Genomic DNA, 57671 nt, shown 5'->3' with positions numbered 1-57671 from the left:
CACCTGAAGATATTGAATTGAAAGGCAAGGCCAGTTTGGTGACCTATGTCGACAAGGAGGCCGAAAAAATAATTGTAGCTCGCCTTCGTGACCTGCTTCCGGAAGCAGGTTTTATTACCGAAGAAGGAACAGCCAGCGAAAATGGAGAACAATACAAATGGATCATCGACCCATTGGACGGAACAACAAACTTCATTCACGGTATCTTCCCACATTCAGTATCCATCGCATTAACAAAAGACAGCGTGCCTATTGTCGGAGTGGTATATGAAATAGGGCAAAACGAACTTTTCTCGGCCTGGGAAAATGGCGGTGCCTATCTTAACGACCAACCTATTTCGGTGTCGAAGGCTTCAACACACGAAGATGTACTACTTGCGACAGGCTTTCCGTACTACAATTTCGAAAAGTTGAGTTCGTATCTGCAAGTGTTGGAATTTTTCATGATTGAAACCCGAGGCATGCGCCGTATGGGATCGGCAGCAGTTGATCTTGCTTATGTGGCTTGCGGCCGTTTCGATGGTTTCTTCGAGCACGCCCTCCACGCCTGGGATGTCGCTGCCGGAGTTCTGCTGGTAAAGGAAGCCGGAGGCAAGGTCACCGACTTCAAAGGGGGCAATAATTACCTGTTTGGAAAAGAGTTGGTTTCGGCGAACAGCAACTATTTCCCGGCCTTTTTCGCCAAAGTAAACGAACATCTCGGATAGTTTTTCAGCAGAGTACTTGGGCGTCGGTTGCCAATCAGCTAAATTGCATAAAAAAGCACATCATGGCTGAAAAGGAAATTGCACTGCTCAACGAACAAATTGAGAAACTGAAGCAACAGAGCTTCGATCTGGAAGCGTGGAAAAACCAAACCCTACTCTTCCTGAACCGAATTTTCGGGGGGTCTCACCCCATCGTAAAAATGGTATTAGATCTGAAATACGACTATTCGAGCTGGCACCTTCGCGAAGCTACTGGCAACGAAAAATCGGGTGACCCGGTAAAAATGCAAGCTCACGAAATTCTGGATGCAGCCATTTTGGAATTGCAAACATTGGGATTGCCGGGTCAAACCAGGTCTGGAGACATTGCCCGTGAACTCCTTCAACAGGAAATGACCGGCAAACAATGGAAAGAATTGAACGACACTCTAGCCAATCAGTCTGAAAATCAGACCATCGAAATCCGCGAAAAGCTGAGCCAACTTTCAAAAGAACAACTGGTGGAGATTTTAGCAGGAATTTTGAATTCCTAACTATCTTTGCCCGCATGAAACACGCCTCTATCGCGATTGTTATTTTAAACTGGAACGGAGAAAAACTTCTCCCTCAATTCTTACCATCGGTTGTGGCTCATAGCCACCTTGAAGGAACGAAAATTATAGTAGCCGACAACGGATCTACAGACGGTTCAATGGCGCTGATTGAAGAACAGTTTCCGCAAGTTATCCGCTTGCAACTACCCAAAAATTACGGTTTTGCTGAAGGCTACAACCAAGCATTAAAACAAATCGATGCCGAATACTACATCTTGCTCAATTCGGATGTCGAGGTTACGGCAGGATGGCTCGAACCAATGATTTCGATCATGGAAAACGATGCGACAGTTGCTGCCGTACAGCCCAAAATTTTAAGCTGGCACAACAAACACGACTATGAGTATGGCGGAGCGGCAGGTGGTTTTATCGACAAACTCGGCTACCCGTTTTGCCGAGGCCGAATTTTGAATGTCATTGAAAAAGATGAAGCTCAATACAACGATGAGGTGAATATTTTTTGGGCCAGCGGAGCCTGCATGGCCATCCGTGCCGATTTATACCACAAAGCCGGAGGTTTCGACAGCGACTTCTGGGCCCATATGGAAGAAATTGATCTGTGCTGGAGGCTAAAAAACATGGATTTCCAGATTCGCTACACCCCCCTCTGCCAGGTTTATCATCTTGGCGGCGGAAGTTTGCCCTATAATAATCCGAGAAAACTATTTCTCAACTTTCGAAACAACCTGTTTTTGTTGTACAAAAACTGCCCTCCCAATCGATTGCTGAAAGTAATTTTTGTGCGAATGCTCCTGGACGGAGTTGCTGCTTTTAAACTGTTGAGTGAGGGAAATGTCAACGGCTTCACCAGTGTAATTAAAGCACATTGGGCTTTTTATGCCAACCGAAATCGTTTAAAAACGAAACGTCGAAAGCTAAAATTAATCGCTCCCCCAAGGTGGCACGATGAAATTATTTGCAAAAGTGTCATCTGGAAATTCTATTTCCAAAATAAACGAACGTTTACCGAAGTCAACAGTTAAGCAGCCATCGCTCCACAGTACCTGTTCGCGGTTCGGGTTTTGTATTTCACAGCCCGATTCGTATCTTGAATACGTTTTTCAATCCACGAAACAGCCCTAAAAGCCCTAATTTTAGAAATTTGTTAGTTGTGATTTCAGGTTGAAAAAAGTAGATCAGAAAAGTACCCGATTTTATTTTGAAAAATTGCGACCATGAAACATGCTGTTATCAACGCTTTCTATGTCAATTCGGCCAACAAGACAACAGAGAAAATAAAAATTGACACCATCCCAACAACCAAGAACGAGACAGACTACATCTGGGTTCAACTGGATTTTAGCGTACCGGAAACCCGCAAACTTGTTGAGTCGTTGCATGAAAACGAGGTTATCACCTCCGCGCTTATCAAAGAAGACTCAAGACCACGCGTGGCCATTTATGCCGATGAATTGCTGCTTGTTGTTCGCGGAATTAACCTCATTAAAGGCGAAAAGCCTGAAGATATGATCTCAGTACGCATGCTTGCTACCAAAAATATGATTATCACCTGCCAAAAGAAAACCCTCAACTCAATCAAATCACTTGTCGACGACATGGAGAATAATAATCCTCCAAAAAACACTGGTGATTTCATTGTTCGATTAAATGAACGGGTGGTTTTCAACATGAGTGAAGTCATGGAAGATATTGAGGAATCGGCGATTTCGATGGAAGAAATGGTGATGGAAGAAGATGGGAATGATGACGAAAGCAAAACAGAACTATACAACCTGCGTCGACAGATTATTCAACTTAAGCGGTTTCTGATACCGCAACGAGACGCGCTAAACAAAATGCAGATTGAGAAGACTAGCTGGATGACCAACAAACAGCAATTACGAATGCGTGAGGTGAATGACTACCTGATGCGCTACCTTGAGATGCTTGACGCTGCCCGTGAACTAGCCTCCGTTAGCCAAGAAACACTCATCAACCGGTCGAATGAGCAAATCAACAGCCGCATGTACCTACTGTCGATTATCACGGCATTATTCCTTCCGCTCAGTTTTTTCACAGGTTTGCTTGGTGTCAATTTAGCCGGAATACCACATGCTGAAAGTCCGAACGCTTTTCTTGCTTTCGGGTTAATTTTATTGATTATTGTCGCGTTTCAATTTTGGTTTTTCAGAAAAAACAAGTGGTTATAAAAAAGCCCCACCTTTCGGCGGGGCCAACTTACTAAAACTAAACCCAATTCTTAATGTCATTTACAGCTGATCATTCAGCCTTAGTGAATTTCAATCATTCGTGTTGTTTGCGATTTATATTCCTCCCGTTTTGGCAATTGAATGGTCAAAACGCCATTGTTGTGGTTCGCGGTAATTTTATTCACATCAACGCCATCCGGCAACTGGAACGAACGACTGAATTTTGAGTAATTAAACTCGCAGAACACAACTTTACTGCCTTCTTTTTCCTCCTTTTTTTCTTCTTTCTTTTCCGAAGAAACGGTCAGCAAATTGTCTTTCACATCAATATGGAAGTCTTTTTTGTCGAGGCCGGGAGCAGCCAATTCAATTGAGTAATGATCTTTTTTTTCATACACATTGACGCTCGGATTGCTATTCCAGCCAGATTTTTCGAAAAAGTCATTCCATACATCCTTTCCAAAGAACTCATCAAATAAGCTTGGAACATTTCTGTTTGATCTAACAAATGGTAACATAACTTTGTCCTCCTAACTACTGGTTAAACATCGTTTCTTTTCGTTTTCACTTCACACCTATCAAAGCCCGAACCAAAGTCAATTCAGCCCCAAATTAAAAGAAACCGCGCTGAAAAGATTGCCATTTTGTCGGAATTCGAGTCATTTTTTCGCCACCCAATCACCTGATACTGAAATATTTTCAGCCAACTCCCGGACATATACCCAGGCACTTTGTGTTTCAATCTAAATTTTCGATTACCTTTACCCCCGATTTACGCAATGGGGTGCCTTTCAGGCTGAGATCATACCCACAGAACCTGATCCGGATAATGCCGGCGTAGGGAGGGAAAAAAAAGAAGGATTTATATTCCTACCTCATTGGTTATTTATTAACCAAACTTTCAAGAAAAGATGAAAAGAATGTTTTTCGTGTTGTTCATGCTAGGTATGACAACGTTTAGTTTTGCACAGTTCTCCATCACGGGAACAGTGAGAAATGACAACAACGAAGTTCTTCCCGGGGCGAATGTTGTTTTAGCCGGTACATACACCGGTACAGTGGCCGATTCGAATGGACAGTTTCAGTTGAAAAACTTACGGTCGGGGAATTACGAAATTCTGGTGTCGTTTATTGGCTACGAAAAAACCAACCGAGTGGTAAAACTTGACCAGTCGAAAGAAGTGGTTATCACGCTCCAAAACACGGGAATCATGACTGAAGAAGTGCTGGTTTCAGCGACTAGAGCCGGCGACAAAACACCGGTTGCCAAAACTTCGGTCGATCGTGCGACGATTGAAAACCGCAACATGGGACAAGACATCCCCTATCTGCTGACGATGACACCATCGTATGTGGCCTCGTCGGATGCCGGAGCAGGAGTTGGTTACACGAACTTTCGAATTCGTGGAACCGATCTGAACCGAATTAACGTAACGGTGAATGGAATTCCGATGAACGATGCCGAGTCGCATGGAACCTGGTTTGTTGACATTCCGGATTTGGCCGGTTCAATCGACAACATTCAGGTGCAACGTGGAGTAGGAACATCGACGAACGGTGCGGCTGCGTTTGGCGCGACCATCAACCTGCAAACTACCACGCTGAATAAAGAGCCCTATGCCGAGGTAAAAAGCTCCGCCGGATCTTATTCAACCATTAAAAACTCGGTAGCTGCCGGAACCGGACTGATGGGGAAATTCGCTTTCGATGCCCGCCTCTCGAAGGTAACTTCCGATGGTTTTATCGACCGTGCCAGTTCCGACCTGAAGTCCTTTTTTGTTTCAGGAGGTTACTATTCCGAAAACACGATCCTAAAAGTGAACGTGTTCTCCGGCTTCGAGGAAACTTACCAGGCCTGGTATGGCGTTCCGTCGGCAAAACTGAATAACGATCAGGATGAAATGCAACGCTACCTGGATCACTGGCTGTGGTCGGGATCGGCAGACGAGAACCAAAAACGATACGACGACCTGATTGCATCGGATGCGCGGACTTATAACTTTTACACCTACGACAATGAGGTAGATCATTACCAGCAGGATCATTACCAACTGCATTTTTCACATAAATTCAACGAATATCTGAATTTAAATGCCTCACTGCATTACACCTACGGCCGTGGTTATTACGAAAACTACAAGTACGATCAGGAATACGCCGACTACCAAATGAACGCGGCTGTTGGTGTGGCAGAAACAGATATGGTTGTTCGTAAATGGCTGGACAATGATTTCTACGGAGCAACTTACTCGCTGAATTACGACAACGGGCTGAATACTTTCACGTTTGGAGGTGGCTACAATGAATATGATGGCCGCCACTTTGGAGAGGTGCTTTGGGCTCAATACATGGGCGACAATGCAAAAGATTTTGAGTGGTACAGAAGCAAAGGGGTGAAAAAAGATTTCAACCTGTTTGGCAAATACAATCTTCAAATGACTGAATCGCTAAACGTTTATGCCGACCTGCAGTATCGCCACATCGACTACAACATAAACGGAATTGACGATGACTTGCGGGATTTAACGCAAAGCCATAAATTCGACTTCTTCAACCCTAAATTTGGCCTGTACTACAAGCCAAACGCACAAAACGAAGCCTATTTAAGCTATGCACAGGCTCATCGCGAACCGAACAGGAGCAACTTTGTAGATGCCGATCCGAACGGGAAACAACCCGTAGCCGAAACACTGAACGATTTTGAGGCAGGCTACACCTTCCGTAACCGCAACTATTCGTTGGGCGCAAATCTCTACTACATGGTTTACAAAGATCAGTTAATTCAGACCGGAGAAATTAACGATGTAGGAAGCGCTATTATGGTGAATGTTGACGACAGCTATCGAGCCGGTATTGAATTGATGGCCGGACTGAAAATTACGCCTGTGCTGAAATGGGACGTGAACGCGACCTTCAGTGAGAACAAGATTAAAGACTTTACCGAATATGTTGATAATTGGGACTATTGGTACGACATGGAAAACGAGGTCTACCAGTATGTTGATGATAAAGGCAAAACCGACCTGGCCTTTTCGCCCAGCACAATTGTAAACAGCCAGTTGAGCTTTCAACCTACAAAAAGTTTGTCAATCAGTCTGCTTTCAAACTACGTGAGCGACCAATACATCGACAATTCATCGGACGAAGATCGCAAGCTGGATGCCTGGTTTGTGAACAACTTAAAAATGGATTACACCATTAAAGGAAATCTATTTAAAGAAATTAAATTGCACTTGATGGTGAACAACCTGTTCGATACCGAGTACGAAAGCAATGCCTGGGTTTACTCGTATTATACCGGGGGTAGCCGTTACAAAATGGATGGCTATTATCCACAGGCAGAAATTCATTTCATTGCCGGAATCGATTTCAAATTTTAATAAACTAAAAAATCCCCGGGAGAGTTCCCCGGGGATTTTTTAGATCTGTTCATCGTTCATTTTCGTTTCGAGTTGGCTCACGACAGGACGGAAGTTGGCTGGAACAATTTAATTAGCCTCTCCGAAAGAGAGTCAACGTTGAGGATCGACCGCAACGAACTAATCGGCAACAATCTGCGAAAGCTTTCCGGTTTCCTCATTAAAAAACAAGGGAGCAACTTTTACTTTGGGGTATCGTTTGCGCAAGCGGTCGACTTCGCAAAGCAGAAACTCAATGGCATCGCCAACCTCAAAAAAAGGAGACAGATTTTCGAAGTGCGATTTTGCATTCTCTTCCTTCCATCCGGCGTTTCGTACCATTCCTGAAATAAAATCGGCTTTTCGGTCTTCGAGCTTAACCATACCGCAATGGTTGTGACCAATGAGTGCAATGCACCTGACGCCACCAACGCCAATGGAGTATGACACCTGAAACTCATGGAAAAACAAGTTTGCACCTCCTGAACGCATCACGAAGGCAAAATTCTCGGGAATCCACAAATTTTTGCGGTTGTCCACACACATACCGATCAGTATTTTTGCCTGATCGTAATTACAAAATGTTTTATTTAGATTATGATATTCAAGCAGTAAGCTGATCGCCGTATTTCGATATTCGGGAAGAATATCCTGCACTGAATTTACCTCAACGAGTTTTGCCATCTTATTATCCTTGGTCCCCCTTTCAAACCCGTAAGCTAGCTCAAAAGTTCACCGCAATTCCATATTTTGCGACCCCGCAATTGGCTTTTTATGCTATTTTTGAAAAAAAAACTTCGATATGACACAAGACTGGAAAGACAAATTAGGAATGGCTTTTTCAATCAATCCCGACACACAGAGCGAACAGAACGAAGATAAGCAGGAAAAAACGCCCAGTATTCCAGCAGGCAAACAAACCCTATACGTTGAGTTGGACAAGAAAGGGCGTAAGGGAAAGTCGGCCACCTTGGTCACCGGTTTTGAAGGCACTGACGACGAACTGAAAGAACTTGCCCGAAAGTTGAAGACCCAATGTGGTGTTGGTGGATCGACCCGCGACGGTGAGATTCTAATTCAGGGGAATTTTCGGGACAAAATAATGGACATTTTAAAGAACGAAGGTTTTAAAGTAAAACGGATTGGCGGTTAATTTTCGACTGATGCCGCAACGGTATAAAACTGAGAAAGTCATCCGTTAAGATGACTTTCTTTATTCCCATTCATTTAATTCTGTTTAAATCGCTGCGACAATTTATTCAAGTCGAACCGTAAATTAACGAGCGATAGTTTCAATCCACCGTTCCCATTTCCGTTTTTCGAAACCGAATAAATATCATCGACAATGTGCTGATATTTTTTCATCACATAATTTCGCTTAAGCTTTAAAGTTGGCGAAAGCTCTCCATTTTGTGCCGACCACTCTTCGCAAACCAAGCGGAAGCGCTTTATTTCTTCGTGCTCACCGGTTGTTCGATTTATTTGCGCGACTTCTTTCCGAAATTGCAGGATAACTTCATCCCGTTGAATCAATTCCTGATTGTCGCGAAAGTGGATTTTATGTTGTGAACACCAATCATGCAGATAATCGAAATTAGGCGAAATCAATGCACTGGCAAATTTCTCATTTTCACCAATCACCATAGCCTGTTCAATAAAAAAGGATTCTTTCAGCTTATTTTCGATCATTTGCGGCGCGATGTATTTTCCACCCGACATTTTAAACATTTCCTTTTTTCGATCGGTAATTTTCAGATATTTGCCGTCTTCCAGGCAACCAATATCGCCGGTGTGAAACCAGCCTTCCTCATCAATCACTTCTGCGGTCAGGTCGGGCGCATTGTAGTAGCCCTTCATCACCGACGGGCCTTTACACAAAATTTCTCCATCATCGGCAATCTTAACCGTCACTCCATCCAGTATTGGGCCAACGGTACCAACTTTCATTTCTTTTGTCCGCGGATTATTTACAGCAATAACCGGAGAGGTTTCAGTAAGTCCGTAACCTTCGAGCGCATACATTCCGGCCATGCCCAACACCCTAACAATTCGTGACTGCAGAGCTGCTCCACCCGACACAATGTAGGTAATGTTATTCCCCAGTGCTTCGCGCCATTTGGAGTAAACCAACCTGTCGGCCAACTTAATTTGAAGCGAAATAAAGAGGTTATATTTTTTGTTGTATTCGAAGTGACGCGTCAAGCGTAATGCCCAAAAGTAAATCGCCTTTTTAACACCACTCAAATCGTTTCCTTTCGACACAAATCCGTCATAAACACGTTCCAACAGGCGGGGAACTGAATTAAACATATGTGGTTGCACTTCACGAATTGCATTTACAATTTGCCCAAGGTTACCAACATAGTAAACCCCCATTCCTTTGTATTGAAAATGGTAATTTACACTGCGCTCATACACATGGCACAAAGGCAGAAAACTAATCACATGGTGGTTTATTCCCAAAGTGTGCATTTCGGCATGAGCCTTAAAGTTTGAAACCAGGTTTTTGTGCGTAAGCATCACTCCTTTCGGAACTCCGGTTGTGCCCGAGGTGTAGATCAATGTCACAATATCGTCCGGCTGTATACTCGCTTTGCGGGCGTTGAGCGTTGGAAGCAATTCCGATTTGGATGCTTCTCCAAGTTTCATGATTTCTGCAAAATGTGGACAGACACAGAGCTCTTCGAATGCATAGATGGATTTCAGCCCGGCAATTTCGTCAGCAATCGGCTTTAGCTTCTCATACAACTTCTTATCGCCAACAATCAAGCACTGTACATCGGCATGCTCAAGGATGTATCGATATTCGTCGTCACCAATCGTTGGATAGATCGCCACATGTATCATGCCGGCCATTGCCAGTCCCATGTCAACAAAATTCCACTCGGGCCGGTTTGCAGTAACCGTAGCCACTTTATCGCCTTGTTTTAAATTCAGTGCGAGCATTCCAAGCGCAAAATTCTCGGAGTTAGCGGCATATTCTTCGGTGGAATAAGTGTACCATTCCTTGCCGTTTTTCCCACCTAAAGCATCTTTTCGTGGAAACTCGTTGAGACAACGATCCAGAATATCAAACGTACGCGTAACCTTAACAGTCATTCTTTCATTCTTAGTTAAACCCTAAACAACCGGGCAAAGATAACATTTAAGGCTAACCAAAAAATTGATCAAAATCTGTTTTAAACCAGTTCTGTTATTTTGGAGATAACTATCAAATTACCCATTCGAGCTATTCATTCTCATACTTTCGATACTTTCCGTAGGCTACAATAATCAGCAGTCCAATCGCCGCCGCGGCTGCATAAACACTCCAGTGCACCCCATCTACACTTCCTTTTCCGTACGAATGCATTCCGCTCAGGAAGTAGTTCACGCCAAAGTAAGTCATTAATACAGAAGCAAAACCAATCACAGTTGCCACATTGTAATTAAAACGTCCCCGAAGTCCGGGAATGAACCGCATATGGACAATAAAGGCGAAAATAATCACCGTAATCAAGGCCCAGGTTTCTTTAGGATCCCATCCCCAATAGCGTCCCCAGCTTTCGTTGGCCCAGATTCCGCCAAGGAAAGTCCCGATCGTAAGCATGTAAAGACCCAGAGTTGCTGACAACTCGCTGATGGTCGTAAGCTGGTCGGTGAAATGACTGACATTCTTCCGGTTTTTCTGCTGCATTAGCGCATAAAGAAACAGAACCAGCAGCCCCAAAAACGAACTAAGGCCAATGAAACCGTAACTCGCTGTAATAACTGCCACATGAATAAGTAACCAATACGATTTAAGGACCGGTACCAGATGCGTTATCTCCGGGTTCATCCAATTCAGGTGTGCCACAAAGAGGGTAATTCCGGTCAGAAATGCAGCGGTTGCCAAAACCATCGGGTATTTACGGCCAAAAATAATTCCGGCCAACATGGCTGCCCAGGCTACGTAAACCATCGATTCGTAGCCATTACTCCAGGGTGCATGTCCTGAAATATACCAGCGAATAATCAGTCCTGCGGTGTGCACCAAAAAGGCAAGACCAATTAAACTACCAAAGGTGTATTTCACCGGGGTGCTAACCGGCTTTTGCCGAAAAACAGTGACCAACAAAACAATCAGCAACCCAACTCCGAACAACAAATACCAGGGAAAAACCCGCTTGAATGGTTGAAACTGGTTATAAAGTAATTCAGCTGCTTTTTTGTTTTCTGACGGAAGTATTTCGGCTCCGAATTTTTCCTGAAACCGGGCAATTGTTGCCATAATTTGTCGAGGTTGAATTTCGCCTCCGGGAGTCATCGATTCGCGCAGCAATTTAAAACTGTTCGCCACAAAAAGCGAATCGCCCTTCGGATAACCGGTCGGATTACTACCGGCGGCAAACCAGGCATCGGTTTGGTTAACAGGCGGGAAAAAGGTAAAAAGTTCACCATTGAAAACCATGAAACAGATATTCACCCGCTCATCCACAAACAAATAATCTTTATCCAGCTGACTTCTGAAGGCAGGCATTTTATTATAAGCTGTCTGAACTTCATTCAATATTCGGTACTGCCCGTTTTCATCGAAGAAATCGATAGGCGAAGCATATTTGCTTTCAATTCCCAACTGCACTGCGATTTCAGTTTCAAGCTTGATTAGCGGAACTGTGCGCCAAAGTTCGGGATACAGATTCATGCTAAGTACAAGCTCATCCGGCGACATCCCCCCGAAACTTGATTTGCGGCTTATTTTTCTCAAAATCTCACTGTTCAGTGTCGACATCGGTTCAATACGCCCATCATGTCCATGCACCCATAGTTCCGAGAAATCGGCCACCAAATCGGTGTCCAGTTTTGGAATCCCATTCAACACGGTATCGTTGGCCGAGGCCGTTCCGCTCGTTGCAATCGCAACAACCAGTAGCAAACCCGCAACACCCGCTCTGTTCATTTCTTTTAAATGACGCACCAGAAACCGGAAATACGAATTGTGCGAAAACATGGACAAAATCATCCCCAGAGTCATTAAAAAATAGCCTACATAAGTTACAAACGTCCCCCAGAAGTCTTTATTTACCGACAACACGGTACCAAGTTCATCCTGATCGTATGACGATTGATAGAAACGATATCCCCGATACTTTAAGGTATTGTTCATAAAAATTCGAACATCGCGATCGACCCCGCGAGCATGATCGTGCAGCGTTATTTCGCTGGCAAACGACGAGGGGCTGTCGGAGCCGATATACCGTTCAAGCTGAAAATCGTGGAGATGCAGCGAAAACGGCAGTTCAATTAATTCCGAACCGTAGGTGATTTTCACGGGTGTATCGCCTAACCGGTATAGCAATGGCTCACCAATTTGACCGGCTCGCCCAAACACATTCAGCGTAGTTACCCGCTCACCATCCGACACTTCAAGAATGACAGCATCCTCAGTCGAAGTTCCCTGCGAATCGCGATTAACACGCAACAACGCATGCGGGTAGAATTTCTTCACCAGCAATAAATAACCATCGAACGCATAAAGGTGCATTGGCAAAACTGCTTGCCGCGTTCCCGCAGCCATCGGTACTGGCTCCGATCCGGTCATGGAGCGAATTTCCAGATCGCGGTCGGCAACGATGTACAATTCGTCGCCTTCTTGCTCAAACCGAATATTGGCGTTGGGATTGAATCCGACCGTTGCCGGCCCCAGATTGATCAGTTCACCCGGTTTAAACGCAAACGCCTGCATGCCCTGTCCAGCTGAAATTACAAAGTCGACCAACGGCTCACCCGATGGGTGTTCAACCGGAGTTTTCACTGCATTTTTGACAAAACCAACCGATTTGAACCGAATTTTGTGTCCGTCAAGATCAACCGATTCGCTGTATTGGCCGGAACGCAACTCCGAAAAAAGCACCTTTGTTTTCAACTGCTGTGTAGGTGTTTCAATTTGCATGTAGCTGTCTGTCGATACGATCGAATTTGAACTCTTCCCCTCCCGAATGTGCATTACCCCTTCGAAACTAACATAGCGGGTGATACCTGCACCAACAACGATTATAATAAAGGAAATATGAAAAAGGCCGACCATAAATTTGCCGCGAGTGTACAATTTACGTTGAATGAAATTGACGATCAGGTTGAAACCTAAAAGCACCAAAACCGCCTCGAACCAATGCGTATTATAGATGATACTTTTTGCAGCTTCGGTACCGTAACTACTTTCGGTAAAAGTGGCTACGGCCATTGAAAAGGCAAAAACCAGCAGTAAGAACCCCATAAACGGCATGGACGTCAGAAACTGATACACTTTTTTCATAGTGAAGAATATTTATTGGGATGAAAACAACCTGTTTGATTTTAGATAAAACACTAAAGTCAGCTCTCGCACCAACATTAACACAGATTGACCATTTTGGTTGACAAAACGGGGAGCCCATCCAGCTAATTCAGCCGATCCGAACTGGATTTGACTGAAATATTTTCGTCTGACATCACATGCAGAAGCCGCAACTCGTCTATGTTTTATAACTTTCGCCCCCAAAAACTGACCGTGCTCATTTATCCCAACTCTGTTTTTATTGTACCTTATGGCATTCAAGAAGCGACACGGTTTTCCAATCTAATTTCATTGTTATGAAGGTCAAATTCAACTTACACTATTACATCAGCCCCGGTCAACAAATCTATCTTTCAGGATCGACCGAAGAGCTAGGAAACTGGCAACCGGAAAAATCGGTTGCGATGGACCTGCTCCAGAATGGCTACTGGGAGGCCCATCTGGTTCTCGAGGCAACTGACAAAAGTGAAATCGAATACAAGTATTTCATGCAGGATCGTGACGGCCGATTACATTGGGAATGGGGCGACAACCACCGAATAAAAATTGGGCAACCCGACCACTATAGCCTATTTGTTGCAGACCAATGGCAAAATCCAAGTCCGGCGGAAAAAGTATTCTACAGGTCTACATTCAAGCAGGTGATCATGAAACCGGGGAGTAATAAGTCGACTCCCGGAAGTTCAAATTCGCCACATATTTATCAATTTAAAATAAATGTTCCGCGCATACAGGGTGATTACAAAGTTTGTGTGCTGGGCAACCAGGAAATACTGGGCAAATGGGACACAACAAAGCCTTTATTTTTGGAATGTGGCGACGATTTTCCAACATGGACCGCCCAGATTGATGCCAGGGAACTAATTTTCCCGCTGTATTACAAATACGGAATCTGGAATCTAAAGGAACAAAAACTGAGCACGATTGAAGAAGGTTTTGACCGGGAGTTTTTGGAGCCTCCGCATATGGAATCACCTTCAATTTACATTAAAACCGACAGTAGCTTCAGGTATCCGGTGGGAAACTGGAAGGGCGCCGGCGTGGCTGTTCCTGTATTTTCGCTGCGCAGTGAGAAAAGCTTCGGCGTAGGCGAGTTCAACGACCTTATTGACTTTATAGGCTGGGGGAAATCTGTCGGTATGAAGATGGTTCAAATTCTGCCTGTGAACGAAACGGTAGCTTCCCACAACTGGCTCGATTCGTATCCCTACAAGTCGATTTCGGTGATGGCCCTGCATCCGATCTACCTCAACCTGGAAAAAGTGGGTCTCCTCAACGACCAGAAACTGATGGATGAATTTGCCGCTCACCGTGAACGACTGAACCGTGAAACCCATGTGAATTACCCCGAAGTTCACCGCCTAAAATCGCGCTACTTTAAGTTGATTTACGATCAGGATGGTGAAAAGCTGTTTAAGTCGAACAGTTACAAGCAGTTTTTCAATGCCAATAAAGACTGGCTGATTCCCTATGCGGCCTTTGTGTATCTGCGCGATCAGTTTAAGTCGCCCGATTTTAGAAACTGGGAGCAATTTCGCCATTACGATCGTTATAAAATTGAAGAGCTCAGTGCAGATGACGCAGCCAGTCGCGACGATATTTTGGTGCACTATTTCATTCAATATCACCTGGATCAGCAACTGAAAGAAGCAGCCAGTTATGCTCGGGAGAACGGAATTATACTGAAAGGCGACATTCCGATCGGGATTAGCCCCAATAGTGTTGAAGCGTGGACAGAGCCACACCTTTTCAATCTGGATGCGCAAGCCGGCGCGCCACCTGACGACTTTGCCGAAAAAGGTCAGAACTGGGGCTTCCCAACCTATAACTGGGACGAAATGGCGAAAGATAATTTCAGCTGGTGGGGACGCCGATTGCAAAAAATGGCCGATTATTTCGACACCTATCGAATTGATCATATTCTGGGATTCTTTCGTATTTGGGAAGTTCCGACCGATTCGGTGGAAGCACTACTCGGACACTTCAGCCCATCGCTTCCGCTTTCTGCAGAAGAGATTGAACACCGCGGAATACGCTTCGACTACGAACGTTTTACGCAACCGTACATTCGCCACCATTTGTTGGTAAACCAGTTCGGATCGGACACAGAAACTGTCATTCAGAACTTTCTGGACGACCTGGGCGACCAAAAATATCGGCTGAAAGAAACCTTTAACACCCAACAAAAAATCAACGCGTTCTTTTTAGATGGAATTGAGGAAGAAGATTTGCCTGATGACAAACGATTCCTTCGCGATGGCCTGTTCGCTTTGGCAGCAAACGTGATCTTAGTGAGCACCGGATTTAACCAATGGCATCCGCGCATCTCGATGCAAAAAACCAGCTCGTACGAAGAATTGAATTATTGGACCAAAGAGAAATTAAACGAGTTGTACGTCGACTACTTTTACAAAAGGCACGAAGAATTTTGGCACAAAAAAGGAATGGAGAAATTACCATCCATTGTTTCGGTTGGGAACATGTTGGTTTGCGGAGAAGATCTGGGAATGATTCCGGCTTGTGTTCCGCTCGCCATGAAGGAACTGAATATTCTTAGCCTGGAGATTCAGCGCATGCCCAAAGATCCAACGTTGGAATTTGCCCATCCCGCTGACGCTCCCTACCTGTCGGTTTGTACCACTTCAACCCACGACATGTCGACCATTCGGGGTTGGTGGGAGGAAGATCGGGAGAAGACACAGCAGTTTTACAATGAGGAACTGGGAAACCGGGGAGACGCGCCCTTCTATGCCGAACCGTACGTTTGCGAACAAATTATTACACAACACCTATACTCTCCGGCAATGTGGGCAACTCTTCCCATTCAGGATTTGATAGCTATGGATGGGAACCTACGCTGGGACGAAACGCAACTGGAACAGATTAATCTACCGGCTAATGTGCGCCACAAATGGCGATTCCGCATGCCGCAAAGTATTGATGATCTGAAAAAAGCCGACAAATTTAACGATTTGCTGAAAGCGTTAATTCGTGCTTCGGGGCGGAATTCTGATTATTGAGGACGGAACTAATCGACCGAACGATCAATGAGGGCTTCACTTCAAGTGAAGTCCTCAATTCCAAGCAGAACCCTCAACCGACCTGCCCGGTTACAAATTGATGAAATAGCCTAGCGACACCCGGAAGTAAGAAGCATCCGGGTAGCTTTGGCTGTCGCTAACCGTTTGGGGGAAATTATAATTGTACGAAACTTCCAGATTGAAATTTTTCAAACTCAAACTTAACGGAAGTTGCAATTGAACATTCAACAAGCCAAAAACATCTTTGTAGTAGCTTGTAATTTCGGTACTTGTGGATTCGTCAATAATCGCTTCACTCAACAAAAACTCGGCTGCTTCCGATCCAAAAAACAACGAAACTTCAGGCTCCAAACGCAAGTATTTGAAGCGGCCAAACCGAGCAAGATTCAGATACGCATACACGTCCCACGATAGTTGTTGTCCAAACTCCTGTCCCACCAGCAGTGAACCATCCAACCGGGTTCCAAGCTTTTTCGATTTCAGGGTAAAACCTGCGTTGAAACTTGAACTGTACAATGGATCGAAATCGGGGTCATCGACATGAAACAGAAAATAATCGGCGGAAAAACGATAGCGGAAAAACGGATATTTCTTGAGGCCTTTACCAAAGCCGGCGCTAATAACAGTGGTTCGATAGTTCGGATCGAGTTCGCTGTACCAACTACCCGAAACACCGGCAAAAAACCCGACGGAGTGCATGTAATAAAGCTGTCCTGAAAGGTTATACTGGTTGCTCCCAATTTCGCGCCCGGCAAAGAAGGTTTTGCTGTTGAAATTGGTTCCGGCATAAATAAACTGAAAATGCTGTTTGCCTATAAATAGCGACTCAAGATCATCTGCCCCAAATAACACATCGTTCAGCAAAGAATCAATCCGTGCCATACGATCCGGGTCTTTCACTTCAACCCGATTAATCTGGCTCATCAGCGCCTGACTGCCTAAAAGGGCTACAACTGCAAGTATTAATTTCAGTTTCATACCGTTTTCCTGCTATGGAAAACTCTGTGGTTGGTTTCCCGGGCCACAGAGTTTTGCCGAGTTAATCAAAGTCGAGTTGCGAATTTACCGTTTGAACGAATTATGCAATTCGTTTAGTTTCCTCCGTTTCCATTACCGTTGCCTCCGCCATTGCCACCGGTACCAGCGCCTGAATTTTCAGAACCTTGTTGTTGCGCTTGTTGTTGTGCTTCTTCCTGACTTTGCTCTTGTGCCTGTTCCTGTGCTTCTTCCTGACTCTGCTCTTGTGCTTGTTCCTGTGCATTCTCGCGATTTTGTTGTCTCACTTGCTGACGAGCTTGTTCCTGAACAGCGGTAGCATTCTCACAGTTTTCTGATTGTTGCAACTGCTGACGAACCTGCTTCATTTGTTCGGTGCTAACCGTGTTCCGCAATTGTTGGCGATTTTCAGCCCTTATTTGTTCCTGTGCCTGTACCATCTCCAACTGCGCTTCAGTGAATGTAGCCATTAATGCTTCGCGTTTTTGTTCGCGGGTCATTTCCGCATTCTCCAAAATCGCTTTTTGCTCTTCGGTCATAGTCGCTTGAAATGCTGCCCGAAACTGCTTGGCTGACTCTTGATTTGCCTCCATCAAAGTAACTTGTTCATCAGTCAGATCCACATGCAAACGATCACGAGTTTGCAGTTGATCCGGCATACCGTCACCGGTTCCGTCTTTCAATTGATCTCTGTCCTGAGTCTTCAATTGATCCTGATCACCGTCCAAAGTAACACAAGTACCATCCTTTAATTGGTCCCTGTCCTGATCCTTTTGTTGAATCTGGTCTTTGTCCTGATCGGTAGTCTGTGCATAAACTACCGGCGCTGCAAGCAAAAGTGACAAGACCATTGTTCCGATTGTGCGTGCGATTGTTTTCATAACGAATTAGTTTAACGTTTCTATTAAGACATTTTCAATAGCAAACCGCACCAAGGTTCATTTACCCTACCCAAAAGAGAAAAAAAATGACAAACTTTTTAAGCGTACGCGAAAGCGAGAAGATAAACAAGTGAAACGAAAGGTTTAAAACAAACAAAAACTCAACGTGGCAAACCGGGCATGGCGGAACAGACCAATTTTCGCGGCTGTATTTGCAGGTTGCCGATAGATATTCTGACCTCCGATTCGAAAACGGTTGAATACGGCCTCACCTCCGCCCCATTTAGAACGCTAGTTTTAAAAAAACGGTTGGTGTAAACGGAACAGCCTCGGCCGACACGTCTAGCGTTGCCTCCTGATCGTCGGGAATACGCACAAAGTTGGCGTACTTTATGTTTTCATAATTGAAGACATTCAGAATAGAGATCCCGGCTTCCATGCTATACTTCGGTTTAATCCATCGATAACTTAAAGCCGTGTCAAAACGATGATAGGGTCTCCCTTCGACAGACGAATCGTCCAACAACCCGGGGAAACCAGAGCCGAAAACATAATTAGCCGATAGAAAAAACGGCTCAAAATTGAGTACTGCTGCGGTTTTCAGTTCGTGTCGCTGATCGTGTAATGCTGGCTGATACTGCTCTGATTCGAAATACGAAAAATGTTCTTTGGTCTCACTGAGCGTGTAAGTCACCCAAAAGCTGTGTCCTTCCCAGTCTTTTTTCAAAAAGAAATCGAGCCCGGAAGTTTTGGCATCGCCCCGGAACAAGCCGCTACCAGTCGACACGTCGATATAGCGGCTCAACCCCTTGGTATGTTTTCGGTAGGCTTCAACACTGAACAGAAAACCGGATCGATTCCAGCTAATTCCGGCAATCGCTTGCCGAGACCACAACACCGGAATATCAGAATCGTTGCAGGCAGCCCAAAGATAGCGGTAGTTGCCTAAAGCATCGATCACCGAAGTTCGGGAAATGTATTGCCGGTATGTGCCCCACGAAGCAGTGACCCTGACCGATTTACTGAGTTCATAATTGGCCGAAATTCGTGGCTGCCAATCCGTCCGATTCAAATTGGGAACCAGATCAGAACGAAGTCCGGCAATAAGTTGGAGCTGCGGAAAAACGGTGAAGTGGTCTTCTAAATAAACATGCATCCGTGATATCCGATTTTTCTCGCGCGCCAGATTAAGGTTAAAAGAATCTTCCTGAAAATGAATTTCATTCTGAAGCAGTCCGAAGCCAAACCCCAATCGGTGTTTTTCGTGCAACGGCAAATGATTTCGGAGCTCGAACCGGAATTCCGAAATTTTATTCCGGTTAAAATCATCCACATCAGTATTCCATACACTTGTCGTGTTTCCGGTGTCACCCGAAAGGTCGTTTCCGCCATTTCCTTGTCCGTTTCCGCCACTTCCTCCTGTGCCTCCTTGCTGCCCTGACGACTCGCGCAAATTAAACACTTCGGTTTCAAGTGATGAATAGGCCACCGTAGTTTGGGTTCGCAGCCCCTTTGCCCATGCTTTGCTGTATTGAGCCGATGCCCCGTATTGCAGGTTTTTTTCCTTGTCTTCGTATTCCACCCTATTTCGTTGGCTCTGTGTTTCATACTCCAACCCATACACATAACGGTCGTGCCCCCTGAAAAAGCTGAAGCTGTAAAAATCGCCGCCATCTGTTTTGCCGGATAGCTTCGCATTTAAATCACCAAAGTTGTAATCGGGATACACATACCGATCAATCGTACTACCTCTGCCGGAGCGCCCGCTAGAGCCCAGTGTCAGCTGATTTTTTTCGTACAATTCGTAATAAGTCTGACGCACAGCCATCACAAGCGACGTGTTCCCGCCTAAAGGAACACTTAACCACCCATTCATGGTCATGTTATTCACGCTAAGCTGCATTTGCCAATCGTCTGGGTTGCCATACACTCCGGTAATTTGAACAATTCCGCCAACCCGATCGCCATACTCTGCTGCAAAACCGCCTTTCATTACCCTGATATCCTTTGCCATAAACGGATTAACCGCACTGATATTATCGTTAAAATTCTTCATTCCAAACAGCGTGAAACCATCAAACAGTACCTGACTTTGTCCTTCGTAACTTCCGCGAATAATTAAATCGTTCGACTGCTCACCTGCTGCTAGAATCCCCGGTTGTAAGCGCAACAAGTTGAAAACCGAATTGTCGCCATAGCCGGGCAAACTTTGCGCTACCTGATGGTTCAACCGAATTTCGCCGGCTTGTTGCCCTATTTGTACTGATCGAACAATTGGAACGCCCTCAACCCGAATCTCTTTTAGCCGAACCAACGATGGTTTTAAGTTGAATTGCTGAAGCAAGCCTTCGGCCACCAGCGTATCGATCAAGTAATAACCGAGATAAGAAATGCTAATTTGGAATGTACTATCAGTATCAGACCGAAAAGAAAAGGCACCGTTCTGATCGGTGATCAGTCCTTTTTCATTAATCCGGACATACGCAAAAGGCAAAGATTCACCATTGTTTGCATCCATAGCCAGACCTGATATTCGATAAATTCTAGATACTGGAAGCACCTCCCTGTTGAAAATCAAAAAAACCTCTCCGGCTTTTTCATAGTCAAGCGGAAGGTCTTTCAATAAAACATCCAACGCCTCTGTCGTAGTTCGGAATGTTTGTTTAACGCTTACCCGATAGGTTGAAAGTTTGGCATCGTCGAACGAAAACTGACAATCGTAACGATCACGCAGATCCAACAAAATTTCATTCAGGGGTTTTTCCTGATAGCGAAGATCGAGCTGTTGGCCAAAGCCAAAATTACTGATCAATAAAAGGTAACTAACGATCAGAATGTATTTCAAAACGGACTAGTTTTTTTCGATTCGGAAAACACCGGCTGTTACTTCGGTAAAGTTAAGACCAAACGGGCGACAGACATATCCCAATACGGAACGAATGTCATTTTGCTTCATGAAATTTCCACTGTACGTATAAGCAATTCCATCTGCCACTTCAATCTGAATGTTATACTGACGTGCAATTTCGTCGAATACTTCGTGAACAGACCGCGCAGTAAATACGAACTGATTGGTTGTCCAGGCGATATCCTGTTGGCTTTCATAGTTTATTTTGAAAAAGGCATCTCCCCCCCACTCTGCTTTTTCATTGGGTTCCAGAACTACCTGCTCTGTTCCTGCCGGATTGCTCACCTTTACTTTCCCGGTGAGGCAAGTTACCCGATACGCTTCATTGCGCGAATAAATATTGAAACTGGTTCCAAGGACGGTGGTTGTGCCGTTTGTTGATTCCACCTGAAAGCGGCTCCCCTTTTTTACCTCAAAATAGGCTTCGCCTTCAAACTCCAGATCGCGAGCAAACGCCCACCAAAACGGGTGATACGAAATGGACGATTCGGCGTTCATGTGAACCTGCGAATTGTCCGGCAATTTCACCACCAGATGTTCGCCAGCCTTAATTTGATAGGAATCAGCATAGTAACGCATAAAAGCCGACATTGCAAGCATAACAGCAACCAATGCTGCCACCGCTAGCCGAAACTCTTTTCGATACAAGAAGATAACACGAGCTGGAGCTGCCTCTTTTTCGGTAAGCTGATTCTCCATTTTCGCCCAAATTGCTTCTTTTGGATCCTCCCAGTTAACCTGAAGTTTACTGTTCAACTCCTCCAACTTTTGCCAGTCGGGCTTTGGTGAATGTGTATGTCCTGATTCTGTTTTCATGGTCAACGCAATTTCAATTTTAAATAACTCAAGGCAACACTCATTCGTTTCTCGACAGCCTTGACACTAATTTGTAGCCGATCTGCAATTTCCTGATATTTTAATCCATCCAACCGACTCATTAAAAAAACCATTCTCTGCTTTTCCGACAGGCTCCCCAAGGCTTCCTCGTATCGTTTCTTAAGCTCTGTGTATTCCAGCCTTTCGGCCGGCGACTCATCCTCGAGGTCTAATTCCAACTTTTTCAAGTACTCCCATTCAACTTTTTGATGCCGGTAACGGCTTACAAATAAATCGGATGCCATTTTATATAGCAATCCCACATTTTCTTTCAGTTGAAAAGGAATTTGCTTCTCCCAAAGCTTCATAAAAGCTTCCTGCGCCACATCAGTAGCTAATTCCCGATCGCCCGACCGGTAGTATATATAGCGGCGGATTGCATCGAAATACTGATCAAACAAATGTTTAAATTCGTGCGCTTTCAATTGATTTTTCGCTTTGGTTGTCCAACTAATTTCCGTTTGATAATTTAAGGAAATCTTTCCGCTTTTCGGAAATGTACCGCATAAAGCTGCAAATACCCTACTTTGTTTCACCGAATAGTTGATTGCGAACCTAACAACAACTGATCGGGTTACTTTTAAATCAACCAGCAAACGGCTCAAACGCGCGTTGGAACCTTGGAATGAGGTTTTGACTTGAAGTCAAGCACTCAAATGTGACTCGGGTAGTTCGCTGCAGGCGAGCTTTCTCGTAGGCTTTTACTCCAATTGACCGCGTGACTTCGATTCACCCGCTCAATCTCACACTAAAAATATTTTTGTAATTTCCCTCGGTAAAAATCAATCAACGTTGACCATGAAGTTCATTTCAGTAATTCTGTTTTTATTCATTTGGGGCCATGCCTGCAACAGCCAGCCCGGCAATCAGTCGAAAACAGAACTGATCGCCTGCGAGGACGATACACTCCGGGTTGAAAACAAACTAATGCAGTTTACGCCAGATAGAAAACTTCCCACAGGAGAACTACTGATCAAAATCGGCAAAACCTTCCTTGGAACTCCGTATGTGTCGTACACGCTGGAAAATGGAGAAGCCGAGCGTTTGGTGGTCAATTTGCGTGAATTGGATTGCACCACATTCGATGAAACCTGTCTGGCACTTGCCCGAACCATTAAATCGGGGAAAACCGATTTCGGAAGCTACGCCAACGAGTTGGAAAGAATTCGCTATCGTGGCGGCCATCGCGACGGATATCTCTCACGTTTACACTACTTTAGCGACTGGCTGCTTGATAATGCCCAAAAGGGAATCATAAGCCCGCTCGACAACACGTTTCAGGAACCGTGGCAAAAGACCATAAATTTCATGTCGACACATCCCGATAGCTATCAGCTTCTTAAAAACAATCCGGAAATGATTCGGGAAATAGCAGCACATGAACAACGAATCAGCAGCAGCAATCATTTTTATATTCCTAAGGAAGAACTTGAAACCAAGGAAAAATTTCTGAAAAACGGAGATCTGATTGGTATCACGACAAGCATTGCCGGATTGGACATTGCCCATGTTGGCTTTGTAGTTTGGGTTGATGGTCGGGTGCACATGCTACATGCATCCTCGGTGCTCGAAAAAGTAGTCATTTCGGATGTGCCCCTGAGTGACTATCTGGCGACTAAAAAATCATTCACCGGAATCATGCTGGCACGTGCAAACTAGACATCGAAGGGTTTCGTAAAAAGTTCTACTTTTGCAGCTTTAAAAAGAAAAATAAACGATGAAAATATATGTTCAGCGGCTGAGCGTCGCGTTGTTAAAAGCACTAGCATACCTTCCGTTTCCGGTTTTATATGCACTCTCTGATCTATTTTATTTCCTTGTTTTCTATTTGATTGGTTATCGCAAGAAAGTGGTTTATCAGAACCTACGAAATTCATTCCCCGAAAAAACGGAAGAGGAGGTGAATGCCATTGCTAAAAAATACTACCGCCATTTTTGCGACATTACCCTGGAAACCATCAAGATGAACAGACTCCCGATTGAAAAATTGAAAAAGCACGTCCGTTTCGACCATGTGGACCGACTGAATAAGAATTTTGAAGATGGAAAAGGAGTTCTTTTGCTGTGCTTCCACTACAACAACTGGGAATGGAACGCGGGATTGTCGAAACACGTTAAACACGAAATCTATGGGGTTTACAGTCCATTAAAAAGCAACCCTCCGATGGAAGACTACATGTCAAAAATGCGGCTTCAATATGGATCGACCAAAGTTCCGATGCAAAACGCCCCCCGGGCATCATTTACCATAAACAAAGGCCCCAACTATGGAATGCTGTGGTTGGCTGCCGATCAGACCCCACCTTCAGCATCGCAATACTGGACGACTTTTCTGAATCAGGAAACACCTTTCTTTAGCGGGCCTCAAAAAATTGCCAGCAAAACAAATACTCCGGTGTTTTTCCACTACATTCATAAGGTGAAAAGAGGACAGTATGTGGCCGATTTTTTCGAAATCAGTGCAAATCGAGACGGAGAATCGGAACACGATATTTTGCTAAGCTATGTGGATATCATAGAACAAATCATTCAAAAAAAACCGGAATATTGGTTGTGGTCGCATCGCCGTTGGAAACACAAGCGACGAGAAAATCAGCAACTGATTCCCCGCAATGAGCATTCTTCGTTCAAAAAGATAGTTGACGAAATGATTGACGAGAAGAATAAAATAAAATCGATTTAACTGAACGCGGCATGAAATGGAAGAAACAAGCAATTGTAAGTCGAAGTATCGTTCTTCTCTTTTTGATCTGTGTATTTCCACATTTTTCGTCGGCTCAAGACCAGCTTCCACTGCATTTAAAACAGTGCAGCAATCACACCAATGAAGCCTGGCGTTACGGCCAGGAAACGGCCAACATCCTGGAATTCAACAATGGCGCGTCGGATCTGGAAATGATTCGGGAATATTGCTTTCAGGCGCTTTCGGCCATGGACAGCATCGGGGTCAAACTGCAACAAGCCGTCTACAGTGCCGACGATGCGACCTTTGCTGCCAAAAACCAGGATTTAGCTGCCATCGCGAAAGCAGCAATCGAATGCAAATCCGAGTTACAATCAGCCATGAGCTCGCTAAACGAATCAAAAAAATACCTCCGAATAGTTCTTGACGAGGTGGATACTACGGCTATTAACGAACTTTTTTTCCATACGATGGAACATTTAAATGACTCCCGCCAGTTGATCAGGCAGGTACAACGAAAACTTAACAATACATCTAAGTCACTCACCAAGTGACAACTAAGCACAAATCAAAGTAGAAAAATTGATTCTGCCAACCGCTCACATCGAAAATAATTTCCTGACAACCCTCTTTTTAGCCTAACTTTGCCGCGTACAACCTGATCTACCCAAAGGACGTTCTGTCCGGTTTCAACAGAAATCACCAACCAATCAAGCGCAACAAATAATAAGTAAAAATTGAAGTCATGAAACTAATAGCAATATCAATTTTTCTTTTGACAATAGCTTTGGCTTCCTGCATTACCCCAAAATTGACGGGACCCAAAAAAGCCACAAAAAAAGATATCACAATACGGATGCTCAACAAACTAAATGGGAAATGGGCATTAAAAGCAATTCAGGAAGAACCGACCAACGCTGGAGAAGAAATATTTATCGATTTTATTTCGAAGGAAAGCCGATTTATGGGAAAAGCCGGTTGCAATTCGATAAACGGAACGATTGAAGTTAACGCAAATCAACTTAAGATAGGATCGGTTTTGAGAACGAAGATGTTCTGTCCTGATCGGATGGAGCTCGAGGAGAAACTAATTTCGTTATTACAGCAAAGCAGCTGGATAATCAGTTGCACCGGGGACAAACTGGTCCTGAAAAACGAGAATAATCGACTTGACTTTTACAAGATCGTTACCGAATAGCAGCTCATCTTCCCGTCCTATTACGCTGAGCGAACAAAAGAAACCCGGCATAGAGGCTCATGCGAAAACGCTGGCATAGTGCTTTGCAAAAACAGTCCGGCATTATTCCGAAAAAGTCGACCTCAGGCATTATTGAACCGACATGTCCGGAACACAGGCAGAATGAATCGTACAGGAAGTCGACGTTTCATTCCGATCCTCGGATTTCTGTTTCTATTCACCACAGGACTACCGTTGCAGTCTACGAAGACCAATTCGTATTTAAAAACAACCTGCAAAGCGGTATAATTCATCTATTGAGGCGGTTCAGCAATGAAATATGTAATTATGCATCGACACTATCAGGTCGACTAAAATGGTCTGCTCAGAAAGAATGCGGCCATAAAAGGAATTGACCGGAATATCGAGAATCAGTTTATGAAAAGACGACTAGCAAAATAATCGGCAGATTCTGTCGATCGCCGAAAACAAACTTGCATTCACGAAAGACAAGAGACAATAATAGACGAGCAAAAAAAATCCCGGTCTAAACCGGGACTTTCTTCAATTATTTGATATGCTAAAAAACTAATAAGGTCAAAATTAAGGAAGAACAGTATCTCCCATCAAAAAGCGATCGACTTCACGCGCTGCAGCACGTCCTTCGTTGATTGCCCAAACAACCAGCGATTGTCCTCGCCGAGAGTCACCCGCGGCAAAAACTTTTTTCTTACTGGTTTTAAATTCACCATATTCGGCTTTATAGTTTGAACGGCCATCCCGGTCGAATTCCAATTCTTCAGCGATTATATCTTCCGGCCCCAGAAAGCCCATTGCCAGCAATACTAAATCAGCCTCCAAACGGCGTTCAGTTCCCGGAATTTCTTTCGGATACATGCCACCTTCTTCAGTGCGGGCCCATTCAATATTTACGGTATGAATCGCGATCAGTTTTCCGTTGCTGTCGCCTTCAAACTTTTTGGTCATCACCAGATATTCGCGAGGATCTTCACCCTGTACAAAAATGGCTTCGTGCTGACCGTAGTCAATTTTTTGCGTTCCCGGCCATTCAGGCCACGGATTTGCAACATTGTTACGGTCCTTTGGTGGCTGAGGCAAAATCTCAAACTGCTTCACATTCTTACATCCATGACGCAATGAAGTTCCGACACAGTCGGTACCTGTATCACCGCCACCGATTACGATAACGTTTTTACCTTTTGCTGAAATATACTTTCCGTCTTTCAGTTCGCTATCGAGCAAACTTTTTGTGTTGGCACGCAGGAAGTCCATTGCAAAGTGAACACCATCCAGCTCGCGCCCCGGAACTTTCAGATCACGAGGTTTGGTCGCACCGGTTGCCAATACCACTGCATCGAAATCTTTGTGTATTTTCTTGGCACTGACATCCTTACCGATTTCAACTCCGGTTTTAAACACGATTCCTTCAGCAGCCAAAATATCAACCCGACGCTGAACAACTTCTTTGTCCAGTTTCATATTTGGAATTCCGTACATGAGCAATCCACCGATACGGTCGTCACGTTCGAATACAGTCACCAAATGTCCGGCTTTGTTCAGCTGGGCAGCCGCTGCCAATCCGGCAGGGCCGGAACCAATAACAGCAACTGTTTTTCCGGTTCGGTATTCCGGCGGCTCGGGAACAACCCATCCACTTTGGAAGCCAAAGTCGATAATGGTACGTTCGTTATCGTGGATCGTAACTGCCGGTTCGTTGATTCCCAACACACAACCCGCTTCACACGGAGCCGGACAAACCCGTCCGGTAAACTCCGGGAAGTTATTGGTGTGGTGTAAACGTTCCAGTGCCTCTTCCCATCGTCCGCGGTAAATCAAGTCATTCCATTCAGGTATGAGATTGTAAACCGGGCAACCGGAAGCTCCGTTGTGCATCAGTTCGCCGCGATGACAAAAAGGGATTCCGCAATCCATACAACGGGCTCCTTGTGTCTCGCAAGTTTCTTTGTCGCGCAACACGTATACTTCATTCCAATCCTTGAGGCGCTCCCCGATTGGTCGGGTTGGATTGGCAACTCTTCTATATTCTAAAAATCCTGTAGGCTTTCCCATTTTTTCTCTAAAAAATTGATATTACATGCTTTCCAAAGACATATCGAAGGCTGCTTCGATAATATCGTCTTCTTTTTCATACTTACCGGTGCTGCGGGCTTTTTCAATGAAGCCAAGCATTCGTTTGTAGTCTGTTGGAATAACTTTGACAAATTTCGACAAACTGTAGTTCCAGTCAGACAAGATGTATTCAGCCACAGCAGAACCTGTTTTAGCCAAATGCTTTTCAATCATCGCCTTCAGTTCGGCTTGTTCGGTAGCATCGTCCACTTTCTCCAATCCAATCATTTCCAGATTACATTGGCTTGGGAAGGTTCCGTCGGCATCGAGCACATAGGCAACACCACCCGACATTCCGGCACCGAAGTTCCGTCCGGTTTTACCAAGGATTATCGCTTTACCTCCGGTCATGTATTCACATCCGTGATCGCCGATTCCTTCAACAACTACCTGAGCTCCGGAGTTACGAACACAGAAACGTTCTCCAGCAATACCTCGGATATATGCTTCACCTCCGGTTGCTCCGTAGAAACAAACGTTACCTACAATAATATTCTTCTCCGGTACAAACTGAACATTTTTATTTGGGTAGATCGATAAATGACCGCCAGACAGTCCTTTTCCAAAATAATCATTGGCATCACCTTCCACCTCCAGTTCAATTCCTTTACAAACAAAGGCGCCGAATGATTGTCCGGCAGAACCGGTCATTTTGAAGTGAATTGTTTCATCGGGTAATCCTTCTCCTTTATAAACTTTAGTCACTTCGTGCGACAGTACCGTACCGACGCTTCGGTTTATGTTTATAATCGGGAACTCACCATATACTTTCTCACCATTTTTGATCGCTTTCTCTGCTGCTTTTACAAACTGCCAATCGAGAATTTCTTCCATTTGGTGATTTTGCTCCTGCATTTTATACAGCCCCTGATCGGCACCAATTGTTTCTTTGAACAAGATCGGGCTCAAATCGAGGTTTTTATATTTCCAGTGATCAACATCTTCCTTAAATTTCAGGCACTGAGACTGGCCAACCATTTCGTTGATCGAACGGAATCCCAGCTCGGCCATAATTTCACGTAATCCTTGAACCAGGAATTCGAAGAAATTAACGACATGATCAGGATTTCCGGTGAATTTACCGCGAAGACGCTCATCTTGCGTTGCTACACCAACGGGGCAGGTGTTGCTGTGACATTTACGCATCATGATACAACCTTCAACAACCAGCGCTGCAGTTGCCACACCCCATTCTTCGGCTCCCAGCAAAGTTGCAATTGCCAAGTCGCGTGAGGTTTTCATTTGACCATCAGACTGCACTGTGATTCGGTTGCGCAAGCGGTTACGAACCAAGGTTTGATGTGTTTCAGCCAAACCAAGCTCCCACGGCAATCCGGCGTGTTTAATCGAGCTCAATGGAGATGCACCAGTCCCTCCGTCAAAACCGGAGATCAATACCGCATCGGCTTTGGCTTTACAAACACCGGCAGCAACAGTACCAACACCTGTTTCAGAAACCAACTTCACATTGATACGTGCATCGCGGTTACTGTTTTTCAGGTCGAAGATCAACTGAGCCAAGTCCTCAATCGAGTAAATATCGTGATGAGGTGGAGGCGAAATCAGACCAACACCAGGGGTTGAACCACGAACACGACCAATCCAACCGTTAACTTTATGTCCTGGCAACTGACCACCTTCACCCGGTTTTGCACCTTGAGCCATTTTTATCTGAAGCTCTTTGGCCATACTCAGGTAATAGCTGTTTACGCCAAACCGACCAGATGCAATCTGCTTGGTTGCCGAACACATATCATCACCGTTCGGCAATTTGGTATAACGGATCGGATCTTCACCCCCTTCGCCTGAGTTTGACTTTGAACCGATACGGTTCAATGCAATGGCTAAGGTTGTATGAGCTTCCCACGAAATTGACCCGAAGGACATCGCTCCGGTGGCGAAACGTTTCAGAATGCTCTCAGCCGGTTCAACTTCATCAATCGAAATTGAATCCCGATCGGAGTTGAAATCCATCAAACCACGCAGTGTGAATGCAGCTTTGGTTTGATCGTTAACGACCTGGCTATATTCTTTGTATTTTTTGTAATCGTTTTTACGCGTAGCCTCTTGCAGAAGGCGAACTGCTTTTGGCGACAATAAGTGACGTTCACCGTCAACGCGCCAGTGGTATTCACCACCTGGTTCCAGCACCTTTGATCCTCCCAATCGAGTTGGGAATCCCTGACGATGACGGGCAAGAGCTTCTTTGGCGATGTCATCCAGACTCAGTCCTTCAATACGGCTAACCGTACCGGTGAAATATTTATCAACCACTTCTGAGTTGATACCCAGGATTTCGAAAATCTGAGCACCCTGATAGGATGCCAGCGTTGAGATCCCCATTTTGGAGAAGATTTTCAACAATCCGCCGCTAACCGCTTTCACATAGTTTTTAACTGCTTTTTCCGGAGTAATGCTGCCCAACTTGCCTTCGTTCGCCATCTGTTTAATGGTATCGATCGCCATGTATGGGTTCACAGCAGAAACACCATAGCCCAAAAGAACTGCCAGATGGTGTACTTCCCGAACATCGCCAACCTCCATTATGATATCGGCCTTACCACGTTTTCCGATACGAATGAGGTGGTGGTGAACAGCTGAAGCAACCAATACGGAAGGAATCGGAGCATGGTCGGTACTTACAGAGAAGTCGGACAAAAGAATGATAGAGTAACCTTCATCAATTGCGTCTTCAACATAAACACACAAACGTTCCAGTTTTTTGGCTAAAGTTCCCGGTTGACCATTCGCGTGAAAAACGATACTGATTTTCTTGGTTTGAAAATGCGCATGATCGACATACGACAATTTCACCAGCTGCTCATTGGTCAACACCGGTTGCTCAATCGCAATTCGGCGACAATGCTCCGGAGATTCGGTTAAGATATTTTTGAATCCACCCACATAAGTCCGCAAATCCATTACAATCCGTTCGCGAATTGGATCAATTGGCGGGTTTGTTACCTGGGCAAATAATTGTTTAAAGTAATTCGACAACAACACCGGGCGATCAGACAAAACGGCCAATGGGTTATCAGCCCCCATCGAACCAATCGCTTCTTTCCCTGTTTCGGCCATTGGTTTCAAAAGAACTTCCAATTCTTCGTGTGTAAAACCAAATGCTTTTTGACGCTTAAAAAGTGTTTTATGATCGGGTTCTTTCAGTTCCAAATCAGGAATTGAAGGAAGGTCATCCAGATAAGTCATATTCTCGTCCACCCACTTACCATAGGGTTGTTTCGAAACGATTTGAGCCTTAACTTCTTCATCAGAGATAATTCGTCCTTGTTCCAGATCGGCTACAAACATTTTACCGGGTTGCAGGCGACCGCGAACTTTCACGGTAGCATGATCAACATCGAGCGCACCTGATTCGGACGCCATGATGAGCATATCGTCTTCAGTCACACAGTAGCGTGATGGACGCAACCCGTTACGGTCGAGCGTTGCGCCAACCAAAACGCCATCGGTAAAACATACCGAAGCCGGACCATCCCAGGGTTCCATCATGGCAGAATGGAACTCATAGAATTCTTTTTTAGCCTGATCCATTTCCGGATCATTTTGCCATGCTTCCGGAATAAGCATCATCATCACATGAGGTAACGAGCGTCCGCTCAACACCATCATTTCAATGGCCATATCCAGGTTGGCACTATCCGATGCTTTCAGGTCGCAAATTGGGAAAATCATTTCCAGTTCATCACGCGTAAACAAGGTCGATTCAAGGAGCGCTTCGCGGGCACGCATCCAGTTCACATTCCCTTTGTTCGTGTTAATTTCACCATTGTGTGCAATATAGCGGAATGGCTGAGCCAGTTTCCACGATGGGAACGTATTGGTTGAGAAGCGTGAGTGAACCAACGCAATGGCACTTACGGCCAGCGGGTTGTTCAAATCTTTGAAATATAGCGAGACCTGTTCGGTTGTTAACTGACCTTTGTAAATAATGGTCTTGTATGAACAGGAAATAATATTCAATCCATCGTATCCGATTCCGGCGACCGATTCACGCGCCAGACGTTCGGTATATTTTCTAAAGACAAAAAGTTTACGATCGAACTCTTCGACAGACATGTCAGCCGGCTTGCGAATGAACAACTGCTGAACGTAAGGTTCAGTTGCACGCGAATCCCGTCCCAAATCGGAATTATCAACCGGAACTTTTCGGTAACCCAAGAAAGGCAGTCCAAACTTATTCAGGTTACGGGAAATAATATCTTTACATTCCGAGCGTTTTCGGTCTTCCATTGGGAAAAAGATCATGGCTACACCATACTCTCCGAATGTAGGAAGCTTGATTCCTTCCTTCGGACATTCTTCCATGAATAATTCATGTGGAATTTGTAGCAAAATCCCGGCTCCATCCCCACTTTTAATATCATATCCGGTACCGCCGCGGTGTTCCATCCGAGCTAACATAGCCAAAGCATCGGAAATAACACGATGTTGTTTCCGGCCTTTGAGGTTAGCTACGAATCCAATCCCACAGCTACCGTGTTCAAATTCAGAGCGATAAAGACCCTGTTGTTTGGGAGTTTCTAACTGCATCATTTATACATTTTTATTTTAATCATCTAAGTCTTGCACTAAGCCTGCAAGACACAATAAAATCACTGATTCATCGACAGTGATTTAAAACTATAAGCAAAACCCGCGAAAATCTTACGAAGTGAAAGCAAAAATAGCCATAAAATGAATATCATCCAACGTTCAATTCTAAAAAAGCTGTTCGAAAACATAGCCCACACTCTTTACTTTTAACGCATAATTTCATAAACAAGTGAAATCGAACGACTTAGAATCGAGGCTCAAAACGAGGGAATATCAACCGGTCAATAAATGATAACATTTTATTAACAGAATTGCACTATTTCAGCAACTTAGCAATCGAATTGTCAACCTTTTCAAAGTTGAACTGACTGCGCACCGCCTTCATTTTTGCGTCGATCTCCGCAAGACATAAATTCCCCAGGCTACCGGCATGCGTATGCACAATTTCCCGGTTTGGCTCATAGGTTCCGGACTGGATCTCCATGCCAATCTTTTTATAGGCATCCCTGAACGGCACTCCTGCAATGACCATTCGATTGACATCTTCTACACTGTACACGTATTTGTAACGTTCATCAGTCAGAATATCTTCCCTTACCGACATTTCGGAAAGGGCAAAATTGGCAATCTCCAGGCAATTTTTAAGATCCTTAAACGAGGGCAGGAAAACTTCTTTCACGATTTGAAGATCGCGGAAATAGCCACTCGGCAAATTATTAATCATCAGCATAATTTGAGTTGGCATCGCCTGCAATTTATTACAGTGTGAGCGCAACAACTCAAAAACATCCGGATTTTTCTTGTGAGGCATAATACTCGATCCGGTGGTCAATTCATCAGGCAAAGCCACGAAACCAAAATTCTGGCTCATAAACAAACAAACATCATAAGCCAATTTCGAGAGCGTAGCAGCAATAGACGAAAGTGCGAAAGCAACCGTTTTCTCCATTTTACCTCGCCCCATTTGGGCATATATTACATTGTAGTTCATTTGCTCAAAGCCCAATAAGTCGGTGGTCATTTGCCGGTCGATCGGGAAAGAGGAACCATAACCTGCTGCCGATCCCAACGGATTTTGATTGGCAATACGGTAAGCAGCCTGCAACAATAAAAAATCGTCGGCCAAACTCTCGGCATATGCGCCATACCACAACCCGAACGATGATGGCATCGCGACTTGCAGGTGAGTATATCCGGGCATCAAAACATCTTTAAAGCGCTCGGCCTGCTTCAGCATCGTTTGGAAAAGCTGATCACCAAGCTCTACAACTTCGCGGATCTCGCTGCGGGTAAATAATTTCAGGTCAAGTAATACCTGATCATTCCGCGAACGTCCGCTATGAATTTTTTTACCTATGTCGCCCAACTTGCGGGTCAACATGGTTTCAACTTGCGAATGCACATCCTCAACACCATCCTCAATGACAAACTCGCCAGACTCGGCCAGTTTGTAGATCGACTTTAACTCCAGCAACAACAACTTTAGCTCCTCCTTTGGAAGGAGATTAATTTCCGACAACATGATGCCATGAGCCATCGACCCTAAAACATCAAAAGGAGCCAGATACAAATCCAACTCACGATCTTTTCCAACCGTAAAATCTTCAATTAGCTTGTTAACAGAGTAGCCTTTATCCCAGAGTTTCATTTTATTTGAATTTTGCCCAAATATACTTTAATTATATTACTACGAAAAGTGCACGTTTGCTTTCTCAATACACTTAAGCTAATAACAACACTGGAATATTGATTATTTTCAATCAAAAAATCGAACAAATAGACCAGCAAAGCGACTTTGTAAAATTAAGCAAGGCAAACTAACGAAAACCAAGCTTCAAGTTCAAGACCCACCGACACAACATCTCCCGTTGTCTGCCCGCACAAAAAACTCACTATGCCAATAAATCAAAAAAAAAGCCCCCCCCTAAAAATAGCCCCCATGCTTGCAAAAAATATAAAAAACCAAACCTCTCCCCCTCACGACTACAATGGAATTATCGTCCGGAAACTCAAATAGCACCGAAACGGCCCATCTCCAACACAAACAGCAGCAAAACCATAGGAAATAGCGCGTCCGGCAAGCCTAAAACCTAAAAAGGGACAATCAACAAAACATAACACACAAGAAATACAGTCAACTAGATACATCTTTCTTTCCGCTGGAAACCATCCATTAATCCGCCACATCCTTTGGAAATCAAATCGCATTCCTCATCCTAAAACCGCCCACAATTGACAAAAATCACCAATATCACAAAACACTCTATTTAATCTCTTTTTATCTGCTTAAAACACCAAGTACGAACACATAGCTACCATTTCGGCCATTTTCAAACATTTTAATCCAGCACCCCAATCATCCAAGTCAAAACTAAAAACGCCCCACAATCATCGATCAATATTTTATCATTTTATCACATTACCCCGTAAATTAAGGGGTTATTGTGATAAAATGACACAGATAAGGCGTTTTGACCATCTTTTTTCAAGGTATTGAATGTTAATTTTGCATTAATTTGGGGTACACCCCCTATTTTTTCGACACCCGACTTAAAAATATCTCTACTTTTGAACCGGAGACAAAAAACAAACAGGGGACCCTTTTAAAAAACGAGCATTTTAAAAGATCACACGTTAAAGCAAAACCAAACAAAATTATCACTTAAAAAAGTTCAGTTAAACTCTTAAATTTTTTACATCATGAAAAAGACAATGAAATTATTACTGGCATTTGGACTTGCGACGATTTTTGCTTTAAACGTTCAAGCACAAGACGAAGAGGCAGCCTCTTCATGGGACACTGGTCTAGACATTTACTCTAGCTACATTTGGCGTGGTGCTAAATTCGGCGAAGGCGCGGCCCTCCAACCCTATGTAGAATTCAGCACTGGCGGGTTCGCTTTGGGTGCCTGGGGATCTGTAAACTCGGGAAGTTCTGAAAGTTTGGAAATGGACCTTTATGCAAGCTATTCGATTGGTGCTGTTTCGTTAACTGTTACAGACTACTACTTCGGTGGAGACTGGACTTCTCCAAAATCAACACACTACCTGGAACCAAGCTTAGGAGTTAGCGCTGGCGATTTCTCGTTCACTGCTGCCTACATGCTGCTACCTGAAGATGGCGAGACGAAATTTGGCGAAGAAGGCGACACTTACCTGGAAGCCGGTTATTCTTTTGGTTCATTTGACGTAGCCTTAGGTGCTGGCGATGGCCAATATTCTGATGACGGCGATTTTGCTGTGTGTAACATCAGCGTTGGAACTTCGAAGGACATCGTAGTCACTGACACCTTCACACTACCTGTTTCAGGAGCTGTAATTCTGAATCCTTCTACCGGTGGATTCTTTATCACTGCAGGTATTTCTTTCTAAATCAATATTACAAACAGATTTAAGTGAAATAACCAGGATTGGGAAACCGATCTGTGGGCACTATCCCCAATTCTGGTTATTCCATGTGACACAAAAAATATAAATCAATATCACATGAAAAAGATTGAGGCAATTATTAGAAAAACCACATTTGATGAGGTAGTTGAAGCACTACACGAAGCAAATATCGAATTCTTCTCTTACTGGGATGTTCGCGGTGTTGGTCAAACACGACAAGGGCGTGTCTATCGCGGTGTTGCATACGACACAAGCTCGATTGAAAGAACAATGATTTCATTAGTTGTGCGCGATAAAAATGTTGAAAAAACAGTATTGGCCATTATGAAAGCTGGTAGAACCGGCGAAATAGGCGACGGTAAAATCTTCATCTCAAGCATGGAGGAATCTTACCGCATCCGCACCGGAGAATTTGGAGACGAGTCATTATTCATTAAAGGTAAAGAAGAATAAAAATATTAGATCATGGAAGAAACTTTACAAGGCCTACAAATAGGCATAGACAATATGTGGTTGCTCATTGCTGCATTTATGGTAATGTTCATGCAACCTGGATTTGCGATGGTAGAGGCCGGTTTTACCCGCGCCAAGAACACAGCAAACATTCTGATGAAAAACTTAATGGACTTCAGCATCGGTTCAATCTTATACTGGACCATCGGATTTACATTAATGTATGGTGACTCAATTGGCGGATTCGTTGGAACCCCCGACCTGTTCTTCATGAGCGACGGTTTCGGTGACAACTATTCTGATTATGCTGACCTGTTCTTCCAAACAGTATTTGCCGCGACTGCAGCAACGATTGTTTCCGGAGCAATGGCAGAACGTACAGAGTTCATCTCTTACTTGATTTTCTCAATTGTAATTACTGTATTTGTTTACCCAATTTCAGGTCACTGGACCTGGGGTGGTGGTTGGTTAAGTGAACTTGGTTTCCACGACTTCGCCGGATCATCTATTGTACACTCCGTTGGTGGATGGGTTGGTTTAGCCGGTGCCTCGATCATTGGACCTCGTTTGGGTAAATACAAAAAAGATGGTACTCCGAACGCTATTCCTGGTCACAACCTGGCCTTGGGTGCTTTAGGTGTTTTCATCCTGTGGTTCGGATGGTTCGGATTCAACCCCGGATCTCAATTAGCTGCTGCCGGTACTGAAAATGCTGTTGCTATTGGTCACATCGCTGTTACAACCAACCTGGCTGCTGCAGCCGGAGCTGTAACTGCCATGATTGTTGCCTGGTTCCGCTACAAACGTCCTACCCTGTCGTTAACATTGAACGGAGCGTTGGCCGGTTTGGTAGCCATCACTGCAGGTTGCGACGCGGTTAACCCAGTTGGTGCCTTATTCATTGGTATTATTGCCGGTTTCATCCTGCCATTTGCAGTTGAATTCTTTGATAAAATATTGAAAATTGACGACCCTGTTGGTGCAGTTTCTGTACACGGTGTTTGTGGTGCCGTTGGTACGCTTTTAGTTGGAGTTTTCTCTACTTCTGAAGGTTTATTCTACGGTCACGGAGCTGGCGCCCTGGGAATTCAAGCAATTGGTGTCCTGGCATACTTCGGATGGGCTTTCGGCCTTGGATTAATTCTGTTCTTCATTTTGAAGAAAGCTGGAATCCTGCGAGTTACAAAACGCATCGAAGAAGAAGGTTTGGATATCTACGAGCATGGAGAAAGTGCCTACAATTAATAATTTCTTCAGCCTTTAAGTCTGTAGCTTTCTCAAGGGCCTGCCAGTGGCAGGCCCTTCCTGCATCACATCAACAGAGCTACGAAAGCTTAAATACCAAATAAAAAAAAGGATGTTGACCAATGTTGGTTAACATCCTTTTTTTCTATTTGAGTTTATCTCCGAATCATTACGAACTGAATCAAAAATCACCCCCACTTCATTCTTTCCTTGTAAAAATACGCCGATCAACCAGAAATAAAACTCACAAGTGAGAGCCTTCTTCTAAAACAGCCGGAAAAATATAGACACTGGATATGCTTCTTTTCTAAGCCACGCTGAATACCCAGCGGAAATAAACAGACGCAACTTAAATACTTCATCCTTTCCATAAGCTAAACCGATATCAGATCTCCAGCTTCTCCAGCAAGGAGCAATAAACTTCGAAGCCATTTTCAATCTCCGAGACCAAAATGTACTCATCAGCAGTATGCGAACGAGCGCTGTCGCCCGGACCTATTTTTATTGACGGGAAAGGCATAACAGCTTGATCGGAAGTCGTTGGCGAACCATAATAACTCAAGCCCAACGCAATTCCACGCTGAACAATCGGATGAGTGACGGGTATTCCGGATGAATTCAATTTAAAAGAACGAGCAACGACTTCAGACTGAATCAACCCCTGAATTTCATCACAGGCCTCCTGATTGGAGTAGAACTCATTCGTGCGAACATCAACCACAAAAGTACAGTTATCGGGCACAACATTATGCTGATAACCGGCATTGATCTGAGTAACCGACAACTTCACCTCACCCAAAACATCAGACACCTTTTCAAACTTGTATTGGCGTAAAATATTGATGTCGTCAACAGCCTTATACAATGCATTCTCACCTTCATTTCGGGCTGCATGCCCTGCCCTGCCGTGGGCGGTACAATCCAACACCATGAGTCCCTTTTCTGCGATAGCCATTTGCATTTGGGTGGGCTCGCCAACAATCGCCAATTTAACATCGCCAAACTCCTCCACCAAACTCACCATTCCTCCGTTTCCGGAAATTTCCTCTTCTGCTGAAGCGGCAAAAATTAAATTATAGGGTAGATTTTCCTCCTGATAAAAATGCACAAAAACGGCCATCAGAGTTACCAACGACGCTCCTGCATCATTACTGCCAAGACCAATCAAAACATCCCCATCCACCTCTGCCGAGAACGGATCTTTAGTCCAATTCTTTACCGGCTTTACGGTATCGATGTGCGAGTTCAACAGAATGACCGGTTTTTTGTCGTCCCAGAATTTATTCCGAGCCCAGGTATTCCATCCTTTTTCGTGAAAAGCAATGCGTTTTGAGGTAAGAAAATTTCGGACAAGCAAAGCGACAGGACCCTCCTCCCGACTAAAAGAAGGAGTCTGAATCATCGACCGTAACAACTCAATATAGGCTTCCATTTGATTAAATTAGAGTAACAAATGTAACAATGTTCGCGAAAGTAATACACCCAAACGGCATCCTACCACCCGAACGATTAAATAACCGTTACTTTAAATATAAAGTTTACACCCGAATGCATAAAACAACAACGGTGCTGATTTAAACAGAAAGCTCTGCCAATTTTCGCGAACTTACGAATACCAGCAGAGCTTTCTACTCTTACTCCAAAATCACCCCTATACAATGCAATTCGAATAGGCTAAAACTGATATTTCATTTTCTGACCTCATAAACCTATTAGTAACAAAATGAATCAACGCCCGAAATTGAATAAAACAACGGCAGCGATCCCGGAACTTGTCGGCACATAAAAAATTGAATGCCGACACTTCTATTTATTAGCAATCAGAGGCTTTCCTACTTTTAAAACTTCTCTTCCCGCCAAATCGTTTAGAATGATCGCAGCCATCATATACCAAGCCGCCAATGCACAAACAATCAAAACGATAGCCGCCGCTGTATTCAATGTCTCGAATCCAAAATGTGCCAAATCAAGTAACACGAAGCCAGCCAACAATGACGCAAAAGTCACAAACATAGCCGTATGGATAAAGAAAGAGCCAACCCAGAAAATAACGGTGATCAGTGTCCAGGCAACCAAAAAGAAACCAACATCGCTGTGCGAAGACGGATAAACCTGCAAGTGGTTCAAAATCCAGATAATCCCCAGACCGATCCAGAATGAGCCATAGGCAGTGAAAGCCGCAAAGCCAAAATTATTTCCCATTTTGTGCTCCAGAAATCCAGCGACCAATTGCGCAGTACCTCCAAAAATAATCCCCATTGCCAAAATTGGTCCAAGACCAACCCATCCCAAATTATGGAACTGCAGTAAAAGTGTTGTCAAACCGAAGCCACCCAGCCCTACGACAGCCGGATTGCCTAACTTAGAATTTTGCATCTGTTAACTTGTTAGTTGATAAATTAATGGCGCAAAAATAGTCATTAAAACGTGATTGCAAAGTTCGTTTCTCATTTTCATCAATCTTTCGCAATTACACCCGTCAATTTGATCCAACATCAAGCAACACCGCGCCAAACACACTAATATAAGAGCCCCAAAATATCTATTTGTTAATTTTAACAACCAATTACTGACATTTTCTTTTTTCAGCCCTTCTGACTTCTATTTTGTCGTTAAATTCGAAGGAAATCAAAAAAATCATCCACATGACAGAGGCAGACATTCAACTTATCAAAAAATCATATCCTCAAATTAAAGGCAACCTGCCTCGATTGGCAAAATATTTCTACAACCGAATTGCCGATCTCGATTCAGAACTTGATCAACTTTTCGCCGATGACAAAGCCAATCACGGAATTGAATTCTCGCGAATTGTGGAAGTTGCCAGCAACTCAATAGAAGACACCAAAACGGCACTTCCGGAAATCAAACAGCTTGAGGCCAAACTCAACTATTACAACATTCAACCCGATGCGTTAGATACAATCGGTGCTGTATTTATCGACACACTGGCATTTGGCTTCGGAAACAACTTCACCCCTCAGGTTATGAAACCCTGGGTAACAGCCTACAAAGAATACGCTGCCTTGTTCTATAACGAGTAACAAAAACACTCAATACAAACGAAATACGTCATTTAATCGAAATTTAATGACGTATTTTTACGTTGTATTAATATTTGACGTATATTTGCGTCATTAAACAATTACAAGATGACATCAGCAAAAGTTGAATTATTTGACGAGGAGCTGCAACTAGCAGCAGGCTACTTTAAGGCACTGGCGCATCCGGCCCGTTTAGCTATTTTACAATACTTGGCTGCCTCGAAAATGTGTATCTCCGGAGATATCTCAAACGAACTGCCACTTAGTCGGACCACCGTGAATCAGCACCTGACTGAATTAAAAAACATGGGACTGATAAAGGGGTCAATCGACGGAGTGAAAGTCAACTACTGCCTGAATCAAAGTCGAATAAAAGAGCTAAAGCAACTTCTCGGCAGTTTTCTGGACTCTGTTGAGTTGCCCGACAATCAAAGCTGCAAAAGCTAATCAACTGCTCGTCTCATCATCTTTATTCTCTGAATACAAATCAATCTAAAAAAAAGTTAAATGAAGGTATTAATTCTTTGCACCGGCAATAGTTGCCGCAGCCAAATGGCCCATGGTTTTCTTCAATCATTCGATTCGAACATTACCGTTTGTTCTGCCGGAACAGAAGCTTCAGGCAAACTGAATGCCAAAGCAGTACAAGCGATGAAAGAAATTGGGATCGACATCAGTCACCACACCTCCGACTCCGTTCAAACCTATTTGAATGATGAATGGGACTATGTAATCACCGTTTGTGGAGGCGCCAACGAAGCTTGCCCGGCGTTTCTCGGCAAAGTAAAACACCGACTGCACATTGGCTTCGACGATCCATCACACGCCGTTGGAACCGACGAGTTTATCTGGAGTGAATTCCTCCGGGTTCGCGACGAAATCAAAGCCGGATTTTACGATTTCTACCTGAAAAACATCAAAAATGAGCTCAAATAAGCGCCTATCGTTTCTCGATCGCTACCTAACATTCTGGATTCTGGCTACCATGCTGGCCGGCGTGTTTATTGGATACTTGTCTCCCGAAATCAATCAATTCTGGAGCCAATTCCAAAGCGGATCGACCAATATCCCGCTGGCTATCGGACTTATCCTGATGATGTATCCGCCACTAGCCAAAGTGAAATATGAGGAACTCGGACGGGTTTTTCGTAACGTAAAGTTGCTGGGAATCTCACTGATTCAAAACTGGCTGATTGGCCCACTTCTCATGTTTGTGCTTGCCGTGCTCTTTCTGCAGGATTATCCGGAATATATGGCCGGAGTGATTCTGATCGGTTTGGCGCGCTGCATTGCCATGGTAATTGTATGGAACGATCTGGCTGGTGGAAACCGCGAATATGCGGCTGGGCTAGTCGCTTTCAACTCCATTTTCCAGATCTTGTTTTTCTCGGTGTACGCCTGGGTGTTTCTCGGAATTCTACCCGACCTGATTGGACTGCAGACATTCCAGGTTGATATTACCATCGGACAGATTGCCGAATCCGTCCTCATTTATCTGGGAATTCCTTTTGCAGCCGGTTTCCTCACCCGCTTCAGCCTTACCCGCTTGAAAGGTGAACAATGGTATCAGGAAAAGTTTATCCCGAGAATCAGCCCGATTACATTAATCGCGTTGCTATTCACCATTTTCGTGATGTTCTCGTTTAAAGGCGAATACATTGTTAAAATTCCGATGGATGTGATTCGAATCGCCATTCCGCTGGTGATCTATTTTGTGCTCATGTTCGTTATTTCCTTTTTTATGGGGAAAAAATCGGGCGCCGACTACGAAAAAACAACCACCATTTCGTTTACCGCTGCCTCGAATAATTTTGAACTGGCCATTGCGGTCGCCATTGCTGTATTCGGCATCAATTCGGGCGAAGCTTTTGCTGCTGTGATTGGTCCACTGGTTGAAGTGCCGGTTCTTATCTCACTGGTCAACCTGGCTCTTTGGTTTAAAAAGAAATACTTCGTTGCCGTAGCATAAGTACAATTCCTTATTCACACAAAGAGGCCGTCTCAAATTACGATTGAGACGGCCTCTTGCATTTTTCAAACTTTTACCGAGCTAATTCGCAGCAGTTTCCGCAGGGCTCATAATTACTTCTACGGTGTCCGGACTAGCCAGAATCTGTCTGGCGAACTCAACCACAGATTCGGGAGTAATCCCATCTACCAACGCTTTATATTCGTCGTCGCCATAGATCACATCACCTGTCTGCAAATAATCGACAATATCATTCATCCAAAATTTATTGGTTTTCACGCTTTGTTCGCGCATATTCAATATCGATGATTTGACTTCGTCGAAATCCACCAAATCAACGGTTCCGTTTTTCAACTCATCAATCTGATTATAAACAATCTCCATCAACCGATCATACTTTTCGGGATCGGTATCAAAACTAATCTGAATCGCATAACGTTCTTCCGGAATTTCGTTAAAACTCGAGCGAACTCCAACGCCGTAACTTCCACCCTCATCTTCGCGAATAGTATCCAAATACTTTTTTGATAACAGTTGTGACAGGAAATACAAGCTCAACTTCGTTTCGTTCTGCTTGGCCAATTTACCCGAAAGGTTCAGATAAACCGTTGTTTTAGGAGTATCCATCGAACGCAAAACAGTTCGTTCGGTTTTGCCTTTGGAAGGATAAAGTTTGTGATCGACAACCACTTCCGTCTCACTTGTTCCCGGAATGTTTCCGATATAGGTCTGAATTTCGGGCATCATTTCTTCGCTCACGTTGCCAACAAAAACAAAGGTAAAGTCGCCTGCATTTTGAAAACGATCGGTGAACACCTCGCGGATCTGGTTAAAACTAACAGCATCGACAAACGCTTGATTTAAAACCAGTGCACGAGGACTATAATTGCTGGAAACGCGGGTAATCGTATCGCGCATTGCTTTTTGATTATCGGCGGCAGCATTTTTCAAATACGCTTCATACTGATCGCGTAATTTCTGGTAAGCTGTTTCTTCGAAACGAGGACTTGTAAAATACAAGTAAGTTAACTGCAATAAAGAACTGAAATCGCGGATATTACTGGACCCGCTAAAACCCTCGGTATTATCGCCAATAAACGGAGTGACACCAACAATTTTCCCGCTCAGTTTCTTCGACAAATCAGTCGCTTTAAATTCACCTAATCCGGAATTTTCGACAACATTCACCGCAAAATCGGCTGAGGCTAAATCAGCCTCATCAACCAGCGACGATCCTCCAAAGCTCACTGCCGAAAATAAAATTTCATCTTTCGCTAAATCGGTCGGATAAATCACCACCCGGGCACCGTTTTGCAAAACATATCCTTTTGCGTCAACTAAACCCGGAACCAAAAAAGTTTCTTTCACAGCTGCAGGCGCCAATTCATCGGTTACTAAAGGAGTACTGGTATCTTCTTCCTGGTAAGCTTCCAACTCGCTTGTCTGTACCGCTGTCATCACCGATTCAAAATCGGCCAACGCTGGATACGTATTTTCTGGCGCATCCGGACCTGTGAGGGTCAGAATTTTATTCCGTCCAGTTGAAATTGCCGCAACAGCCCGGTTTACATCCTGAAGGCTAATTGTTTCGAGCATTTCTTGCTGCACGGCCAATTCCACTTCCGGAGCGAGGAATGGCTCCGCTTTCAGGAAATAATTATACAGGCCTCTTGCCCATTTGTCATTTTCAACTTTATCCTGATTGGCCACATAATTCTTGTACCGGCTCAATGTGTTATCCTTTGCCCGTTCCAACTCCGGTTCCGTGAATCCAAACCGGGTGGCTCTTTCCCATTCAGAGTAAACTTCGCGGTAAGCGTCAATTTCCTTTTCCGGCTTGGGAATAACAATCAGGTTGAAGGAGCGCTGCAAACGTGTCACTGAATTAAAGCCAGCCTGAGCTGCCAAAACATCGGTTTCATTATTTTGAATATACTCATCCAGCCGACTATTGAACATGGAAAATATCAACGAACTGATCCGTTCATCCCTCAGTTCCTTTTCATCCTTTACTATTGGGTTATCAGAAATTTCCTGATAGGAAATATTGACGTACTTGGCCTCCTTATCTGTAGCCAGACAGTAGTATGTATCATCGTGATCCGGAATACGCTCGTAAGCCCTTTCGGCTCTGTCTTCATTCAACCCGATACCGGAAAAAATAGATTTCACCTTTTGCTCCATCGCCACCGGATCCACATCACCAACAATCACAACTGCCTGCAAATCGGGACGATACCACTTATTATAATAATCGCGCAACTCCTTATATTCGAAATTATTCACGATATTGATATCGCCAATTGGCATTCGGTCTGCATACTTCGAGCCCTTGAAAAGCACCTGCGAGGTCTGTTCATAAAGTCGCAAGCCCGAAGTTCTTCGGGTACGCCACTCCTCGCGGATTACACCACGTTCAGCATCAATCTCGTCATCCTGAAGCAACAAACCACCCGACCAGTCGTGCAAGACGAACAAACAGGAGTCGAGCAGCCATTCTCCGGCAGTTGGCACATTACTGATGTTATACACGGTTTCGTCGTAGCCGGTATAGGCATTAATATCGGCGCCGAAACGAACACCGTGTTTCTGAAGCAAATTCAGAAATCCTTTCCCGGCAAAATGCTCCGTTCCGTTAAAAGCCATGTGTTCGAGAAAGTGAGCGAGCCCTTTTTGGCTGTCATCCTCCAGAATTGAACCAACATTTTGTGCAAAATAAAAACTAACCCGATCTTTCGGAAACTCATTCTTTAAAATGTAGTAGTGCATGTGGTTCGGCAGCACTCCACTAACGACCTTTTCATTCAGTGGGATTGTTGTTCTCATTTGAGCTATCCCCGAAAACTGAACAGAAAGGATGAACAAAGCCAGAATTGTAAGATGTGTAAATTTCATGGGTAAAGATTTATATTTAAATTCGATATAAACGCTAACAGGTGATTTTGTGAATGGGTATTCGTACAAGCCCTATCATTACATCCAGGACCTAAAATTATTGTTAATTTTCAACATCTGATTGTATACTAAGGTTTTTCAATTAAATCATCGGTTGAAAATAGGAATACCGACGATTCGTAAGGATTTCGGTCGTGTTTCTTTCGGAATTAAGGTTAAAAATAAACAGAATCATTGATTTTGCTTAAATTCAATCCGTTGAATGCGAAGATAACTCTCTAAAAAATTTATCTTTGGCACGCTTTAAAATAACCCTATTGACAAATTTTTGACAAGAACAGAATGAGAAAATGGCGCATTGAGGATACCGAAGAACTCTACAATATTAATGGTTGGGGAATCAACTATTTTTCTGTAAACGATCGTGGGAATGTGGTAGTCACACCCCAAAAAGGTGGCCCTCAAGTTGATTTAAAAGAATTAGTAGATGAATTGCAAGTGCGAGATGTTGCACTGCCACTATTAGTTCGGTTTCCCGATATTCTGGACAGCCGGATTGAAAAGATGACCAGCTGTTTCAAAGTTGCAGCCAAAGAGTACGACTATCAGGCTAACAGTTACCTGATCTACCCCATCAAGGTGAATCAAATGCGCCCGGTGGTTGAAGAAATCGTTAGCCATGGCCAAAAATTCAATATTGGTCTGGAAGCTGGGTCGAAACCTGAATTGCATGCTGTAATCGCCATCAACACCGATAGCGACTCGCTGATTATTTGCAATGGATACAAAGATGAAGACTATGTCGAACTGGCTCTTTTGGCTCAAAAAATGGGACGTCGAATTTTTATCGTCGTTGAAAAACTGAACGAGCTAAAACTGATCGCTAAAATCGCCAAACGACTAAAAATAAAACCAAACCTCGGTATTCGAATCAAGCTGGCCAGTAGCGGAAGCGGCAAATGGGAAAGTTCGGGTGGAGACGGGAGCAAATTTGGCCTGACCTCCAGCGAAATTCTGGAAGCACTGGACTACCTGGAAAGCCACAATCTGAAGGACTGTTTAAAATTGGTTCATTTCCATATTGGAAGCCAGGTTAACAAAATTCGTCGAATCAAAATCGCATTGCGCGAAGCCTCCCAATTTTACGTTCAACTGGCTAAACTGGGCTTTAGTGTCGAATTTGTTGACATTGGCGGCGGATTGGGTGTTGATTATGACGGAACCCGTTCGGCAAACCGCGAAAGCAGCGTAAACTACAGTATTCAGGAATACGTAAACGACGCTATTTCGGCCGTGGTTGATGCCAGTAATAAAAACGGCATACCGCACCCGAACATTATTACCGAATCAGGTCGCTCACTTACAGCTCACCATTCCGTATTGATTTTCGAAGTACTTGAATCAGCATCTCTTCCCAGTTGGGACGATGACGTTGAAGTTCAGGAGAATGATCACGAACTGGTAAAAGAACTGTACGCTCTGTGGGACAATCTGAATCAACCACGAATGCTCGAAGCCTGGCACGATGCCCAACAAATCAGGGAGGAAGCGCTGGATCGTTTCAGCCTTGGATTGCTGGATCTTAAAACACGTGCGCAAATCGAGCGTCTATTCTGGTCAGTTGCTCGCGAAATCAATAAAATGGTGAGCAAAATGCGCCATTATCCGGAAGAACTTGGAAGTCTTTCGAAATTATTGTCGGACAAATATTTCTGCAACTTCTCCCTATTCCAGTCACTTCCGGACAGTTGGGCGATAGATCAGATTTTTCCGATAATGCCCATCCACCGATTGGATGAAAAACCGGATCGTTCGGCAACCCTGCAAGATATTACTTGCGACTCGGACGGTAAGATTGATAACTTTATTTCAACTCAGAATATTTCGTCCAACTTGCCGGTTCACTCGTTAAAAGCCCGCGAGCCGTATTATATTGGTGCATTCCTTGTTGGAGCCTACCAGGAAATATTGGGCGACCTGCACAACTTATTTGGCGACACCAATGCTGTTCACGTATCGGTTGATGACAAGACCTACCATATCGATCAGGTCATTGACGGAGAAACAGTAGCCGAAGTACTTGATTACGTTCAGTACAATCCGAAAAAGATGGTGCGGATGGTTGAAACCTGGGTGACTACATCTGTAAAATCGGGAAAAATAACGGCAGAAGAAGGAAAAGAATTTCTTTCGAACTATCGTTCCGGACTATACGGTTACACGTATTTGGAATAAAACTTACCTGCATAGTGAGCAAAAGCCATCCGAATTCGGGTGGCTTTTTTTTGGCATTTACTGTCGCGTCCTAAAATAGCTCTTCTCAAAAAAGTGCGACTTCTGTAACCTATTTTTCCGTTGGATGTTATACCTTTTGTTATCAATTGAAAAAATAACGTTCATGCAAACCCGACTATGCACTCTTATTTTGATCTGCACCCAGGCGTTTGGACTTAGCGTTTCCTGCTATTCAACCGGATTGAAAACCCTGTGCCGCCTTCCGGAAGTGGTTGCCGAAACATCCGGAGTGGAACTCACCGGCAATAATGAAATCTGGACTATCAACGATAGCAGTGGCCAAAACATGCTGTATTTATGCGACACGCTTGGCAATCTGGTTCGATCAGTTCTGGTTAACGGAGCCATTAATGAAGACTGGGAGGAATTGACTCAGGATGCCAGCGGAAACTTCTATATCGGCGATATTGGGAACAATGAAAACAAGCGTCAGAATCTGCGGATTTACAAGATTCCCAGCCCGGTTAACACTGAAACACAAAGCGTCGACGCGCAGACAATAACCTTCAAATACCCCGATCAAACCGAATTTCCGCCGGCTGACGACCAGTTGGATTTCGACTGTGAAGCGATGATCTGGTTCAACCACTACCTGTATCTTTTTTCGAAAAACCGTAGCTTACCTGTTCGAACCAATCTCTATCGTATCCCCGATGAGCCGGGCGACTATGTGGCGGAGAAAATTGGCAGTTTTGCCAGTGGTGGTTCTGATCTCGAAGAAACATCAATTTACAGCTACTGGATTACAGCAGCCGACATTAGCCCAAATGGCAAACAAGTGGCGTTGCTTTCGCACGACCAGGTTTGGGTTTTCTATAACTTCACCGGAGATGACTTTTTCTCTGGCGATTACAAAACCTACGATCTGAGCTCCAGCACCCAAAAAGAATCCATCTGCTTTGCCAACAATTCAACCCTTTACCTAACCGACGAATATTGGAGTTTTTTTGATATTGGCCGAAATCTATACCGGCTAACCATAAGCACTCCGTTTAGCACATCAAGTGCCGATTCACTAGACAATCCGAAGAATGAGGTTCTCATATACCCTAATCCCTTCAGCCAAATGCTTCATGTTAGTGGTCAAAACCTGAGCGACTATCAACTCCAGCTACTCAACACAAAAGGCGAGTTAACCCAATTATTTGTTCCGCAAAACTCTGAAATAGACCTCCAATTGGCAAGTCTTCCAAATGGGATATATCTCTTGAAATTCGTCAACAAAAATACCGGCTACTCGTGGGTCGATAAAATTATAAAACAAGACAAAAAAGCCGGTTATTAAAGAACCAACAGTGAAAATTCTGCTAATTTAGGCCCCGAATTACCACTCTGATTTTCACGCACAATACAAGTATAAATTATGGAAGAAATTGAAAATATTGAATTAGTATTTCTTAGTCTGGACGACTATGAAGATTTGAAACAAGCAATGATTGAGGCCTATGCAAAAATAGAGAACTCATACTGGGAAATGGAGCAGGTTGAGACCTTAATCAGGAAGTTTCCCGAAGGCCAGGTAGCCATAAAAGTGAATGGTCATTTTGCCGGTTGTGCCCTGTCCATTATCGTCGATTACAATAATTTCGAAAACGGACACACCTATCGTCAAATCACGAACAATCACTCCTTCAACACCCACACCCAGGCCGGAGATATGCTCTATGGCATCGATATCTTCATCAAGCCACGTTTCCGGGGACTACGATTGGGGCGTCGCCTGTACGACTATCGAAAAGAATTGTGCGAACGCTTAAATCTAAAAGGAATTGCTTTTGGCGGCAGGATCCCCAACTTCCATAAGTATTCGAGCGAAATGACGCCGAAACAATACATCGATAAGGTACGTCGCAAAGAGATTCACGATCCGGTTCTGGACTTCCAGATGTCGAATGATTTTCATCCGGCTCGTATTCTTAAAAATTATTTGGTTGGGGATGAAGAGTCGAACGATTATGCAGTGTTGCTTGAGTGGGACAACATTTACTACGAAAAGCCAAGCAACAAAGCGACAACAATCAAGAAAGTAGTCCGACTCGGATTGGTTCAATGGCAAATGCGCCTCTACAAAGATGTTGAAGAACTGATGCAGCAAGCCGAGTTTTTTGTCGATGCAGTTTCGGGGTACCGCTCCGACTTCGCTCTGTTTCCGGAGTTCTTCAACGCTCCATTGATGGCTGAGAACAACCATTTGGGTGAAGCTGACGCGATTCGGGAGCTAGCCTCATTTACCGAACCACTGGTTCAGCGTTTTGCCGAGTTGGCGATCTCGTATAACATTAACATCATCACCGGAAGTATGCCGGAACTCGTCGATGGCAAACTTTACAATGTGGGATATCTGTGTAAACGCGATGGCGGGGTTGAACGCTTCGAAAAACTGCACGTGACTCCGGATGAGGCCAAAGTATGGGGACTGCAAGGCGGCTCAACACTGAAAACATTCGACACTGACTGTGGTAAAATCGGTATATTAATCTGCTATGATGTTGAATTCCCGGAACTTAGTCGCCTGCTCGCACTCGATGGCATGGACATTTTATTTGTGCCCTACCTGACTGATACGCAGAACGGTTACTCCAGAGTACGACATTGCGCACAGGCAAGAGCCATCGAAAACGAATGCTATGTAGCCATTACCGGGTCGGTGGGCAACCTGCCCAAAGTACACAATATGGACATTCAGTACGGCCAATCCATGGTGTTTACCCCTTGCGATTTCTCGTTCCCTGCAAACGGAATCAAAGCTGAATCAACACCTAACACCGAGATGATTCTGATCGCCGATGTGGATATCGATATGCTTCGCGAACTAAACCAACTGGGAAGCGTGCGAACTCTAAGAGACCGAAGAACCGACCTCTACGAAATAAAAACCAAATAACACTTGGGTGAATTTGTTCCGGCATGATTTGCACTCTGGAAAATAAATATTCCAAAGTACAAATCATTCCGGTTCAAATCGACTACAAGCCGATCTCGTAGAAAACCCGAATAACCGCACCGAGGCCGACTATTGGTTTTGAACAACGAAAAACGACTTGACAACCATGCTGCCTGTTTGGGTTGTTCAAAATCCCCCACGAAAAGACATCCATCCGAAAATACCTCACAGAATAATAAATGAACTGGGTTGTCTGAAGCTCGGCTGAGAGTCGCGACACGGGAAAAAACAGTAAAAGTTCTCTATCTTTGCTGCCGCTAAAAGTTGAAAATAGAAATTCATGCGTAAAATAACCGCTTTCATATTTACCAGCCTCAATGGCTATTACCAGGGAGCCGACGGCAATATCGACTGGCACAGCAACGGTTCCGAAGAAATTGAATTTGCCCAAACCAAATTACAGGAAGGAAAAACGCTGCTTTTTGGCCGTCGTACTTACGAGCTGATTCGCAACTTCTGGGTGGGCCCAATGGCCTACGAGTTGTTCCCGGCAGTCGCTTTGCGATTGAACCAAACAGAGAAGCTGGTTTGCAGCAATACGCTCAAACAAACCGAGTGGAACAATACTTCGATTCTTAGCGATGATATTGTTAGCCAAATCAAAAAAATTAAGGAAACGGAAGGTGAAAATATCACCCTAATGGGGAGTGGCAGCCTTTTGAAGCAATTGGCAGAAGCCGATTTGATCGATGAATATGAGATTATGATCGACCCCGTAATATTAGGTAGCGGCAAAACTATTTTTGAAGGCATCAATAAGGAGCTGAACCTGCAAATTACCGACGCACGACTGTTTCGCGAAAGTGGCACCCTGGTGCTCTACTACAAAAGAGGCTGAAACAGAGCATGAAAAGGCACAAATTTTTCGAAACGAAGCGCTTACTAATCCGGCCAACCACCAAAGAGGATGCCGGGTTTATTTTCGAGCTAATGACCTCGGAAAAATGGCTCTCCAATATCGGTTCGAGAGGTCTTCAAACCGAAAAGGATGCCCTAATTTATATTCGGCAGAAAATGCTGCCCCAATTGGAACGGCTGGGGTTCAGCAACTACACCATCATCCGAAAAACCGACGGAGCTAAAATGGGAAGCTGCGGACTGTACGACCGCGAAGGTCTGGAAGGTATCGACATTGGCTATGCTCTTCTGGAACAATACGAACGGATGGGTTATGCCTTTGAAGCCGCCAGCCGAATCAAACAGGCAGCCTTCGAGGACTTTCTGTTTACGGAATTATATGCCATAACTACTCACGAAAACATCTCCTCCCAACGACTTCTCGAAAAACTGGGGATGACTTGGAAGACAAGCGTACATATTTCTAACGACCCGAACGAATTACGATTATATCAGCTTTCCGTTGACAACATTTCCGGATCAGAAATAAGATAGCCTCGTTCAAAAACCCGCCATTAATCTTTATGGATAAAAGGGACGAAACGCACCGGAATCACATTTCGGGACACAACACGGTTTTCTTTTTTTTCTAGTAGCTGTAAATATTGGTAATCGTGCCCGCCTTTCACCGGAATAACCATTCGCCCGCCAATTTTCAGCTGTTCCAGCAAAGGCGGTGGAACCGAATCGGCTGCAGCGGTAACGATAATCGCATCGTAAGGCGCATGCTCAATCCAGCCGACATACCCGTCACCGCTTTTTACCTGAACGTTGTTATAATTCAACTTTTCTAGCAGTCCGGTGGCTTGTTTAGCCAGTGCATCAACAAGCTCAATGGTATAAACTTTATCGACAATTCCGGCCAGCACCGCTGCCTGATACCCTGAGCCGGTTCCAATTTCGAGCACTTTAAACGAAGGTTCAGGCCGGATCAGTTCAGTCATATAAGCCACAATATAAGGTTGCGAAATGGTTTGTCCGTACCCAATGGGCAAGGGTCGATCCAGGTAGGCAAAATCCTCATATCCAGCAGCGACAAACAGATGTCGAGGCACGCTCCGCATCGCGTCCAAAACCAACTGATCACTTACTCCCCGAGCTTCAATCTGTTGCTTTACCATCTGTTTTCGCTTCAACTCATACTGATCTCCCTGAACGAACAACTCCGGCAACAGAAAGAAAATTCCCCAAAAAACCATCAAGTTTAAAACTGCAACCATATCTAATCATTTCCTTTTAAGGTTATCATTGATATTTACGGCAATATCCGGCTCGCGGTTCGTTTGGATCGTGGTTAAAGCACGAACAAATCCCAATCTTGACTATTTAAAAAGAAAGAAGCTCCGTCCTTAACGTTAAGGACGGAGCTTCTTCTGATTGTATCTAAAATCAATATTTACTCAGGCAATAAAGATGTACCACCGGTTTGCAAACCGGGGATATTCGTGATTCGGATTTTGGAGACCCCTCGTTTAATGGCATCGAAGCTGTTATCCAGCTTGGGGATCATTCCGGCATGAATAGCGCCGCTTTCCTGCAAAGCTTTAAACTGGGCATGATTCAACGAACCGATCACCGAATGATCGTCTTCCGAATCCTCCAGCACTCCCGGTTTCTCGAAGCAGAACACCAGCTCCACATCGAAATACTTTGCAAAAGCAACGGCTGCCTCAGCGGCAATGGTATCGGCATTCACATTCAGCATGCTGCCTTGCTTGTCGTGTGATAAAGGTGCCAAAACCGGAATCACGTTCTTCTCCAACAGCAAGTTCAGCTCTTCTACCTGCACCGCGACAATATCTCCTACATAGCCGTAATCGATGGTTTTCACCGGACGTTTTACCGCTTGCATGTAGTTCAGGTCGGCTCCGGTGATCCCAATGGCATTCATCCCCAAGGCCTGTAGCTGTGCTACAATGTTCTTATTCACCAAGCCTCCGTACACCATGGTCACCACTTCCAGCATATCCAAATCAGTAATGCGTCGGCCTTCCACCATTTTCGTTTCAATACCAAGGCGCTCAGCCAAAGCTGTTGCCGAACGGCCACCTCCGTGAACCAGTACTTTTAATCCTTCCAGCTTCGAAAAACGGGCCAGCAAATCAGCCAAAGAATCTTTCTCCTCAACTACCTTACCGCCAACTTTTACGAGTGTGAGCTTTTGCTTTGTCATATCCTCTTTTTGGAATGTCATTCATAGTCACCAATAGTCATTCAGTTCATCGTTGTAACGACACTTGACTAATGAATGACAACTTAGTGACGATCTTCTTTATTTCATTTGATCCAACAGCATCTTCAGCACGGCTTGAGCTGAGAAGAGTCGATTTCCGGCTTCTTCAACCACAATCGAGTTTGGACCATCGATCACCGAGTCGCTCACAATCATATTGCGGCGAACAGGCAAACAGTGCATAAACTTCGCGTTGTTTGTTACCGCCATCTGACGGTCGCTAACGGTCCAATCCCGATTTTTCGACAGAATTTTGCCATAATCGTTATAAGCCGCCCAGTTTTTCGCGTAGATGAAGTCAGCACCTTCAAAGGCCTTCATTTGGTCGTATTCCGGCTTCAGGTCGCCCATAAATTCGGGCGCCAGCTCGTACCCTTCGGGATGAGTCACTACCAGTTCGTAATCGGTTTCGCGCATCCACTCAACAAACGAGTTTGGCACAGCCTGAGGCAACGCTCTCGGGTGTGGCGCCCAGGTCATAACAACTTTCGGGCGCGCTTTTGTTTTATGCTCTTCAATAGTGAGGTGGTCGGCAAACGACTGCAACGGATGGCGGGTTGCCGCCTCCATGCTCACCACCGGAACACCTGCGTAATCAATAAACTGTTGGATGATCTTCTCTTCGTAATCATCTTCTTTATTTTCAAATTTAGCGAACGAACGAACACCGATAATATCACAATACTTACCAATCACCGGAACAGCCTCACGAATATGCTCCGGCTTGTCGCCATCCATAATCACACCGAGTTCTGTCTCCAACTTCCAGCCACCTTCATTAATATCAAATACAATCACATTCATTCCTAAATTAAGACCGGCTTTCTGGGTGCTCAGCCGAGTACGCAGGCTGGAGTTAAAAAAGACCAGCAACAGCGTCTTGTTTTTGCCCAGATCTTGATATTTGTAGGGATCCTGTTTCAATTCCAATGCTAGCTTGAGCGCTTCGTCCAGGTTATCTAAATCGTGTACGGATGTGAAGTGTTTCATATTTATTGTTCGTTGAGATGTTGAATTGTTAAATTGTTGAATTGTGTCACCCTGAATTCATTACGGGATCTTGTGCTCTTTGCTTCGGAGATCCCGAAACGGGTTCGGCATGACTTCGATCTACTTAAGGGCGAACTTGCCCGTCACCGTCGATCAACCATTTATAGCTGGTTAGCTCTTCGAGCGCCATGGGGCCTCGGGCATGCAGTTTTTGGGTTGAAATACCAATTTCAGCTCCCAGCCCAAATTGAGCGCCATCGGTAAACGCCGTGGAAACATTGCAATACACCGAAGAAGCATCAACCAACTTGCGGAATAAATCCTGTCGTTGTGCATCTTCCGACACAATCGCTTCGCTATGTTTCGAACTATATTCGGCAATATGTTCCAATGCTTCGTCGAAACTTGCAACCGTTTTAACCGACATTTTATAGTCCAAAAACTCAGTCCCAAAAGATTCGTCGGTTGCCCAAGCCAATAGGTTTGACGGATAATTTCCCTCCAATGCTTCGTGCGCTTGCTCATCGGCATATATAATCACCTTGCATTTTGGCAGTTCGCTGCATATCTCGGGCAAATCTGACAGCCGGCTTTCATGAATCACCAAACAATCGAGCGAATTGCACACACTTGGGCGACGGGTTTTCGAGTTGAAAACAATATCACGTCCTTTAGCAGTATCGCCAAACTCATCAAAATAAGTGTGGCAAATTCCAGCTCCGGTTTCAATGACGGGGATGGTCGCATTTTTACGCACAAACTCGATCAATCCCTGCGATCCGCGTGGGATGATGAGGTCTACAAAGCCACGGGCATTCAGGATTTGTGATGTTGCCTCCCGATCGGCCGGTAACAGAGCCAGAATATTTTTGTCGATCCCATGTTTCTCGAGCACCGAATGAATGACTTTTGTGATGGCTGTATTGGAATCGATCGCGTCGCTACCACCTTTCAACACACAGGCATTGCCCGATTTCAGGCAAAGTGAAAACACATCGAAGGTTACGTTCGGACGCGCTTCGTAGATAATACCAATGACACCAAAAGCAACCGACACTTTTTGGATGCGCATCCCATTTGGGCGGGCAGTTTCACTCAGTACACGACCAACAGGTGAAGGCAGGGAAGCAACATTGCGAATATCAGCGGCGATTCCGGCAATCCGATCAACGGTCAGCTTTAGCCGATCATATTTGGTATCCGAAGGATCCATACGCGCCAAATCTTTTAGGTTTTCGGCCAGCACTTCGTCTGTGTGGGCAACAGCTGCATCTGCCAAATCCAACAATACCGCATTGATTTGATCGACTGTCAGCAGATTTAAGCTTCTACTGGCTTTTAGCGTCAATTCTAATTGTTTTTTAACCTCCATAATCTTTGTGTCTATAAAATTAAAAGTCCCCTTCCCTGGGGGAGGAAGGGGACAACTCAGAATTTCTTGAATTTGTTGAAGTCAACAAAAAGGGGTATTTAGAAAAGGGTATATTGAGTTATTCTGAGCTATAATGTCTTTTATTTCTTCGCCTTAATAAATTACTTATTACAAAAGTAGTCAATGAACGACAAATTAACACATATAAGCTGAATTTTATCCCAATTATTAAGCAAAATTCAGATTTATCTTTTATTCCTCAATCAAATACAGATAATCGTAATGAACAACGGGCTTCTGATTTTTCGTTCCGGCTTCGGCTTGCGCTTTTTCCGAGTCGAATTGTGCTTTTCCCCACCCGATTAATTTTCCACTTTCATCAGCAATTTTTACGATATCTCCTTTTTCGAAGATTCCCTTCACCATTACAACACCAATCAGCAGTAAACTGGAGGCCGTATCGGAATAGAGTGCATCTCGGGCTCCTTGGTTAATCACCAATTCGCCCTTGGCAAAACTATCAGAGTAGGCGATCCACTTTTTTACGTTTGACGATTTTCGGCCATCAGCCGTGAAAAGTGTATGCTTCACATGCCGGTCGGTTCTTAAAATATCAGTTAGCACGTGGTCTTTTAGTCCGCTGGCAATATGAACGGCTATGCCCCCTTTCGCGACCTTACGGGCGATTGAACTTTTAGTTAGCATTCCGCCACGACCAAAACCGGATTTCTGTGTCGACACGTTCTTCATCCAATCCTTCTCTTTCGGACTAATTTCTTCAATAATGCTTGAAGTAGGCAGTGATGGATCACCATCGTAGATTCCTTCAACATTACTCAGAATAATCAGCGCTTCAGAATTTTGCATGGAGGCCATCAATCCCGAAAGTTCGTCATTGTCGGTAAACATGAGCTCCGACACGGAGATGGTATCATTCTCATTAACAACCGGGACAACATTGTTTTCCAGAAGGGTTGTGATGCAGTTTTTCATGTTCAGATAATGATCCCGATCGGCAAAATTATCTTTGGTTGTCAGCACCTGAGCGCAAACAATACCATGCTCGCGAAAGAAGTCAGCATAGCGATTAATCAGCAAAACCTGACCTACCGCTGAGCACAGCTGCCGCGAAGAAACCGTGTCCAGTTTCTTTTGCAACTTCAGCTCACTTCTTCCGGCAGCTACAGCACCCGAAGATACCAGAATTACTTCAACACCATGTTTGTGCAAAAAAGCGATCTGATCAACCAGATGGGAAATCCGGGCTACATTCAACGTTCCGTCAGACTTAGTTAGAACATTACTACCGACTTTTACGGTAATCTTTTTATAACAAAAATTCATACTGATTCGGCTTATCCCATTTTATTATACGACGCAATCAGCCCCTGAATAACCGATGAGCTAAATCCTTTATGTTCCATTTCGTTGATTCCGGTGATCGTTACACCACGCGGAGTAGTTACTTTGTCGATTTCACGTTCCGGGTGGTTACCGGTATCCATTATTAATTTCACCGCGCCTTTAACGGTTT

At 44.3% G+C, this 57671-nt stretch carries 44 protein-coding genes and 1 riboswitch (2 of these 45 cut by a window edge); of the genes, 23 read left to right on the top strand and 21 right to left on the bottom strand.

The features are described from left to right. The 4 genes from ABZD21_RS04130 to ABZD21_RS04115 all read left to right on the top strand — a co-directional run. On the top strand, positions 1–707 hold the 3' portion of the coding sequence (locus ABZD21_RS04130; protein WP_372773098.1) for an inositol monophosphatase family protein. It extends 85 nt beyond the left edge of the window; only the last 707 of its 792 coding nucleotides appear in the window; its start codon lies beyond the left edge, outside the window; it ends in the stop codon at positions 705–707. A gap of 62 nt (positions 708–769) precedes the next feature. Next, positions 770–1240 (top strand): hypothetical protein, encoded by a 471-nt coding sequence (locus tag ABZD21_RS04125; RefSeq protein ID WP_372773097.1) that lies wholly within the window; start codon positions 770–772, stop codon positions 1238–1240. A gap of 14 nt (positions 1241–1254) precedes the next feature. Next, complete coding sequence (locus ABZD21_RS04120; RefSeq protein ID WP_372773095.1) at positions 1255–2283, top strand: glycosyltransferase family 2 protein; 1029 nt, start codon at positions 1255–1257, stop codon at positions 2281–2283. 192 nt (positions 2284–2475) lie between these two features. Beyond that, positions 2476–3450 (top strand): zinc transporter ZntB, encoded by a 975-nt coding sequence (locus ABZD21_RS04115; RefSeq protein WP_372773093.1) that lies wholly within the window; start codon positions 2476–2478, stop codon positions 3448–3450. An 80-nt stretch (positions 3451–3530) separates the two neighbouring features. On the opposite strand, the gene ABZD21_RS04110 is transcribed toward ABZD21_RS04115, so the two are convergent. Beyond that, positions 3531–3968 (bottom strand): Hsp20/alpha crystallin family protein, encoded by a 438-nt coding sequence (locus ABZD21_RS04110; protein WP_372773092.1) that lies wholly within the window; start codon positions 3966–3968, stop codon positions 3531–3533. Between the two features lie 252 nt (positions 3969–4220). After that, positions 4221–4309, top strand: a riboswitch (TPP riboswitch). Positions 4310–4361: 52 nt separating this feature from the next. Here ABZD21_RS04110 and ABZD21_RS04105 point away from each other — a divergent pair. Continuing rightward, positions 4362–6830 carry a TonB-dependent receptor gene (locus ABZD21_RS04105; protein WP_372773090.1) on the top strand — a complete coding sequence of 823 codons (2469 nt, stop codon included), beginning with the start codon at positions 4362–4364 and terminating at the stop codon, positions 6828–6830. A gap of 159 nt (positions 6831–6989) precedes the next feature. On the opposite strand, the gene ABZD21_RS04100 is transcribed toward ABZD21_RS04105, so the two are convergent. After that, positions 6990–7532: a carbonic anhydrase gene (locus ABZD21_RS04100; protein WP_372773088.1), complete on the bottom strand. Its 543-nt coding sequence runs from the start codon at positions 7530–7532 to the stop codon at positions 6990–6992. A gap of 118 nt (positions 7533–7650) precedes the next feature. On the opposite strand from ABZD21_RS04100, the gene ABZD21_RS04095 reads away from it, so the two are divergent. Next, a complete protein-coding gene (locus ABZD21_RS04095) occupies positions 7651–8001 on the top strand; it encodes a translation initiation factor (RefSeq protein WP_372773086.1) in 351 nt (116 codons plus the stop codon). Between the two features lie 74 nt (positions 8002–8075). On the opposite strand, the gene ABZD21_RS04090 is transcribed toward ABZD21_RS04095, so the two are convergent. Continuing rightward, on the bottom strand, positions 8076–9947 hold the full coding sequence (locus ABZD21_RS04090; RefSeq protein WP_372773085.1) for a long-chain fatty acid--CoA ligase: 1872 nt from the start codon (positions 9945–9947) through the stop codon (positions 8076–8078). Positions 9948–10077: 130 nt separating this feature from the next. Then, the gene (ccsB, locus tag ABZD21_RS04085; RefSeq protein ID WP_372773083.1) at positions 10078–13122 is read right to left on the bottom strand and encodes a c-type cytochrome biogenesis protein CcsB; all 3045 of its coding nucleotides are present in this window, start codon (positions 13120–13122) and stop codon (positions 10078–10080) included. A gap of 317 nt (positions 13123–13439) precedes the next feature. On the opposite strand from ccsB, the gene ABZD21_RS04080 reads away from it, so the two are divergent. Beyond that, complete coding sequence (locus ABZD21_RS04080) at positions 13440–16163, top strand: 4-alpha-glucanotransferase (RefSeq protein ID WP_372773081.1); 2724 nt, start codon at positions 13440–13442, stop codon at positions 16161–16163. Positions 16164–16253: 90 nt separating this feature from the next. On the opposite strand, the gene ABZD21_RS04075 is transcribed toward ABZD21_RS04080, so the two are convergent. The 5 genes from ABZD21_RS04075 to ABZD21_RS04055 all read right to left on the bottom strand — a co-directional run bounded on the left by ABZD21_RS04075 (position 16254) and on the right by ABZD21_RS04055 (position 22381). Beyond that, on the bottom strand, positions 16254–17162 hold the full coding sequence (locus ABZD21_RS04075; protein ID WP_372773080.1) for a hypothetical protein: 909 nt from the start codon (positions 17160–17162) through the stop codon (positions 16254–16256). 113 nt (positions 17163–17275) lie between these two features. Further along, entirely contained in the window at positions 17276–18061 is a 786-nt protein-coding gene (locus tag ABZD21_RS04070) for a hypothetical protein (protein WP_372773078.1), read from the bottom strand. A gap of 283 nt (positions 18062–18344) precedes the next feature. Next, positions 18345–20906 (bottom strand): TonB-dependent receptor plug domain-containing protein, encoded by a 2562-nt coding sequence (locus ABZD21_RS04065; RefSeq protein ID WP_372773076.1) that lies wholly within the window; start codon positions 20904–20906, stop codon positions 18345–18347. A gap of 6 nt (positions 20907–20912) precedes the next feature. Next, on the bottom strand, positions 20913–21785 hold the full coding sequence (locus tag ABZD21_RS04060; protein ID WP_372773074.1) for a FecR family protein: 873 nt from the start codon (positions 21783–21785) through the stop codon (positions 20913–20915). A 2-nt stretch (positions 21786–21787) separates the two neighbouring features. After that, positions 21788–22381, bottom strand: a complete 594-nt coding sequence (locus ABZD21_RS04055) for an RNA polymerase sigma factor (RefSeq protein ID WP_372773072.1) — start codon at positions 22379–22381, stop codon at positions 21788–21790. A 262-nt stretch (positions 22382–22643) separates the two neighbouring features. Between ABZD21_RS04055 and ABZD21_RS04050 the strand changes: the two genes are divergently transcribed. The 4 genes from ABZD21_RS04050 to ABZD21_RS04035 all read left to right on the top strand — a co-directional run bounded on the left by ABZD21_RS04050 (position 22644) and on the right by ABZD21_RS04035 (position 25726). After that, positions 22644–23504: an N-acetylmuramoyl-L-alanine amidase-like domain-containing protein gene (locus ABZD21_RS04050; RefSeq protein ID WP_372773070.1), complete on the top strand. Its 861-nt coding sequence runs from the start codon at positions 22644–22646 to the stop codon at positions 23502–23504. Between the two features lie 58 nt (positions 23505–23562). Then, entirely contained in the window at positions 23563–24528 is a 966-nt protein-coding gene (locus ABZD21_RS04045) for a lysophospholipid acyltransferase family protein (RefSeq protein WP_372773069.1), read from the top strand. 11 nt (positions 24529–24539) lie between these two features. Continuing rightward, positions 24540–25082: a hypothetical protein gene (locus ABZD21_RS04040; protein ID WP_372773067.1), complete on the top strand. Its 543-nt coding sequence runs from the start codon at positions 24540–24542 to the stop codon at positions 25080–25082. Between the two features lie 191 nt (positions 25083–25273). After that, positions 25274–25726 (top strand): META domain-containing protein, encoded by a 453-nt coding sequence (locus tag ABZD21_RS04035; RefSeq protein WP_372773066.1) that lies wholly within the window; start codon positions 25274–25276, stop codon positions 25724–25726. Positions 25727–26308: 582 nt separating this feature from the next. Here the strand turns inward: ABZD21_RS04035 and ABZD21_RS04030 are convergent. The 3 genes from ABZD21_RS04030 to argH form a co-directional block, all read right to left on the bottom strand. After that, on the bottom strand, positions 26309–27796 hold the full coding sequence (locus ABZD21_RS04030; protein ID WP_372773064.1) for a glutamate synthase subunit beta: 1488 nt from the start codon (positions 27794–27796) through the stop codon (positions 26309–26311). Positions 27797–27817: 21 nt separating this feature from the next. Further along, positions 27818–32410, bottom strand: a complete 4593-nt coding sequence (gltB, locus tag ABZD21_RS04025) for a glutamate synthase large subunit (protein ID WP_372773063.1) — start codon at positions 32408–32410, stop codon at positions 27818–27820. Between the two features lie 316 nt (positions 32411–32726). Continuing rightward, complete coding sequence (gene argH / locus ABZD21_RS04020; RefSeq protein ID WP_372773061.1) at positions 32727–34058, bottom strand: argininosuccinate lyase; 1332 nt, start codon at positions 34056–34058, stop codon at positions 32727–32729. A 1052-nt stretch (positions 34059–35110) separates the two neighbouring features. Here argH and ABZD21_RS04015 point away from each other — a divergent pair. The 3 genes from ABZD21_RS04015 to ABZD21_RS04005 all read left to right on the top strand — a co-directional run bounded on the left by ABZD21_RS04015 (position 35111) and on the right by ABZD21_RS04005 (position 37498). Beyond that, positions 35111–35782, top strand: a complete 672-nt coding sequence (locus tag ABZD21_RS04015; protein WP_372773059.1) for a hypothetical protein — start codon at positions 35111–35113, stop codon at positions 35780–35782. 114 nt (positions 35783–35896) lie between these two features. After that, on the top strand, positions 35897–36253 hold the full coding sequence (locus tag ABZD21_RS04010) for a P-II family nitrogen regulator (protein ID WP_372773057.1): 357 nt from the start codon (positions 35897–35899) through the stop codon (positions 36251–36253). Positions 36254–36265: 12 nt separating this feature from the next. Then, positions 36266–37498 (top strand): ammonium transporter, encoded by a 1233-nt coding sequence (locus tag ABZD21_RS04005; protein WP_372773056.1) that lies wholly within the window; start codon positions 36266–36268, stop codon positions 37496–37498. A 385-nt stretch (positions 37499–37883) separates the two neighbouring features. Here ABZD21_RS04005 and ABZD21_RS04000 read toward each other — a convergent pair whose 3' ends face one another. Together ABZD21_RS04000 and ABZD21_RS03995 are read right to left on the bottom strand one after the other, a co-directional pair. Continuing rightward, positions 37884–38930, bottom strand: a complete 1047-nt coding sequence (locus ABZD21_RS04000) for a M20 family metallo-hydrolase (RefSeq protein WP_372773055.1) — start codon at positions 38928–38930, stop codon at positions 37884–37886. A gap of 374 nt (positions 38931–39304) precedes the next feature. Continuing rightward, the gene (locus ABZD21_RS03995) at positions 39305–39874 is read right to left on the bottom strand and encodes an acetate uptake transporter (protein ID WP_372773054.1); all 570 of its coding nucleotides are present in this window, start codon (positions 39872–39874) and stop codon (positions 39305–39307) included. Between the two features lie 269 nt (positions 39875–40143). Between ABZD21_RS03995 and ABZD21_RS03990 the strand changes: the two genes are divergently transcribed. From ABZD21_RS03990 to arsB, 4 genes are all read left to right on the top strand, one after another. Next, the gene (locus tag ABZD21_RS03990) at positions 40144–40542 is read left to right on the top strand and encodes a hypothetical protein (protein ID WP_372773053.1); all 399 of its coding nucleotides are present in this window, start codon (positions 40144–40146) and stop codon (positions 40540–40542) included. Positions 40543–40650: 108 nt separating this feature from the next. Next, positions 40651–40989, top strand: a complete 339-nt coding sequence (locus ABZD21_RS03985) for an ArsR/SmtB family transcription factor (RefSeq protein WP_372773051.1) — start codon at positions 40651–40653, stop codon at positions 40987–40989. A 60-nt stretch (positions 40990–41049) separates the two neighbouring features. Then, complete coding sequence (locus ABZD21_RS03980; protein ID WP_372773049.1) at positions 41050–41478, top strand: arsenate reductase ArsC; 429 nt, start codon at positions 41050–41052, stop codon at positions 41476–41478. Continuing rightward, on the top strand, positions 41465–42511 hold the full coding sequence (gene arsB / locus ABZD21_RS03975) for an ACR3 family arsenite efflux transporter (protein ID WP_372773047.1): 1047 nt from the start codon (positions 41465–41467) through the stop codon (positions 42509–42511). Before ABZD21_RS03980 ends, arsB begins: the two co-directional genes overlap by 14 nt. A gap of 81 nt (positions 42512–42592) precedes the next feature. On the opposite strand, the gene ABZD21_RS03970 is transcribed toward arsB, so the two are convergent. Further along, a complete protein-coding gene (locus ABZD21_RS03970) occupies positions 42593–45406 on the bottom strand; it encodes a M16 family metallopeptidase (RefSeq protein WP_372773046.1) in 2814 nt (937 codons plus the stop codon). A 342-nt stretch (positions 45407–45748) separates the two neighbouring features. Here ABZD21_RS03970 and speA point away from each other — a divergent pair, with 342 nt between their 5' ends. The 5 genes from speA to ABZD21_RS03945 all read left to right on the top strand — a co-directional run bounded on the left by speA (position 45749) and on the right by ABZD21_RS03945 (position 52037). Then, on the top strand, positions 45749–47641 hold the full coding sequence (gene speA / locus ABZD21_RS03965; RefSeq protein WP_372773044.1) for a biosynthetic arginine decarboxylase: 1893 nt from the start codon (positions 45749–45751) through the stop codon (positions 47639–47641). Between the two features lie 163 nt (positions 47642–47804). Beyond that, positions 47805–48986, top strand: a complete 1182-nt coding sequence (locus ABZD21_RS03960) for a T9SS type A sorting domain-containing protein (protein WP_372773042.1) — start codon at positions 47805–47807, stop codon at positions 48984–48986. A 78-nt stretch (positions 48987–49064) separates the two neighbouring features. Continuing rightward, positions 49065–50585 carry a carbon-nitrogen hydrolase family protein gene (locus tag ABZD21_RS03955; protein WP_372773041.1) on the top strand — a complete coding sequence of 507 codons (1521 nt, stop codon included), beginning with the start codon at positions 49065–49067 and terminating at the stop codon, positions 50583–50585. Between the two features lie 340 nt (positions 50586–50925). Further along, a complete protein-coding gene (locus ABZD21_RS03950) occupies positions 50926–51483 on the top strand; it encodes a dihydrofolate reductase family protein (protein ID WP_372773039.1) in 558 nt (185 codons plus the stop codon). An 8-nt stretch (positions 51484–51491) separates the two neighbouring features. After that, positions 51492–52037 carry a GNAT family N-acetyltransferase gene (locus ABZD21_RS03945; RefSeq protein WP_372773037.1) on the top strand — a complete coding sequence of 182 codons (546 nt, stop codon included), beginning with the start codon at positions 51492–51494 and terminating at the stop codon, positions 52035–52037. 20 nt (positions 52038–52057) lie between these two features. Here ABZD21_RS03945 and ABZD21_RS03940 read toward each other — a convergent pair whose 3' ends face one another. From ABZD21_RS03940 to proC, 6 genes are all read right to left on the bottom strand, one after another. Then, complete coding sequence (locus ABZD21_RS03940; protein WP_372773035.1) at positions 52058–52762, bottom strand: protein-L-isoaspartate(D-aspartate) O-methyltransferase; 705 nt, start codon at positions 52760–52762, stop codon at positions 52058–52060. A 176-nt stretch (positions 52763–52938) separates the two neighbouring features. Further along, the gene (argB, locus tag ABZD21_RS03935) at positions 52939–53715 is read right to left on the bottom strand and encodes an acetylglutamate kinase (RefSeq protein WP_372773033.1); all 777 of its coding nucleotides are present in this window, start codon (positions 53713–53715) and stop codon (positions 52939–52941) included. 99 nt (positions 53716–53814) lie between these two features. Beyond that, the gene (locus tag ABZD21_RS03930; RefSeq protein WP_372773031.1) at positions 53815–54765 is read right to left on the bottom strand and encodes an N-acetylornithine carbamoyltransferase; all 951 of its coding nucleotides are present in this window, start codon (positions 54763–54765) and stop codon (positions 53815–53817) included. A 124-nt stretch (positions 54766–54889) separates the two neighbouring features. Next, positions 54890–56137, bottom strand: a complete 1248-nt coding sequence (locus tag ABZD21_RS03925; RefSeq protein WP_372773029.1) for a glutamate-5-semialdehyde dehydrogenase — start codon at positions 56135–56137, stop codon at positions 54890–54892. Between the two features lie 252 nt (positions 56138–56389). Then, on the bottom strand, positions 56390–57481 hold the full coding sequence (proB, locus tag ABZD21_RS03920) for a glutamate 5-kinase (protein WP_372773028.1): 1092 nt from the start codon (positions 57479–57481) through the stop codon (positions 56390–56392). 11 nt (positions 57482–57492) lie between these two features. Further along, positions 57493–57671 carry the final stretch of a pyrroline-5-carboxylate reductase gene (gene proC / locus ABZD21_RS03915; protein ID WP_372773027.1) on the bottom strand. 613 nt of this gene lie beyond the right edge of the window, so 179 of the gene's 792 nt are visible here — the last part of the coding sequence; its start codon lies off the right edge, out of view; the stop codon is at positions 57493–57495.

This window comes from Mangrovibacterium sp., from assembly GCF_041596335.1.
GTDB lineage: Bacteria > Bacteroidota > Bacteroidia > Bacteroidales > Prolixibacteraceae > Mangrovibacterium.
This window is presented reverse-complemented; position numbering and strand designations above follow the sequence as displayed.

What these genes read in the sequence shown, in the direction of transcription:
- ABZD21_RS04125 (WP_372773097.1), top strand. Translation starts at nt 770, where the DNA reads ATGGCTGAAAAGGAAATTGCACTGCTCAACGAACAAATTGAGAAACTG.
- ABZD21_RS04120 (WP_372773095.1), top strand. Translation starts at nt 1,255, where the DNA reads ATGAAACACGCCTCTATCGCGATTGTTATTTTAAACTGGAACGGAGAA.
- ABZD21_RS04115 (WP_372773093.1), top strand. Translation starts at nt 2,476, where the DNA reads ATGAAACATGCTGTTATCAACGCTTTCTATGTCAATTCGGCCAACAAG.
- ABZD21_RS04110 (WP_372773092.1), bottom strand. Translation starts at nt 3,968, where the DNA reads ATGTTACCATTTGTTAGATCAAACAGAAATGTTCCAAGCTTATTTGAT.
- ABZD21_RS04105 (WP_372773090.1), top strand. Translation starts at nt 4,362, where the DNA reads ATGAAAAGAATGTTTTTCGTGTTGTTCATGCTAGGTATGACAACGTTT.
- ABZD21_RS04100 (WP_372773088.1), bottom strand. Translation starts at nt 7,532, where the DNA reads ATGGCAAAACTCGTTGAGGTAAATTCAGTGCAGGATATTCTTCCCGAA.
- ABZD21_RS04095 (WP_372773086.1), top strand. Translation starts at nt 7,651, where the DNA reads ATGACACAAGACTGGAAAGACAAATTAGGAATGGCTTTTTCAATCAAT.
- ABZD21_RS04090 (WP_372773085.1), bottom strand. Translation starts at nt 9,947, where the DNA reads ATGACTGTTAAGGTTACGCGTACGTTTGATATTCTGGATCGTTGTCTC.
- ccsB (WP_372773083.1), bottom strand. Translation starts at nt 13,122, where the DNA reads ATGAAAAAAGTGTATCAGTTTCTGACGTCCATGCCGTTTATGGGGTTC.
- ABZD21_RS04080 (WP_372773081.1), top strand. Translation starts at nt 13,440, where the DNA reads ATGAAGGTCAAATTCAACTTACACTATTACATCAGCCCCGGTCAACAA.
- ABZD21_RS04075 (WP_372773080.1), bottom strand. Translation starts at nt 17,162, where the DNA reads ATGAAACTGAAATTAATACTTGCAGTTGTAGCCCTTTTAGGCAGTCAG.
- ABZD21_RS04070 (WP_372773078.1), bottom strand. Translation starts at nt 18,061, where the DNA reads ATGAAAACAATCGCACGCACAATCGGAACAATGGTCTTGTCACTTTTG.
- ABZD21_RS04060 (WP_372773074.1), bottom strand. Translation starts at nt 21,785, where the DNA reads ATGAAAACAGAATCAGGACATACACATTCACCAAAGCCCGACTGGCAA.
- ABZD21_RS04050 (WP_372773070.1), top strand. Translation starts at nt 22,644, where the DNA reads ATGAAGTTCATTTCAGTAATTCTGTTTTTATTCATTTGGGGCCATGCC.
- ABZD21_RS04045 (WP_372773069.1), top strand. Translation starts at nt 23,563, where the DNA reads ATGAAAATATATGTTCAGCGGCTGAGCGTCGCGTTGTTAAAAGCACTA.
- ABZD21_RS04040 (WP_372773067.1), top strand. Translation starts at nt 24,540, where the DNA reads ATGAAATGGAAGAAACAAGCAATTGTAAGTCGAAGTATCGTTCTTCTC.
- ABZD21_RS04035 (WP_372773066.1), top strand. Translation starts at nt 25,274, where the DNA reads ATGAAACTAATAGCAATATCAATTTTTCTTTTGACAATAGCTTTGGCT.
- ABZD21_RS04030 (WP_372773064.1), bottom strand. Translation starts at nt 27,796, where the DNA reads ATGGGAAAGCCTACAGGATTTTTAGAATATAGAAGAGTTGCCAATCCA.
- gltB (WP_372773063.1), bottom strand. Translation starts at nt 32,410, where the DNA reads ATGATGCAGTTAGAAACTCCCAAACAACAGGGTCTTTATCGCTCTGAA.
- argH (WP_372773061.1), bottom strand. Translation starts at nt 34,058, where the DNA reads ATGAAACTCTGGGATAAAGGCTACTCTGTTAACAAGCTAATTGAAGAT.
- ABZD21_RS04015 (WP_372773059.1), top strand. Translation starts at nt 35,111, where the DNA reads ATGAAAAAGACAATGAAATTATTACTGGCATTTGGACTTGCGACGATT.
- ABZD21_RS04010 (WP_372773057.1), top strand. Translation starts at nt 35,897, where the DNA reads ATGAAAAAGATTGAGGCAATTATTAGAAAAACCACATTTGATGAGGTA.
- ABZD21_RS04005 (WP_372773056.1), top strand. Translation starts at nt 36,266, where the DNA reads ATGGAAGAAACTTTACAAGGCCTACAAATAGGCATAGACAATATGTGG.
- ABZD21_RS04000 (WP_372773055.1), bottom strand. Translation starts at nt 38,930, where the DNA reads ATGGAAGCCTATATTGAGTTGTTACGGTCGATGATTCAGACTCCTTCT.
- ABZD21_RS03995 (WP_372773054.1), bottom strand. Translation starts at nt 39,874, where the DNA reads ATGCAAAATTCTAAGTTAGGCAATCCGGCTGTCGTAGGGCTGGGTGGC.
- ABZD21_RS03990 (WP_372773053.1), top strand. Translation starts at nt 40,144, where the DNA reads ATGACAGAGGCAGACATTCAACTTATCAAAAAATCATATCCTCAAATT.
- ABZD21_RS03985 (WP_372773051.1), top strand. Translation starts at nt 40,651, where the DNA reads ATGACATCAGCAAAAGTTGAATTATTTGACGAGGAGCTGCAACTAGCA.
- ABZD21_RS03980 (WP_372773049.1), top strand. Translation starts at nt 41,050, where the DNA reads ATGAAGGTATTAATTCTTTGCACCGGCAATAGTTGCCGCAGCCAAATG.
- arsB (WP_372773047.1), top strand. Translation starts at nt 41,465, where the DNA reads ATGAGCTCAAATAAGCGCCTATCGTTTCTCGATCGCTACCTAACATTC.
- ABZD21_RS03970 (WP_372773046.1), bottom strand. Translation starts at nt 45,406, where the DNA reads ATGAAATTTACACATCTTACAATTCTGGCTTTGTTCATCCTTTCTGTT.
- speA (WP_372773044.1), top strand. Translation starts at nt 45,749, where the DNA reads ATGAGAAAATGGCGCATTGAGGATACCGAAGAACTCTACAATATTAAT.
- ABZD21_RS03960 (WP_372773042.1), top strand. Translation starts at nt 47,805, where the DNA reads ATGCAAACCCGACTATGCACTCTTATTTTGATCTGCACCCAGGCGTTT.
- ABZD21_RS03955 (WP_372773041.1), top strand. Translation starts at nt 49,065, where the DNA reads ATGGAAGAAATTGAAAATATTGAATTAGTATTTCTTAGTCTGGACGAC.
- ABZD21_RS03950 (WP_372773039.1), top strand. Translation starts at nt 50,926, where the DNA reads ATGCGTAAAATAACCGCTTTCATATTTACCAGCCTCAATGGCTATTAC.
- ABZD21_RS03945 (WP_372773037.1), top strand. Translation starts at nt 51,492, where the DNA reads ATGAAAAGGCACAAATTTTTCGAAACGAAGCGCTTACTAATCCGGCCA.
- ABZD21_RS03940 (WP_372773035.1), bottom strand. Translation starts at nt 52,762, where the DNA reads ATGGTTGCAGTTTTAAACTTGATGGTTTTTTGGGGAATTTTCTTTCTG.
- argB (WP_372773033.1), bottom strand. Translation starts at nt 53,715, where the DNA reads ATGACAAAGCAAAAGCTCACACTCGTAAAAGTTGGCGGTAAGGTAGTT.
- ABZD21_RS03930 (WP_372773031.1), bottom strand. Translation starts at nt 54,765, where the DNA reads ATGAAACACTTCACATCCGTACACGATTTAGATAACCTGGACGAAGCG.
- ABZD21_RS03925 (WP_372773029.1), bottom strand. Translation starts at nt 56,137, where the DNA reads ATGGAGGTTAAAAAACAATTAGAATTGACGCTAAAAGCCAGTAGAAGC.
- proB (WP_372773028.1), bottom strand. Translation starts at nt 57,481, where the DNA reads ATGAATTTTTGTTATAAAAAGATTACCGTAAAAGTCGGTAGTAATGTT.